The sequence below is a fragment of the Gloeomargarita sp. SKYB120 genome (genome assembly GCA_025062155.1).
Taxonomy (GTDB): domain Bacteria; phylum Cyanobacteriota; class Cyanobacteriia; order Gloeomargaritales; family Gloeomargaritaceae; genus Gloeomargarita.
The window spans coordinates 1-55,860 of the sequence record JANXAM010000005.1 but is presented as its reverse complement, the minus strand read 5'-3'; the positions used below and the strand labels follow the sequence as shown (position 1 = coordinate 55,860).

Genomic DNA, 55,860 nt, shown 5'->3' with positions numbered 1-55,860 from the left:
TGATTATACACCATTAGCTCTTTTTAGCTCATAAAAAAAATCCCGCCAGCCTAAGGCCAACGGGTTTTTTGAGATGTAGCAATGACTGCCTTAGACAAACACTCCCACCATCAATACTGCAGGGGCAGTATCAAAGTAGTCAAACAGGTGCGCACAGGGCCAAAAATGTTGCTGCATTCGGTCACAATAGTACCAGGCACCGCCATTTTCCTTTGAAGGTGTGGGTATCTTCACGCTCCTGGCTGTTTCCCTCCCAGAACTCAATCGCCTTGAGGGTAGGGACTCCCAGCAAGCGACAGACCTTTTCAATCAGTTCGTCCGTTCCAAGCACAAACGGCTCGCGGTAAACGCCCTTGCTGGGGTCGTCGTAGTACTAACCCTCACCGTCGGTGGATGGATTGGTTCACAGCCGCTCATACCACTGCCGCCAACGGGTCACTAGGTCTGCCGGTTGACTCCCAGCGCCAGGGGGTGTCAAAGCGAGTTGCTGCAACCAGCATTCTGCTTTCTGGGCCAGAAGCTGCCATTCGACCTGCCTGTGCCCAAAACGCTGCTGGAGTGCGTCTAGGGCCAACAACGTCGCCACTATTTTTTCGGCTATTTCCTTAGCAATACCAGCGTTTTTGAGCGCCGCAATCGCACGTTTTGCCTTCTTCGCTTTGTCCCAGCCCAATAACCGCATCAGCTCAGAACTCAGCGGCCAAAATCCCTCAAAATCCTGAGCGGCAATGAGCTTTGTGAACGCAGTGTTATCCGAGTCACCTGAGACGAGTGTCGTTCTGGCAGCGGGATAAGTACGATGACGGAAGTCAATATCATCATCATCGCAAAAACGGAAGTCAATACCATAGCAAGAAGTTGAAAGTTCAGCGGAGCTAACTGTAGGAGTGCCACCCCAACCTCGTGTCAGGGCAACCGGCACCCGCCGCAGTTTGATTTCCACCGTTTTATCCCCGTCGGGTCGCTGCTCGATGGCCACAAAGCTGGTTTGGGACGACAGCAACTGGTAACGACACCCCAGTTCCACCAGCGCTTCCTGACGAGCACGCGACTCGGCCTTCCGCTCCCGTTGTTGGGAACCCGTCCATTCTTGGGGATGCTCTTCCCAATCACGAATCGCGCTGCGGGCAAACAGCAGCGTAACAATCGGCGTGTCGTCTAGCTGGTTAGGGTCCACCGGCAATTCCCAGGTGTAGGTTTGTCCAGCGATAACCGCCTCCAGCCGTATTTGCGCCGGTTTCAGGGCATCCAGGCGTCCATAAACAGTCCAGCGCTGACCGCTAAACAAAGGAGGCAACACGCGGGGCGTCACGAGATTGACCGGCAAGCCACCCCAATCCAGGCGCACCTGTTGTTCAGCGTAGGGCATTCCCATGCGGGCAAATTGCTGCATGACCTTGGGTTCGATACGCTCCCCTGGAAAGATGAACTCTGCTGCCCCGTCTGTCACCCGCGCCAGCGCTCGAATGAAATACTCATTGGGTCCCCGCCCAATCCCAAAGGGAAACACACGCACCCGACCTCGATAGCGCTGCGCCAATTCGATGACCTGCGCTTCATTGCCTATCTGCCCATCGGTCAGCACAATCACCTGGCTACTGGGCAAACTGCCAGCGTGGGCCAAGGCATCTTGCAAAACGGAATAGATTTTTGTACCGCCTAAATCGGCATCCAACCGTTGCACATGGCTCGTCGCTGTCGTCAGGTTTTCTGGTGTATAGGGCTGGCTGCGGGGAAAGAGCTTTTCATAGGTTGAACCGAAGCCATAGATATTGAACTGGTCCCCCGGCTGCATGGATTTCAGGCAAAGAAGCAACGCCGTTTTCGCCTGCTGGATGCTCTCGCCGGTCATTGAAGCCGACCGATCCAGCACAAAGATGTACTCTTGGGGTGACCGAGATGAGACCTGAAATTCCGGCCAAAAACTCACCATCGCCACAAACCCATCAGACCCGATATCGCGGGCGATGCGCACCTGGGGCGCGTGTGGCTTTTGCACCGTATAGTTCAGCACAAAGTCCTGGTCCAGTTGCACCTGGTCCCCCACCAGTTCCACCTGAGCGCGACCATCGGCCAGCGTACAGCGGATGGGGTGCGAAGGGGATTCTACACTCACCAAGGGACTGCTGGTGACCACCTCCACGCGCAGCCGCATCCCGTAAGGTAAAGGACCTAGAACCGTTGGGGGATTGATGTGCATCAGTTCACTGGCTGGCGCCGTTTGCAATTGTTCCAGCGGCACATAGCGGGGGGAAATGGTCGTGGGAATCACCAGCCGGCCACCTGTGGCGTGTGTTTCCAGCTCTTGCACATAGCGAATCCGAATCACCACCGACTGCTGGGGCAACAGATTCCCCACCGAGATGGTGAAGATGTTGGGCCGGTCCTGGTCAATGAGATAGGCGCCCTGACCTTCCTTCAGAGCTTCGTCGTACTGGACAAAGGCTGTTTCTTTTTCTTCTACCCGCCCCGTGATCACCCGCTCCCCCAAGCGCACCTCAAACCCGCAGATGGCCGCCCCTTCCGGCAAGGGAAACGAGTACACCGCTTCGATAGGCTGGGATTCCACATTCTGGAAATGCTGAGAAACCGTCACCTGAGCGCCTATATCCCGAATCGTCACGTCAAAATCCACGCCCCGCAATGGAATCGGCGCGCCTTCTGGCGTTTGCAACCCAGCAGTGACAGGAGCAACGGCAAACATCGGTTACCTCCATACCCCGACAGCGAAAGACACCTTCAGCATAACCACCCTTAGAACTTGTCCCTTCCAAAATCTTGTCATTGGCAAAAGCTAGGGAAAAGCGCCTGTAAAGTCGGCAGCAGGTCGTTCAGGGCAAAGTTCTCCAGGGTACCACTGTTTAGGAAATTCTTGCGCATCTGCACATGGGCCAGGTCATTGCGGTACTCCGTCAAACAGGACCAAAAATCCGCCAGCTTTTTTGCATCGGGCACATAAGCAGCAATCGGCTGGTCCAAACCCGGACGTTCCCCATACCCAATCATTGCCTTCAGTTGTTCCTCAATCGCCTCCCGGCTATCGCGGTCAAGGTAATCCGCATACCCAGCTAGCAGGCACAGCGCCAAGATTGTCCATTCCCTAGCCAGCAACAGCGCCTGCAAGGTCAAACCCTTATCTACATACCACTGCAACAGGCGAAATTGTTTTCGGACCTGGTCATCAGGAGTTGCATTTTCACCAGCCAGCGCCAGCGGTAAATAACTCTGTTGTACTGCATCCAGCAATAATCCAAACGGCTGGGCAAATTGACCCACTTCTTGGGCAAGCTGGTCTGTCGAAACATGGACCAATTTCGGCAAATCCTCTTTGAGTAAACTCATGGGGCGCACCAGTTCCAGGGAACGCGACACCTGTTGGATAGCGGTGCCAAAGCGCTTAAGGGTTGTGGGGCGGGGGTCTTCTTTTTGTGGCCGTTGCGAGCGGTAGAAGTCCTGTTGAATGGTGTTGAGCAATTGCCCTAGTTCCACCGCCGAGCCAGTGCTAATAAACTTATCCGTCGCCGTCAACCAATCCAGCAAGCGCAGCGCCGGCGTTAGGTCAATAATGGGAGTTTTTGCCTGACCAGGCCGGTATAGACCGTAGTACAAACCTCGGATATTGACATTTTTTGCCCGGCGTAAAAAGGCCGCCCCCAGCAACACCAGGACTGGTATCGAGCGAAATGCATGAGTAATGTCAAAAATTACATTGGCATTCGCTGGAACTGCATCCACAAGAACATCGAAAATTTGCCAGATTTCTGCTTCCGTCTGACCGTCAGGAATAGCGCGAGCTTCAACAGTAATTGCAATTTGACAGTCCTTAAAACGCTGTTGTAAATGCTACCAATGCTTCTGGCGGGCTTGCTCTGTTAGTAAAAAGATTACTCGATTCACATGACGCATCAGGGCAATCGCCTCAGCTACATAACAGGTGCAGTATTTGGCTTCATCGGGAAAGTAATACGTTGTTGTATCGTACTCAGTTGTGCCTATAGTTGTGATGAGAATTGTCATGGCGTAGCCCCTATCAGATTAACGATAAAAACTCAGTTCTTTTTCCGCTTCTTGGCGCATTTGTTCCCGCAATTGCAAGGGGGCAATTACTTCGCCATTGGGCCGCCAATCCCGCAAGCGCATGGTCAAGTTCGTATCTCCTACTCGCACCCAGGCTTGGTAGTAGGCATCGTCAGGGGAGCGCTGCGCCAAAATTCGTTGCACCTGCTGTCGTTCAGGGCTGTGGCGCAGTAGAGTGGGAATTTTGTAATAATCCACGCGGCGGAAGGTGGGATGGCGTTCCGTCCCTTCGATATACCGCTGGGCAAAGGCGGGTTCAAACCGCAGAATCATTAGGGCCTTAGGAAGATAAAAATCGGTGCCCCATGCTTCTTGCCAGGCCAGTTCTACATCCTCGGGAGTCGGCAACTGGTTTTGTTTTTTCAGGCGTACCAACTCGCCAGGGATTGCAGTGTGTTTCCAGGTCAATATCTCAAATTTTTCAGACGTAACCCGGTCCATACGAAAGTTGTGCCAGCCAATCGAACCACTAGGCGTTTGACCATACGCACTGAGGTATTTAGCCCGTCGCGCATAGAACAAACACACAGGGTAAGCTACGAGACGTTGCACTCCCTTCTCTCTCGTGTGGTAATCAAAACGCACAGGTGTTATCTCAGGTGATGCCCACAACTCGTTCAACTGCTGTTGCAGGTCATCCACCTGTTCCTGCTTATTAGGCGGGAGAATGAAATCCAGATGCAAAAAGAAGCGCTTGTTTGCTGGATAATCCTGTTGCAATTCCGCTAGGACGACGGATAACCGTGGGTCCATAAAACTAATGTCATTGAGAATATCCAGGCTTTGAATAACAGATAGTGACTTCCCGTGGTTTTGGCTCGGTAATACTGGAAGACTGTCGAGAGGTAGGCGATAAAATTTAGCATAACCTCTCGTTTTCAAATAACCCAGACTCACAAGAGCGGGAAGTATTTTACGTAACGTGCGATGGGAATGACCGAATGGTTTTTCTTGCAATTTCTCCTGCCAAATATCATCCGAAAATCCCAGTGCTCTTTGCAACTCGCTACCAATCGTTTCATCAATCCAATGACTCAGGGGCAAATGACAAATACATTCCTGGTCAGGACAGGTTACAGACTCGCCTGCTGGTGGGTCATTTTTAGGATGCAGCGGCGAAAGCAACCGGTCACGAATCGCTGTATAGCTAAAGGGATTTGGTAAGTCACGAAAAAGGTCGTCTTCTTCCCCATACAGCTTGTGCAACACAACCCATAGCCGTACAGCCAGTCCCAAGCGCTCACTCAGGTGATAACCTGACAATTCATTTAGAACAGCAACGGTCAAAGGGAGGTGGAATTCCATCAGTGCAACCCCTTATCTAGCCGATCAATCACAAAGACTCCTTCTTCAAAATGACCAAAAATGCGTTTAGCATCTAAATCACTCCAAGCGTCGCATTCATGGGTCGAAGGGGGACACGGGTTCCCCCGCAGCGGTTTGAAATCCAACGATGAGGGATTGTAACGAGCTTTAGGGTCATCTAAATAGCGACTCAATTGGTCCAAGCGCTCATTGATGATTGCTTGGCGCTCAGGTGGCAGTTCATGAACCGCTTTTTGAAAGGCTTCAGAATAGCGAATCTTGGCGCTCAACGGTTCGAGTAAGCCCTGAGAGTAGAAGGATGCTTTACAACGATTCCAAACTAGTTTTCCCCACTCGGAAAGCACTGCCTGATTTCCATGGATGAATAACAGCGTTTCGGGAATTGACCGACAGTCCTCTAGCGGCAGGGTTGCACCTACCCCTAAACGCCGGAAAAGCAGCAAATGTTCTCCGATAATGCTCTCAGCATCTAGCTTGACTGGCAAACGTGGAATGCGAATCAACTCTCGTGAGTCTTGGAAGATATACACACACTCATCGGCGTAGAACATCCCAATTGTCTGCAAAAAACCGTTCACACTTTTAAAGCCGCCGGTGAGGTTAAAGACAACCTGGTATTGATGCTGGCGATAACCAGGAATGGTGTCTTCCACCCACTGCACCAACTCGGCCATGGCCACCCGAAATGCTTCCGCACTTCCTACATTTAAGTCACGGGAAATGGGGTGGACTTCTGCATGGCAACCGTGGGCTTGCAACCAGCGAGCAATCAGGTCCGCAGTCTTTTGTCCCTGGTAGGTAGCAGTAGCCAGCAACAGATGAATGTCTGTCTGAGGAGGGAGTTGCCCATCGTAATAGGCCAGAATGCCGTTGAGTTCCGCACTCCAACGCCGAACCTGATTCACGTCTGCGGATAAAATGTCCTGTTCCCGCTGAGAGAGGTACTGGTCTATCGTTTGCTTACCTGGGAAGCTTAAGTCCTGTTCACGAGCATTGGCTGTGCGTGTCAACAACGAACGAACGTGTTCACCGGCCTGGTTGGTTAAGGTGCTTGTGCCGCAAGGGGATACCATCAACGTGTATGGCATGTTCATCTCCCAAAACACTTTACATTATGTGCAGTCTGTGGCTGACTCGAAGGGTAAGTTTCCAAAAGAATTTAGGATTGATAGCGTACCCAATCCATGCATGATGAAGCAATGACATCTCCAACTGTTGTCTTACACTGGCGAGCCGCGACCACCCAGAGCGGTTTGGATTGCCAAGTCCTAGAAATTGAGCTAGTGCGTCCAGACCGGTTGATGTTTCCGGAAGATTTGGCGACCCTGCATCTTCCGAACCAACTGGACCCAACCAAGGGCGTGGTGATTAGTGGTCGCGCGCCGATTTGGCTGTACGGCTGGTTGGTTCATGCCTGTCATCACACGCGCTGGGTGGCCTGCTACGACCCGCGTTTGGGGGCCGTTGTCGTCAACACCCATCACCCAGAGGTACGCGTGGGGCAAGTGTTGCGCATAGTTCTGCCAACCCTACAAAACCGCCTAGCGCCGGCAGTGATGATTGTCGGTCCACCCCACAGCGGTAAAAGTCGTCTGGCCCATGCCCTGTTTCAAGCCCTGCTACCTGCCTGTCCAGAGGTGTACTTACAACGGGCACACTGGGATGGCGAAGGTAACTGGTTGTTGGAAATTCACGATGCCGACCAGGGAAAAATGTTGAAAGACCGGTATCGAGGTCAACCGACCAGCGAGTTTTTCCCCTGGCAGGCCCAAGCCATTCTGCAATTGCGCCGCCAAAAACAACTGGTGCTGGTGGATGTGGGGGGCAAAGTGGACCCAGCCAAACAACCCTTGCTAGAAGCCTGCACCCACTACCTAGTCGTCAGCCGCGACCCGGAAGCCATTCCTGCTTGGCATGAATTCTGCGCCGACCGGGGTAACTTACAATTGCTGGGTATTGTCCATACGTACCTAGGTCAAGGGGAACACCTGCGGCAATCAGCACTCTATCTAGAACTGGAACTTGGCTTGCTAGACGACCAACCCGTGACGGTGCCGGCTGGCCTGCTCGACCGCTTGAAGAGCTTAGCGCTGCCGTTGGAAAAGTAGTTTTCTAGTCCCTTTTATAAAAGGGATGGTTGAGTTGGAAGACTAGCGACCGATGAACAGCACAATACCAATCGGATGGTGGTGGGGCGGCGCTTTGCTGTTGACCTTATGCACGCGGCAGGTGGCCTTCGGGTTCATCCCGCTAGCAGTTCATTGGCAACGGCGGCAGATGGCCCAGGTCAGCCGAACCGTGCATCAGCAGACAAAGCAGCTCGATTATGCGCTGGCCCAACTACAACAGTTGCAAACCCAGTGCGCTCAAGTGAGCGACCTGGTCGGGCCACTAGGCCAGCAGCAGCAACGGATAGACCATCTGTTGAGCCAGTTACAGGACATGCAGAACCAGTTGGACCAAGTGGTTCTCCAAACCCGGCAGCAACGGGCAGCGATTTTACAAGAGGTTCACGATGCCCACGACCGCCTGAAGCGACTCGAACTCCAAACTGCTCCCCGGGTGGATGCTCTCGTTGCCCAACTGGACCAACTCCAGCAACAGGTGCATCAATTGAGCCAAGGGCTGGTGGTGCGCCAGGGGGTGGGCGTCTTTATTGACGGGGCCAATCTCCACGAAAGCGCCCGCCGGTTGGGGGTTGCGCTAGACTATGCGAAACTCCTGCGCCGGCTGGTGCCCTCGGATGTCCCCGCTACGGTGCATTTCTACAGCGGTCACTACCCCCACCATCCCCAGCAACGGCAACTGCACCAGGAACTCCAGCAGTTGGGGGTACAGGTGCATACCAAACCAGTTGTCCGCTTTGCCGATGGAGGTGCGAAAGCGAATATGGACGGGCAGATGATTGTGGACATGTTGACAAGTCTATTTACTCAGGTGATTCTGCTCAGTGGCGATGGCGACTTTTTACCAGCGTTGCACTGGCTCCAGCAGCAGGGGGTGCAGGTAGAGGTGGCTGCGTTTGGTCCCGATACCCACCATCAGTTAAAGAGCCACTTTCCCTTCCGGGACCTGCGCAAGCTATGTCCGCCCGGGGGTTCAGTGGTGCCTTTACCGGCCAAACAAACGGCGGCGGTGGCGGGGTGATGACCATGTTGAGCGAACGCTTTGCCCGCGCTCTGACCTATGCCCATCAACTGCACCAAAAGCAGGTCCGCAAAGGCACCACCATTCCCTATCTCAGCCATCTCCTGGCCGTCAGCGCCCTGGTGCTGGAAAATGGCGGCGATGAAGACCAGGCCATTGCGGCTCTGCTGCACGACAGTTTGGAAGATGGCCCCCGCTACAGCACCTACACTCGCGCTCAAATTGCCGCAGACATTGCCGCCCAGTTCGGTGAGCGGGTTTTGCGCATTGTTGAAGGATGCACAGACCGACAAGACGCGGACACACGGGATTGGTGGACCCGCAAGCAGGCCTATTTACACCACTTGGAACAGGTTGATGGGGACGTCCTGCTGGTATCCAACGCCGACAAGCTCCACAACGCCCAAACCATCTGGCGCGACTATCAACAGGTGGGGGAAGCTGTGTGGCAACGCTTCAGTACGGGCAAGCAGGGGACTCTGTGGTACTACCAGCGCTTAGCCGACCTGTTCCAGCGCCGTCACCCTAGTCCTCTGGCCCAGGAATTACAGGCCGTTGTGCAGGCTTTAGTCACCCAGGCGTCGTCTCCCCACGAGCAAACGCCAGCGCCACCGCCAGATCATCCGTCTGCTGGGGATACGACACTGCCGGACGCTGCAACAGATGCAAAACCACTCCCAACTCCTGAGCCACCTGGTGTTTGACCGCTTCCCCGCCTGGGGCGCCTGATGCTTTGGCAATCACCTGGGTAATCCCCCATTGTTGCCAGAGAGCACGCTCTAGCTCATAACTCACCGGTGGCCACAGCGCAATGATGTGCTGCGGTAAAAATCCTACCTCCAAAGCAGTTGTTAATGCTACAGGGTCCGGCAAAATCCGCACAAACCAACTGTGCTCGCCCCAGTAGGGTTTTAAGCGGGGCAATTGCCGATACCCTAACGTAACCAAAATGCGCTCGCGACCAAAGGAATAACGGCTGAATAACTCATCTAAATCCCGCCAGTAAAAGCAATGGGAGGAGCTGTCGGGCACCGGCGGACGTTCATAGCGCAAATAGGGCAAATGGTATTGCGCAGCACAGGCAATCGCTAGCTGAGAAATTTGAGCCGCATGGGGATGAGACATATCTAAAATACGGGTGATTTGGTAATCCCGCACAAATCCATGAATGTTTTCTGGCGTTAAATGGGTCACCAACACAGTTAAGTTGCCGTACAGGCGTTTGGCCCGCTCAGTGGTCACCGTAATCACGCAGAGCATATCCGCCCCCAACTGCGCCGCCAATTCTGCGCTCTCGCAAGTGCCACCGATCAACCACAGCGTCACGGTTTGGGACTTGGTTGAGCCTTCTTGGACTCTTCTTTTTTTGGCACCGCTAGCCATTCAGACAGAGAGCGGTCCACCGCATTGCGTAGGTCAATGGGCACCAAGGCCACCTGCAGCGTGGGCGCTTCCACCGGTGGGTCAATCTGGGCGTATAAGGCGACGCCTGTAAAATCAGGATTCCCCAGCACCAAGCGGTGTTGATTGCCGTTTTCCAACGTTACTTGGACCGTTGCTAGCGGTTTATCCAGCCCAAATTTCGCCTTTTCATGTGCGGCAATGGTGATGTCTTGGTCCTGCACCCGTTGCGCCGTGGTCATTTGCCCCAGGAGAAAGGCAATGGGCGCTTCATTGGCCGGTTTTTTTTGCGGTTTCACCATCTGCCATTCCCCCAGCTTCACCCGCTCAAATTGCAAGGTTTCGTTCCGCTTCTGGATGGTAATCGCTGTCACCTGTTTTTCTGTAAAGTTAAACAGCCGAGCCTGCCGGTTCAGCTGTTCCTGGCGCTGGGGTTTGCCCACGAACTCCCAGTAGGCAACGCTTCCCCCCAACGCAATGGCCAGGACCAGAACCACAACCGTACTCGTGGACAGTTTCATCGCTGGAGGTACTGCTCTAGACAGCGCACCAGCAATTCTACCCCTAAACTGAGCACACTTTCGTCGAAATCAAAGCGGGGATGGTGATGGGGAAAATCTAAACCCTTGGCGGGATTGGCCGACCCCAAGAAGAAATAACACCCCGGCACCTGCTGCAGGAAAAACGCCATGTCTTCACCTCCTAGCGTCTGACAATTGGGAACCACGCCCAGGGCCGGTTCCACCACTTGCTCCGCCACCGCCCGCACCAAGTCCGCCATCGCCGGGTCGTTGACCAAAGGGGGATAGAGATAGTCGTATTGCCAGGTGTACTGCGCGCCGTAGGCCGTGCAAATCCCCCGCACGATTGCCTCTAGCTTTTGGGGCAACACGGGCGCTAAATCCGGCTGAAAATAGCGCACCGTTCCTCCTAGGTACGCTTGGTCGGCAATCACGTTGCGCGCCGAACCTGCATGGAATTCCCCCACCGTCACCACCACCGGTTCCAGGGGATTGACCTGCCGCGCCACGACTGTTTGCAGCGCCACGACCACCTGAGCGCCGATCACCAGGGCGTCAATGGTCTGTTCAGGTTTCGCCCCGTGCCCACCGCGCCCTTGAATCCGGCAGGAGAAAAAGTCCGACGCCGCCATCAACGGCCCTGACCGCACGCCCACCGTTCCCGCCGGCAAGTCATTCCACAGGTGCAGCCCAAAAATCGCTTCGACCGGCGGGTTTTCCAGGACGCCGGCTTCAATCATGGGTTTGGCACCGCCAGGGCCTTCCTCCGCCGGTTGAAAGAGAAGCTTCACCGTGCCGCGCCAGTGATGGCGGTGTTGCGCTAAGTAGTAAGCCACCCCCAGCAGGATAGCGGTGTGCCCATCGTGCCCACAGGCGTGCATCACCCCATCAATTTCCGAGCAGTAGGGTACCTCGTTTAGTTCCTGGATCGGCAGGGCGTCCATATCCGCCCGCAATGCCAGCACCGGTCCCGGTCGCCCGCCCTCCAAAACCGCCATCACGCCCGTCTGAGCAATCCCCGTCTGGGGTTGGTACCCCCACTGGCGCAGAAGTTGCGTGACCCGCGCCGCCGTTTGCACTTCTTGAAATCCCAGTTCCGGTCGCCGGTGGATGGCCCGCCGCCATTCCACGAGCCAAGGTTGGAGCGCACGAATCTCGGGTCGAACGTTGGGGACTGAAGGGGCGACTGCCACCATAGCTCACGCAGGACGGGACAACGATTTCTATGGTAGAAGATGGGATAATCCGGGGTTAGCCCCAGGCCGGTAGAATGAAAGGGATGTTGTAGGGGATGTGATGACGCCCGAAACTCTAGCGCGGTACATGGAAGCTACAGGCCGCGTGGCCCAACCTTGGCTATTGATCCAGTTGCGGTTACTCAAACTGCAAGAGGAGCGGCCCCATTTGCCGCCGGAGGTGTACCTGCAACGCCTGCAGGACATTCACCAGGATTTAATGCAGTTGGGGGAATGGTGGGTCGGTCGGGAAGCGGAGGTCTTCGGCGACCCATGACCACCTACCGGGCCGAAATCCAAATTACCCTGAAACCCTCGGTGCTCGACCCTGCCGGTACCGCCGTCACCAAAGCGTTACAACAACACTACGAGGGTGTGCAGCAGGTGCGCATCGGCAAATTCATCGAATTAACCTTGACCGCCCCTGACCTGGAACAGGCCAAAACCCAGGTTGAACGGATGTGCCGCGAGGTGTTGGCCAACCCGGTGATGGAGACCTACCGGTTCACTGTGGAGGCAAAGGTGTGAAGTGGGGCATTGTCGTGTTTCCGGGGTCAAACTGCGACCGCGATATGGCCTGGGTCACGCAGCATCTGCTCGGTCAGCCCACGCGCTTTATCTGGCATGAGGAGACGGAGTTGGGAGATGTGGAGGTCGTGGTCCTGCCTGGCGGGTTCAGCTACGGGGACTACTTGCGTTGCGGCGCCCTGGCTCGGTTCTCGCCGGTGATGCCAGCGGTTCTCCGCCATGCGGAAGCGGGCGGCTGGGTGTTGGGCGTGTGCAATGGATTCCAAATCCTGACGGAGGTGGGTCTGTTGCCAGGGGCCCTGATGCGCAATCGGGATTTGCAGTTTATCTGCGACCGGGTGCCTGTGCGGGTGGAGCGGGTGGATTTGCCCTGGACGTGCCGCTACCAGCGCCACCAGGTGTTGACATTGCCGATTGCTCACGGCGAGGGGTGTTACTACGCGGAACCGGCGGTTCTACAGGATTTAGAACGGCATCAGCAGGTGGTATTTCGTTATCTACCTCCCAATCCCAACGGTTCAGTGGCCGACATCGCCGGCATTTGTAACCGTCGGGGGAACGTGCTGGGAATGATGCCCCACCCGGAGCGAGCCAGCGACGCCGACTTGGGGGCCACCGATGGGCTCGGACTGTTTCAGAGCCTGCTGGCGTGGTATGCTGGGGCTACCGGTCGGGGTCGTTGAGCCATGAATGCCGAGGAACTGCTGGAACGCTACCAAGCTGGAGAGCGCGAGTTTAGCGGCCTGGATTTGCAGGGGGCGGATTTGTACCGAGCCGCCCTCAACGGGGTGAACTTGAGCGAGGCCAATCTCGCCGGTGCCGATCTGAGCGGGGCGCGCTTGACCGGAGCTTATCTAGCTGGCGCGAATTTGACCCAGGCGAAACTCAAACAGGCGGTGTTGCGCGAGGCGGATTTGAGTGATTGCCGCTTGGTGGAGGCCAATCTGGCCCTGGCAAAGCTGGTAGGGGCGGTATTAGCGGGGGCGGACTTGACGCGGGCGGATCTCAGCGGCGCGAACCTAAGCCGGGCCGATTTGAGTGGGGCGTTGCTCCTCCATGCCGATTTAACCAACGTGGACCTGAGCGGGGCGTACCTCTACCAGTTGGACGCGCGGGGGGCCAATTTTTGGCAAGGAGACCTCTGCCGGGCGGTTCTGCGGGAAGCCAACCTGGCGGGAGCCAGCCTCCGGGAGGTGGACCTCTCGCGGGCGGTCCTGCGGGCGGCCAATCTTCAGGGCGCCAATTTGAAGGGGGCTAGTTTGAACGGGGCGATACTCCAGGGGGCCAACTTGCGGGAGGCCTACCTGCTCGAGGTGGATTGGCAACGGGCGATTCTCACAGATGTGGACCTGACCGGCGCGACCTTGCCCGATGGCCGGGTGATGGATGCCGCAGTGGGCTGAGAATCGTGCTAGCATTTGGCCGAGTGATTTCGCTCATTGGGACGGCCTGGGTGGTTGGGTTACGTTGAAGGATGGATCCCCATGCGCACAAACCTATGCTAGAGCTACCGGTATGACGACTCCGGAGTTAACGGACTGGTTACGGACCAGCCTCGCCCCGCTGGACTGTACGGGCCAGGGGGTTTTAGACAATGGACAGTTGCGCCTCCTGGTGGAGGGTGCAACGGTGCCGCCGGTGACCCAAACCATGACGTGCCTGCGGGAAAATTTGCCGCGCCTGCGGGAGATGGACATCCGTTCGTTGCTCGTGTTTGGCCGGGTTCGCGGCGAAGAGATCCCCCGCTGGGCCGAAACTTTGACCGTAACTCCAGCCATGCGGGGCCAATCGGTGCAGGAACGTCTCGCTCGGCTGCGGGAAACCCTGCAACAGCAATCCCAAATCGGCCAACGGGTCCGAGAACAGATAGATACCCTGCGTCCCCAGACGATTCCACCGCAACGTTTCCAGTCGCCAACCCAGACCGTTGCCACAGCGGAGATACGCCACCGCCTGCAGCAGGGGGAACGCAACTTTAGCCAGGCTAACCTGAGTGGTGTGGACTTGAGTGAGCTGAATTTACGGGAGACGTGTTTCCGGGGCGCCGATTTGTCCCAGGCGAACTTACAGGGCTGTGACCTGACGGATGCGGATTTGTCCCAGGCCAACTTGCGGGGGGCTAATTTAACAGGAACCCGCCTGGTGCGGGCCAATCTCAACCGGGCGATCCTGGCCAGCGAACCCCGCAGCATTACCAATCTCCGCCAAGCCGATGCCCGCCTGGCTCAATTTACCGAGGCGACCTTGAGCCGGGTCATGGCCACAGGAGCTAACTTTGCCGGAGCCGACTTGAGCCGGGCTGACTTGAGCCGAGCCGACCTGTCCCAAACCAACCTGACGGAGGCGAAGCTGGTGCAGGCCGACCTATCGCGGGCCAACCTAAGCGGCGCCTACCTCGCCGATGCAAACCTCTCCCAGGCCAACTTGACCGCCGCTGATTTGACCTGGAGCAACCTGCTGCGCACGAATCTGGAGCGGGCCGACCTATCCGAGGCCAGTCTCAACCACGCCCAGATGCAGGGAACCTATCTCCGGGACACGATTTTCAAGGGAACCATCATGCCCAATGGCGTGGTAACCTACGCCGCCCCGCCGTCGTCGTGAGATGGCTGCTCCCGACCTGCTAGCCCGTTTGGAGGACTGGATTGACCGCGCTGAACGCACCTGGCAAGTGGTGGTCAGCGATATGCTCAGCCCCCCCGATGTCCAGGTGGTAGAAGATTACTGCCGCCGCTTGAGTACAGTGCAGTGGGTCGCCTGGGGTGGGTATCCCCAAGCCGAGCGCGTGCGTGTCGCCCTAGCGCCGGCAGCGATGTCTCTGTCAACCGCAGATGTGCCCCTAGCGCTGCTGGGCATTCAGGGCAACTTTCTCTTTGACCCCGCCAGCCACCGCGATTTTCTTGGCGCCATCCTTGCCACCGGCATTGTGCGAGACAAGGTAGGCGACCTGTTGGTGCTAGGGGAACGAGGCGCTCAGGTCATCGTCGTACCGGAATTGGCCGATTTTCTCTGCGCCCATCTCACCCAGGTGCGCTCTGTCCCTGTGACCGTCAGCCGCCTGGACTGGTCGGAACTGCGGGTGCCCGAACCCCGCACCAAAGAATTAACCACCGTCGAGGCATCCCTGCGCCTGGATGCCCTAGCGTCCGCCGGTTTTGGGTTATCCCGTACCAAGATGGTGGCGTGGATCAAACAGGGGGAGGTGCGGGTCAACTGGCAAACCGTCACCCAACCCAGTCACCTGCTCAAAACTGGCGATGTGGTCGCTATCCGAGGGAAAGGGCGGCTGATTGTCGGAGCGATTGCCCTCACCAAGAAGGACCGCTACCGAGTGACCTTGACCCGCTTGACCTGACCAAAAACCCCCAGGAATCTAGACGTGGGCCGGCAAGGACTCTAGCGCCCGCCGCACCCAAGCTGCGTGCCGGGTTTCCGAGCGGACGATTTCTTCAAACACCCGCGCCACTTCTTCTTTGCCTTGCCTGCGGGCCAGTTCCACAAACGCCGGATAGGTCTTTTCGCTCTCGATGGTTTCCACCTCCAGAGCTGTTTCCAGCGCTCGCCGCAGCCCCCGCGGGTCCTTGGCCACCACTTCCATCTGGGCTTGGATTTGCGCCACCAGCCGCTTAGCCTCCAGTGTTTGCGGGCTGTCCTTCACCTCCAGGTCCTTGTACAGCCGGCGCACCAGTTCCGCGTGTTCTCCCTCCTCGCGGGCAATTGCATCAAACATGGCCCCAATTTCCGGGTGACCGGCCTGGCGGGCAATTTCCGCAAACGTGGGGTACATACACTCGTGCTCGTACATCTCCACTTCCACGGTCGAGGCGGCGTTCAAGTCCGTTTCATCGTGGTACACCGCTTCCTGGAAGAACCGGTCAATCCCCATGAAATCCTCTTGGAAATGGCTCAGACTCATGTTCAGCTCCTACATCACGATGGACTACAGGTTGCCATCAGCATTATGACCGATACCGGCGCGAAAATCCGTTTCATTTTATTGCAACCAATCCTGCAATTTTTTACAAAAACCTTGACAGTAACCGGCTCGAAAATTATGTAGTACGGGGGGTCACGCCAAGGCCACATCCAGCACCAGCATCACCACAAACCCCAGCATGACGCCTGCAGTCCCCTGTCGTTCTAAGCCGCGCCGGTGCGACTCTGGGATAATTTCGTCGCTGATTACAAACAACATTGCGCCTGCGGCCAGCGCCATACCCCAGGGGAGAATTTGCCGGCTGAGGCTGACGAGCGCTGCGCCCACCAAACCGCCAACCGGTTCTACCAATCCCGTCAACAGGGCAATTCCCACCGCAAACCAGCGCCCGTATCCCAATCCCCGCAGCGATGTCGCCACTATCAAACCCTCCGGGATATTTTGCAGGGCAATCCCCACGGTTAACGCCAGGGGATTTCCCACCTCCACATCGCCGAACCCGACCCCCACCGCCAGCCCCTCGGGAAAGTTGTGCAGGGTAATCGCTAGGACAAACAGCCAGATGCGTTTCAGATGACCAGCCCGGCCTCCTTCTAGCCCCTTGAAAAAGTGCTCATGGGGAAAAAAGTTATGGGCCAGTTCCAATAACACACCCCCCACCAAAATCCCGATGGCCATGCTCACCGCCGCCCAAGCCTGGGGATAGCCTAACTGCAAGGCCGCTTCAGTTCCGGGAATCACCAGCGAAAACGCCGTTGCCGCCAGCATCACCCCGCCCCCAAATCCCAAAAGCAGGGCCTGGAGACCGACGGTGAGCGCGATAGGGAGCAACACGGGTAAGGCCCCTAGGCCACTTCCTAAACCAGCCACCAGGCTGGCAAAGGTCCCTAGGGCAACAGGATGCTCCGTCACCTCAGGACCCCCCTGGACAGAAACGGACGTAGCGCTCCAAGGCCACCTCCGGCGCCTGCCCCAACAATGTCGCTTCAATCGCCCGCCCTAGGCAGTTCGACACGCGGTTGTAATTCGGACCGTTGGGACGGGAATAGGCAAACGGCATCTGGTCTAGGAACACTTGCAGCAGGGGATGGTTTGTTAAAAAGGCCTGATACGTGGGGTCCCGTCGCGCCGATTGGGTCACTGGTAACGCCCCCGTCTGCACCGCCCAGGCCACCTGAAATTCATCACTCAAAATATAGTCCAAAAACTGCAGCGCCGCCCGTTGGCGAAGGGGATCGGTGCGCATAACAAACACATTTGCCCCGCCAACAATGGTGGCTGGACGTTCTGCTTGGGGAATCGGCATCACGGCAAATGGCACGCCCGTCTGCGTGAGATACCCCAGCGTCCACGGCCCGGTAATCTGCATCGCCACCCGTCCCTGGATAAACCACTCCTGCTCGTACCCCCGCTCCGGTGCCGATAGCACTGCGACACCCCTTTGCAGCAACTCTTGCCAGAAACGCAACGCCTTGAGACTCGCCGTGGTCAGCAGCGGCATTCTTTGGTTCGCCACCTCTCCCCCAGCGCTAAACCAAAAGGGCAACCAGGAAAAGACCGTCCATTCCCCTTTCCCCAAGGGCAACAGCAACCCATACTGGTCCAGCCGGCCATCCCCATCCCGGTCTTGCGTCAATTTCTGTGCGACCTGCGCCAATTCCTCCCAGGTGCGGGGCAAGGTTTTAATTCCAGCTTCAGCGAACAAATCCGGGCGATAAAAAATCCCCAAATTGCTCGTAGTAAACGGAACTGACCACAATTCGCCTTCAAATTCCATGCCTGGGATCAGCGCTGGGTCAAGGTTGTCCAAATACCCCCCATCTTGCAACCAATCGGTCAGGGGAATCACACCCTGTAAATCTACCAAACGTCCCGTCAATAAACTGTCAAACCAGAGCAAATCGGGCGGGCTATTGCCAACAATGGCCGTCAGAATTTTGGGAAATTGCTGGTCAGCTTGGCCAATGTAGATGGGCTGGATTTTTATGTCCGTATGACGGGCATTAAAGTCGGTGACCAACTGCTCAAAAACCACCCGGTTAGCTGGTGGGTTAATGCCATGCCATAACGTCAAAACCAATGGCCCTGGTGTCTCTGTCCGTTGACATCCCAGCAGTAAAAACAGTAAGAGTAACCCGATAACTAACTGTTTCATTTCTGCGCCGCCACACAGGCAATGACGGGGTAATCCGGGTGATGTTGGTCCAGTTCGGCAACGGTTAATTCCTCAGCGGCAACACCCAAAAAGGTCGCCACAACTGTTAACGTGTTGCCGTAGGTGTATAGCTCGCAGCGAGAGTAATGCCGGAACAAATAGCGCAAACCATCCGGCAACAACCGCCAGTAATCCGCCGGTCGGTCATGCAATCGTTGCGCCGTAGGAACCAGCGCGAGACACCAGCCGCCCGGTTTTAACCAGGTATGGATATTGGCAATGACCCGCGCTGGGTCGTAACAATGCTCCAAAACATTAAAGATTAAAACCACATCCCAGAAATTAGCAGTCGTGGCTTGCGGGTCGTGGGCATCGGCAACCACATCCACCCCAGCGCCCGCCGTCAAATTCATGCAGCAGTAAACCGTCATCTGTTGGCGGTCAAACGGGTAAAATTCCCAATCTTTTGCGACGCCGCCAATCTCTAAAACGTTACCCCTCACTCTCTCTTTCACCTGCTGTAGAAATTGCTTTTGATAATAACGGTCAATGGGCGTCCCACGGGAAAATCCCGTAATCGCACAAATCGGCGTCCAACGGCGTATATCTCCCCAGGCCACTTGTCCCACTGCCGGTACAATCAACCCCTGCATCACCAGCTCTTGAAACAACTGTTCAAATTCTGCAAACGCCAGTGCTGGATAAGGGGCAAATAGGGGAACTTCCTGGGTTAAATTGGCCTGCTGCTCCGGTTCCAAATAACTGGCGAACCCCTGGGCCAAATAGACCACCTCCCCCTGCATCATTTTGAGCAACAACGGCTCACCGAATTGCGACAGGTTCATCTTGGGGGATTGGGTTTGGCGCGCGCGATATATCTCGTAGGCAGACGCGGGTGTTTGCGGCTGCAAAAAACACTCCAGAATGGCCCATTGGGCGGGTAATGGCAAATCCATTGGTTCCCGCTGGCTCCACCCAAAGACCGCCTGCGTTTTCTGGCCCGTTCGTTGCAGAAAGGCACTGGTGCAATAGGTGCGATTCATCCCGGCAAAACCCAGGTTTCAATAGCGGCCACCACTCCGTCTTCTTCCACGCTGGGAGCCACCCAATCCGCCTGTCTCTGTACATCCAATGGCGCATTGCCCATGGCAATTCCCACCCCCGCATACTGCAACATTTCCAGGTCGTTGTAATTGTCGCCAATTGCCACCACTTGCTCGCGCGTCAGACCTAACAATTCCTCCGCCAGATACTGCACCGCCACACCCTTGTTCACCTGGGGATTGGCCGCTTCAAAATAAATGGGCGCTGAGCGCGTTAAATACAATTCATCCCGGCGATACCGTTTCTGTAGGGTGTGGAGCAGCGCTTCAATCACCTGCGGATTTTCACTGACCGCCAAAACTTTCGTTGGGGCTACCTTGACCGCTGCGACCACCTCGCGCAAATCTTCGACCAAAATGGGTTCGATTAAGGTGCGCTTGGCGTATTGATCTGTATCGGGACGCATCTCCTGCACATAAAGCTGGTCATTGAGATAGAAATGAATGGACAAATGGGGTCGTAAATCGGCTTGTTCAAAGTAGTCCAGCAACTCCAAGGCTCGCTGGGGGTCAATCGGCCAGTGGCGATGCTGATAACCGGTGTGGGGGTCCTGAATCCAAGCGCCCTGATAACTCAACAGCGGTAACGTCAACCCCAGCTCCTGATGAAACCGTAATGCTGACCGGTACATCCGACCTGTCGCAATCGCCACTTTGATTCCCCGCTCGCGGACTTGTTGAATCGCAGCTTTAACGGCTGGCGTAATGCAGTTGTCTTCACCCACGATGGTACCGTCTAAATCCAGCACCAGCAGGCGGACGTCCGGCATGGTAAAGAAACGTAAAGGGCCACTGTCACTATACCAGGTTTGCTTGCCACCAGAGCAACAGGGATTGCCCTAGTCCCACCAGGAAACCCAGGATGCCCCCTAGATTCACAATCGCCTGTAATTCACTGCGCACAATCCCCTGAATCCCTGCTTCTAGATCGGCAGGCGATGTGGCATTAACCCGGTCAATAATGGCCTGGTCAATATCCAAGATGGGAATTACCCGGGCAATCAATTGCTCCAGGTCTTTTTCGAGATAGCGTTCGATAATTAGGGCGAGTTCTTCGCTGATCAAACTCAGGGACGTATTCATCACCGGTGAATTGCGCAGGCGGGTGAGAATTAAATGGGCAATTTCATCCCAATTCAGCGAGTTGCTCAGGTTTTGAATGAGCAGGGGGCCGTCGGTTTGCAGGTATTCGCGCACCAGCTCCCGCAGTTGTTTACGCAGGCGATGCACCGTGACCACCGGCAAGTTTTGGAGCGACAATTCCTGGAATAATTCGGTCAAGCGGTGGCGCAACTGGAGCGAGTTCATCAGCTTGGCCAAGCGTTGGTTGGCAACCTCCGGTTCTTCGATACAAAATTGGCGCAGCCGCAGCAACCCATTGCGCACCCCGAATAAATTAGCCACGACCCAGTACGTCCCTGTGGTTTGTTCCCGCAAATCCTGGTCAATCACGTCAATCGCTTCATCGGTTAGAAAATCCACCAGGGTTTGGCGCAGGAAATCAGGCGTTAAAACCGTTTCGAGTAACCAATCGGCTAGCTGTTCAGCTTGGGCAGGCGACAGGCGAAATTCCAGCAAAAACCGATCAAAAATCTGGTTCACCTGTTCGGCTAAAAAATCTTCCTGGCGGGCCAAGATGCGCACCAAGCGGGGCAGGGATTGACCGAGAAAATCGTGCAAAATGCCAGCGAGAATTTTGGCGGTGCGGGCTTTGTAGGCGTCCAGTTTGACCTGGTTGAGCGCTGTTTGCAATAGCCAATAAATGGCGGCCTGGGTGCGCTCGAGTTGCAATAACCGGCGGGCAATCTTTTGTAATTCTTCTGGGGTGAGCAAGGAGCTAGTAATGGTATCGGCGATGCGACCGGCCAAACGACTCTGGTTGCTGGGGATCAAGCCCGGGGTAAAGGGCACCCGATAGCGACCAATGTACCAGGCGCGGTAGGGTCGAAACAGCATGCGAATAGCGATGTCGTTGGTGAAATAGCCGATGACCGCGCCCAGAACCGGCGGTAAGACGTAGGTAAGAGAAAGCGCCACAGCTCCAACCGCGTTTTCTTTCGATCATAAACGGTGGGACCGGCTGGCTATGCTAGAGAGTGGAGCGTTGCACGCTGGGGTGATTCTGCATCCGTTGATTGAGCGACTGACGCAGGTGATTCGCCAGGGTTGGCAGACCTATTTGCCCCTGGAACCGTACCCACTGCCGTCGGATTTGGGCTACGTAGAGGGGCAGTTGGAGGGGGAACGGCTGCAAATCCGCAACATCTGCTACCAAAGCACCCACTTTCGCAAGTTGCATCTGGAATTGGCCCAGGTGGGGGGGAGTTTGGACATCCTGCACTGCGTGATGTTTCCCCGACCCTGCTACGACCTGCCGATATTTGGGGCTGATATCGTGGCGGGACGGGGCCAGGTGAGCGCGGCAATTGTGGATTTGTCGCCCACGCGGATTGACCACTCCTTACCGGCAGCGTATGTGGATTACCTCTCCACCCACACCCCAGGTGACTTTGAACAACCCCGTCCTTTGCCGCCTTGGGGGGATATTTTCTCGGAATTTTGCCTGTTCATTCGGCCCGTGAACGAAGCGGAGCAACAGCGTTTCGTGGATTACGTTGTCCGTATCCTCGAGTTTCATTGTCAGCAGGCGCAGACGGCGACGCCCTTATCCCCCCCTTTGCAACAGCAGCACCATTCGCAGCAGAGCTACTACTGTCGGCAACAGCAGCAAAACGACAAAACGCGGCGGGTGCTGGAACGGGCCTTCGGCAGCGATTGGACCGAACGCTATATGAGTACAGTGTTGTTTGATTTGCCCTACGCATGAGAGACCACTACCGCACGCTGGGTTTGCGACCCGATGCCACGCCCGCTCAAGTCAAGGCCGCCTACCGCCGGTTGGTCAAACTCTGCCATCCCGACACCAACCCCAACGGCCACGAACAGATGATCGCTTTGAACCTCGCCTACGAGGTGTTGAGCGACCCCGAACAACGCCGGGCCTACGACCAGCAGTACCAGCAGCAAACGGTTTCCCAAACCCCTGAACCAAGTCCGCCGCCGCACGGGTGGTGGCAACAGGTGTTTCAACCCGTGGACCAGCGAGTGTGCCGCATTTTGACCAGTCGCCACCGGCAACTGGAACGCCTGGCCGCCGACCCCTTTGACGAGACCTGCATGGCGGCATTCCACCGCTACCTGCGGGCCTGTCGCCGCACCCTGCACGAAGCGGAAACCCTGTTTCGCAGCCAGGCCAACCCACCGGTACTGGCCGGAGTCGCCAGCAGCCTGTATCACTGCTTGAACCACTTGCAGGACGCGCTGGAGGAACTGCACTGGTTTACCCAGAGCTATAGCGAACACTACCTCCAGACCAGCGAAGCCCTGTTCCAGCGAGCCGGTGAACAGCGTCAACAGGCTTGGCAAGCCGCGCGACGGGCGGGTTTTTAGTTCATGTCGGTCAGGTCACTGTTGGGAGCTGGGCCGTCAATCCGCTCCAGTTGCCAAAGGATTTGATTGCCTTCCCGCCGCACCCGCGAGACGATCCAGTTGCGCCAGGCCCAGGTTTCCCCGCGACTGGTAACGGCACTGGCGTTTACATCCATCAACGCCGCCAGTTCGGAACTGGTAATGAAATATCCCTGCTTGGCCACAATATCTGCTGTGCGCAAGGTCTCCAGTAAGAGACGCAGTTGGCTAATGCGACTTTCCCGCGAAAGGGTTTCGTTGTCATGGGTATTGAGCAGCGTTTCCGACATAAAAGACCTACCCCGCTGGGGAACCACGACCAACCAAGCTGTGGAACGGTTAAACACCTAATACCTTACACCAAATTGAGGGGATTGGCTAGAACGGGGCCAAACGCGTTGAGAATGCAACCATTTGGGATAAATCGGCAAGCGGGGTTGCAAGCGATAACCGTGCGGGGCCAACAGGGTCTCCAGCGTCGCCAAGGACGGGTAGGCGTAATCCGGGTTGACCTCGTCGCGCGGCCCGAGACCCCCCAAATCCCGCGCACCGGCGGCTAAACAGTCAAGCAGTACAGCGGGTTGGGTAATCAAATTCGGCGGGACCTGGATGGTAATGTCGTCGGGCAAAATCTCCCGCGCCAAGGCTACCACGGCTGGCAACCGCGCCAAGGGAAAATCCGGGAGCGGTGTGGGCTGGCGACTGCCCCGCCGGTAAGGTTGCAAGATGACCTCCTGGATATGGCCCCAGCGCCGGTGTACGTCGGCAATGGCCTGCAACGTCGCCTCCCAATCCTGGGGCGTTTCCCCGATGCCCAGCAGCAGGCCGGTGGTGAAGGGAATCCCCAGGCGTCCCGCTTGCTCCAGTTGCGCCAAGCGTAGAGCGGGGTCCTTACTAGGGGCGTGACGATGCACCGCCAAGTCCGCCCGCAGTTGCTCCAGCATCAACCCCATCGAAACATTCACCGCCTGCAAGCGGCGCATTTCGGGTTCACTCAGCGGACCACAGTTGGTATGGGGCCAAAAGCCATGCTCCCAAGCCAGTTTCGCCAGTTGGTACAGATGCTCCACCCAGCGCGTGCGTTCGGGACTGCGCGGATGGACTTCACCACTCAACAGCAAAATTTCGGTCACCTCGGGGTGATGGCGCCGGAGATGGTCCAACCGCTGGCGAGCCTGGTCGAGACTGAGCCAAGTTCCGGTTCCAGGTGCGACCCGAAAGTTGCAATAGGTGCAGGCATTGAAACATTCGTAGGTGGGCACCAGGGTCACTGCCGGGCTGTAGGTGATGACTGTCGCCATCGGGATGTCAGTTGCCCCGTTTCAAAGCCAGTTCCACCTGGTCGAGCTGCTCGTTGATGCGGTTTTTCAGTTTCTCCGGCAAGGGCCGCCCAGGATAGGAGCTGTAGTGGCCCGCCAGGGAATTCAGCACGGTCCGCAGGGTCGTGAAGGACAACAGGCTAGAGACGCGACTGTCGCGGCGATAATGGGCGGCAAAGTCGTTGATCCGCTGGCGGGTTTCGCTCTGGATGGCGGCCTTGTTGGGGTCATCTTCGGAAAGGGCAACAGCGCGGCGGAGTGTTTGCACCAGTTGCAGCGTGTCCTGGACATAATCGCCCGATAGGGTCCCCATCGCACCGCTGCATCCGGTCAGTAGCAAGCTCACCACCAGTACCAAACCAACCACGATTGCTCCCAGTCGCTTTCGCACCCTACGTTCCTCCACGCCCGTATTTCTCTATATTGTGGCACTGGTGGGGTGCCGAAGCAATCCGCATTACATCGGTTTGGGAACACGCCGCTGCTGTTGCCGCCGTGCCTCCAGTCGCTGGCGTTGTTCCGGGGTGAGGATGGCTTCGATTTGCTGGCGGGTGTTGGCGCGAATTTGGCGAATTTGGGCTTTCTGGGCCTCGGTCAACTGGAGACGGCGCAGGATCTGGCGCCGCTCGGCTGGGGTCTGGGCTTGACGCAACTGCTGGCGCTGCGCTGGCGTGAGTACTTGCTGCATCTGTTGCCGCGCGTTGGCCCGAATTTGCTGGATCCGCTGCAGTTGCTCTGGGGTGAGTTGGAGTTCTGACCAGAACCCCCGCCGCTTGGAGGCCTGGGCAAGTTCGCTGACCCCTGTAAATTCAACTGCCAAGACTGGCATGGCCGACAGAACGCCTAACAAAACCGGTAATACAACAAAGAAACGCATCCGTGGTGACTCCCCTGAACCGTATCTACTCCGTTAGACGAGATCAGGCGCTGGTGGGTTCAGGGCGATGGGCGGCCAGGAATTGGGCAACTTCCAGAGACGTCGGCGCGCGGGTGATGGCGCCCGGTGCTGTCGTGGAAATGGCCGCCACGGCATTGGCCCAACGCAGGGCGGCCTGGAGACGCTCCCGGTCCTGGGTCAGGGCGGGTCCCTGGGTCACCCACTGGTGCAGCCAACCGGCCACAAAGGCATCGCCGGCGCCCGTTGTGTCCACCGCCGTCACCGGAAACGCCGGGGAATGCCCGCTGTGGGAGCCAACGCGGTATGCGCAGCCTTGGGCTCCCTGGGTCACCAGGACCACCGCCAAGTTGGGGCATTGCCGGTGGAGAACGTCGGGGTCGTCCGTGCCAAACAACCACTGGGCCTCGTCTGCCGTTAACTTCACGCCCTGGACCCGCTGCACCAGCGCTTGGGTGACCGACCGCGCCAACGCCTCGTCCGTCCACAGTGTCGGACGCCAGTTCACGTCCACCAGCGTCATGACCTCCTGCTGGGACGCCCAATCCACCAGGGCGAAAGCCGTTGCGCGGGACTGGGGAAAAGCCAGCACCACCCCTTCAATGTAGAGACAGGCGGGCCGCCAGGGCGGTGGTTGAAACGCGATAAAGGCGTCGGCAAAGGCAGGGCAATCGGCAGGACGAAAGCCCGCAAATTCCCGCTCCCCATCCTGGCGGCGCAGTACCTCCACCAGACGAGTGGGGTAGGGCAACCGCTGCAGGTAATCCGTACAGACGTTGTAGGACTGGAGAACCTGGAGGACCTGGGTTCCCCACGGGTCCTGACCCACCGCGCTGACAAGGGCCGTGGGCACGCCCAGGCGCCCCAAGTGACAGGCCACGTTCAGCCCTGCTCCGCCGGGGTAGGGCGTCCAGGAAACCACCTGCTCCCGCGGCACCCCCAACTGGTCTGCCAGCAAGTCCCACAGCGCAAACCCATAGCCCAGCACGGCAAAGCCCATCTCAGTACAGGTAGGGGTTGGCAGGACGGGGAATCGGCGTGAGGGTTTCGGCCCGCAGCACTAACCGGCGTTGGCCCTGGATATGCCCAGTCGTCATCCGCCCTTCGACGCGCAACCAGGTGTCTGCCGGGTAGGTCTTGCCTGCACTGGGCACCTCCACCGGCAAACCCACCGGGTAGGCATCCGCCGCGCAACAGGTGACCACAAACCGGGCCAGCAGAAACTGGCGGGCTGGGCTGCCGGGGGGACGCACTACAAACCCCTCCACCCGCGCTTTTTGGCCCTGGTAGGCATCGGGTTCGGGATAGACCTGGAGCAAACGCACCCAGTCCACGAGCGAGCGGTCCTCGGGACGTTGGCGCAGGCGAAACCGTTGGGGCATCGGGCGGGTCAAGGTCAGCAGGTCACCTCTAGCGATGGCCACCTGGCTATTAAAGGGCTGGGGCGTGACCAGCAGCCCCACCATCGCCGTGCTCATCAACAAAAAGCGGCTCCAGGGGCGGGGAAGCAGCCCGCCGCTTTCGGGCACCAACTGCCGCAAACGTCCTCGCTCGCGCCACTGCTGCCAGCCTTGCCAGCCCGTTAGTCCCAGCAACAGCAGCCCCGCGCTCACCGTTAAGGGGAAATAGTTGGGGTGGATCAGCACCGCCAATTGCCCCGTCAGCCAGTACTTGACCAGCAGCGCGCCCCATAGCCCAAGCGCCAGCAAATCCCAACCGTTCATCACAGGTACAGGTTCATCGCCAGGGTCAGCACAAACGTCAGGGACGCCGCCAGCAGAAATAGGTACAGCACGGCGCGGGGGCGAAAGACGGTCAACAGCAAACTCACCCCCTTCAAATCCACCATCGGCCCAAACACCAGAAACGCCAGCAGCGCACCAGCGGTAAAACTCCCCGCAAACGACAGGGCAAAAAACGCATCCACCGTCGAGCAGATGGACACCACCGTGCCCAGTGCCAGCATCGCCAGCACCGAGGTCGCTGGGCCTTGTCCCAAGCTCAAGATCAGCTCGCGCGGGGCCAACACCTGAATCGCCGCCGCAACCGCCGTGCCCAGGATCAACACGGCTCCTAACTCCCGCAATTCCGTCAGAGCGTTCACCCACACCAAGCGCCAGCGCCCCCGCCAGGACAACAACCGCAACGCACTCCAACCGCTGCTATCTAGGGGAATCGGCTGACGCCCCGCCACCGCCCAGAAATGACCAGTCGGCACACTTACCAGCGCCAGTTCCCGCTGCGGTCGCTGCGACATCGGCACGGGCATGGCCTGGGCCACCGCCGGTTGCAGAAACGGGCGCAAATCCCGCTGCACCGAAAATACCCAGCCTACCACCACCGCCACCACCAGCGTTAAAACCAGGCGTCCTACCACCATCAGAGGTTGGTCCCGAAACGCGACCCAGGTGGACCAGAGCACGATGGGGTTAATCGTCGGCGCGCCCAGCAGAAACCCCACCGCCACGGACGCGGGTAGTCCTTGAGTCAACAGTCGCCGCGCCACCGGGACATTCCCGCACTCGCACACCGGGAGCAGGCAACCCAACAGCGCGCCCGCCACCGCGCCCGCTAGGGGATGCCGAGGCAACAACCGCACCACCTTTTCCGGTTCCACCCATCCCAGCAATAGACTGGAAAACAGAACGCCTAACAACAAAAACGGCAAAGCCTCTACCAGCAGGCTGAAAAACAAGGTCAATCCCTGTTGCCACGCTGCCATACTCATCCGCTGCGAGCGCTCCCGTCGCCGTCTCTAGTTATTAAATCATCAATCGGCGGTCAGTAAAGGGATTGGCGGCGGTGATTGGCCACCGATTGCACCAGCCCCAGGGCGATCAAATTTGCCAGCATCGCCGAGCGGCCATAGCTCAAAAACGGCAACGGAATCCCCGTGATCGGCGCCAGACCCACCGTCATGCCGATATTGATCACCGCCTGGAACATCCACATGCTCAGCACGCCGATGGCAATCAGCGAGCCAAACCCATCGCGGGCGCTCCGGGCGATCAGCACCAGCCGCAACGCCACCAACCAAAACAAAAACACCACGAGCATGGACCCCACAAACCCCAGCTCCTCGCCAATGACCGAGAAGATAAAGTCCGTGTTCTGCTCCGGGATAAAACTCAACTGGGTTTGTGTTCCCTGAAATAACCCTTGGCCCCACAGGCCGCCCGACCCGATGGCGATGCGGGATTGGATCAGGTGATAGCCACCGCCAAGGGGGTCCTTATCGGGGTCCAGGAACAGAATCAGCCGGTCGCGCTGGTAGTCCTTCAACAGTCCCCAGAAAAATTGCCCTAGGCGGCCTGATAGCAAATTCACCACCAGCGCGGTCAACGCACCCCAACGCGGCCAGGGCAACGCCCACCATCCCACGAGGGTCATGGCGGCGACCCACAGGCCCCAGGCCGGCAGCGACAGGAATAGCAAGATAGCTGACACCAAGGGCGACAGCAGCAACCCAATCCAAGCCAGGGGAATGTTGGCCCAGTAGAGCATCCCCAGGGTGATCGCCGCAAAAATCAAGGCTGTCCCCAGGTTGGGCTGGATGAACACCAGCACCCCAGGGGGAAGGACCACAGCCGCCGCTTGCAGGATTGTCCACAGGGCCGGCGCCCGCGAGTGCTCCAAAAGGGCTGCTAGCGTCACAATCACCGCCACCTTGGCAAATTCCGAGGGCTGGAGGTGGAATCCCCCAATGGCGATCCAGCGTTCTGCTCCCAGCGCCGAGGTGCCCACCATCATCACGGCCACCAGCAGGGCATTTGCCAAGGCGTAGGTGACCCAATGCCACCGCCGCAGGGTTTCGTAGGGCCAGCGGGCCAGCCCCAGCGCGATGACCGACCCCAGCAGGACAATCAGGGTCTGTTGCCACCAGTCGTTGGCCTTGCTGGTCAAGCCAGTGCTGAAAATGGCCGTCACGCCGATTACGGTCAAGCCCAGCACAGCTCCCCACAGGGTCCGGTCCGTGTCCTGCCAGGGCCGCCACCAGGTGGAACGGTAGGTCATTGATTGGCCTTAACTCTCACGGAGAGGGAGGGATTCGAACCCTCGATGGCGTTGCCGCCATAACGGATTTCGAGTCCGCCGCATTCAACCACTCTGCCACCTCTCCAAACCAAGCATGATCTATTATGGCCGCTTCGGTCAGGGAGACAGGCTTGGTGGTACGCTAGAAGGGAGTAAGGCTTGCGCACACTGGGGACAAACGCTCATGGTTGCCACTGCAGAACAGGTCAACGTCGGTCGGATTGTGCAGGTGATTGGGCCAGTTGTGGACGTGGAATTTCCGCCGGGACGGTTGCCCAAGGTGTATAACGCCCTGCGGATTCGGGGGCGGAACCCGGCGGGCCAAGAGGTGGCCGTGACTTGCGAGGTGCAACAACTGCTGGGGGATAACATCGTCCGGTCGGTGGCCATGAGTTCGACAGACGGCCTGGTGCGAGGAATGGAGGTCATTGACACAGGTGCGCCCATCTGCGTGCCGGTGGGGGAAGTGACCTTGGGTCGGATTTTCAATGTGCTGGGGGAACCGGTGGATGAAAAGGGGGACGTGCCCCGCACCAAGGTGATGCCGATTCACCGGCCTGCTCCCAAGCTCACGGATTTAGAAATCAAACCCTCGATCCTAGAGACGGGGATCAAGGTGATTGACCTGCTGACACCCTATCGCCGCGGCGGTAAAATCGGCCTGTTCGGCGGCGCGGGGGTGGGCAAAACCGTCATCATGATGGAGCTGATCAACAACATCGCCATCCAGCACGGGGGCGTGTCGGTGTTTGGCGGCGTGGGCGAGCGTACCCGCGAGGGCAACGACCTCTACAACGAGATGATCGAATCGGGGGTGATCAACACCGAAGACCCGAGCAAGTCCAAGATTGCCCTGGTGTACGGTCAGATGAACGAACCGCCGGGGGCGCGGATGCGGGTCGGGCTGACGGCCCTGACGATGGCCGAGTACTTCCGGGATGTGAACAAGCAGGACGTGCTGCTATTTATTGACAACATCTTCCGGTTTGTGCAGGCGGGTTCGGAGGTGTCGGCGCTGCTGGGCCGGATGCCCTCGGCGGTGGGGTATCAACCGACCCTGGGGACGGACATGGGGGCGCTCCAGGAACGCATTACCTCCACGCGAGAAGGTTCGATCACCTCCATCCAGGCGGTGTACGTGCCGGCAGACGACCTGACAGACCCAGCACCAGCGACCACCTTTGCCCACCTGGACGGCACGACAGTGCTCTCGCGGGCGTTGGCCGCCAAGGGGATTTACCCGGCAGTGGACCCGCTGGAGTCCAGCTCCACCATGCTGCAGCCCCATATCGTCGGGGAGGAGCACTACACGGTGGCACGGCGGGTCAAGGCGACGCTCCAGCGCTACAAGGAGTTGCAGGACATCATTGCCATTCTGGGGTTGGATGAACTGTCAGAGGAGGACCGGCTGACGGTGGCGCGGGCGCGCAAGATCGAGCGGTTCCTGTCCCAGCCGTTTTTCGTGGCGGAGGTGTTTACCGGTTCCCCTGGCAAATACGTTAAATTAGAGGACACGATCAAGGGCTTCAAGATGATCCTGGATGGGGAGTTGGACGACCTGCCAGAGCAGGCGTTCTACATGGTGGGGGACATCAACGAGGCCAAGGCCAAGGCGGAAAAATTGCGGGCTGAGGGTAGAGCATGACCTTGACGGTGCGCGTGATTACGCCTGACCAGACCGTGTGGGACGGCCCAGCGCAGGAGGTCATTCTCCCGAGCATGTCGGGGCAGTTGGGCATCTTGACAGACCACATCCCCCTGTTGACGGCGCTGGACATCGGCGTGATGCAGATCAAAGCGGGCGGCACCTGGACCCCCCTGGTGGTGCTAGGCGGGTTTGCCGAAGTGGAAAATAACGAGGTGACGGTGCTGGTCAACGGGGCCGAACGGGGCGATAGTCTCAAGCTCGAGCAGGTCCAGCAGGAGTTAGCGGCGGCGGAAGCGGCCTACGAACAGGCAACTACCCGCAAGGACAAGCTCGACGCTACTCAGCAGCTCAAGCAGGCGAAGGCGCGGTTACAAGCGGTACGGATGGTGACGCCGGAGCGATGATTGCCGTTGCCAGTTACGTCCACCCGATTCCTCCTCCGACGGAACCCCTGCAGTACCGGGCGATTGGGGTGTTACGGGGACGCTACCAGCCGTCGGAGGAACAATTTACCAAGGGGCTGCTGGTGACCCACGACGGGGTGCAAGTGGACGCGGTGCTGCTGGGGCGGTTGATGAGCCTGGTGAAAAAGCGTCTGGATTTGTCTCGGGAACACCTGTGGGTGGTCTATCCCCGCACCCGCAAACAGTCCCAGGCCAAGCCAGAAACTCCCTTTCTCCCCTTGCACGTGCAGATCATGGGGGTGTGGGAACCCGAAGCGCTCCATCCTGAGGAGAATCTCGGGGCTGACACGGTGTGGGTGGAAGAGGATTACTTTTCGATTCGCGGCGAGGTGGTGCGCCAGAACCAGCAATTGGAGCGGGTGACGGTGCGAATTCGCCGGGCGCCCATGACCCTCACCGGTGCGGCAGAGACGTTCAAATTGGACCTGAAGGGGACATTGCCCCAACCCGGCAAGGGGATGTTTTGGGATTTGCAGGTGCAACGCCAGGGCACGGATCTGGTCATCCGCCAGGCCCACAAGGTGGCGGCTATCCTCCCCACCAAGAAGGCCAAGCGGTCGCGTCCCAAGTCGCGGCCTTCGCGCCCTGTACCGCCGAAAAAGTCGGCACCGCCAGTGGAACCCAAAAGTCAGGCTTGAAAAAGACGTTACGCGCGCAGTTTCGCCAGCAACGGGCTGAACTGTCGCCGGAGACCTGCCGGCAGCAGAGTCGGCAACTGCAGGCGTATTTGCAACGACATCCCTGGTGGCGGAGCGCTCAGCAGGTCTTTGGCTACGTGAGTTTGGCGGGGGAGCCAGATTTGCGCCCGCTCTGGGAACAGGCGCCCGTGTGGGGGTTACCACGTCGGGAAGGTGACCGGCTGGTCTGGCACCGCTGGCAACCTGGTTTGCCTTTGACGACGGGGTGGTTGCCGGAACCGTTTCCCGATGCGCCGCCGTTGACTCCCCAGCCAGGGGATTTGCTCCTGCTTCCGGCCTTGGCCTACGACCGCCAGGGCTATCGTTTGGGTTATGGGGGTGGCTATTTCGACCGATTGCTGGCTGAACCCCAGTGGCAGGGCGTCCATCGGGTGGGCGTGGTCTTCAGCGCATTTCTGGTGCCTGTGCTTCCGCGGGACCCCTGGGACCAACCGGTGCAGGCGGTGTGTACAGAGGCGGGTTGGTGGGCGATAGACCCGCGCGCGTCAGGATTTCAGGAATCAAGTCCTCCCGCTTGACCGCCATCAGATGCACCCCTTGACAGAGTTGCCGCGCCCACTGCACCTGTTCACTGGCAATGGCAATGCCCTCCTCAAGGGGATGGTCTGCCCGTTCCAGGCGTTGAATCAGGGCTTCGGGGATTTGCACCCCCGGCACGTACTTGTTGATGTAGCGGGCGTTTTTGGCGGACTTGAGCAGAAAAATCCCCGCTAGGATGGGACGGCCACACCCCTTGGCAATCTGGGTCATGAATTTTTCCAGACGGTCAAAGTCCACAATCATCTGGCTTTGAAAGAACTGAGCGCCCGCTTGCACCTTGCGCTCAAACCGGCGTTGCAATCCCGACCAACTGGGGCACTGGGGGTCCACCGCCGCGCCAGGAAACAGGCAGGTCGCCCCGTCCGGTAGCGGCTGGCCTTCGCTGTCCAATCCCTGGTTGAGCTTTTGAATCGTTTGCAACAGGCGCACGGACTCGTATTCGTACACGGGTTTGGCGGTGGGATGGTCGCCGGCGTGGACTGGGTCTCCCGTCAGCGCCAGCACGTTGCGGATTCCCAGCGCCGCAGCACCGAGTAGGTCCGCCTGGAGGGCGATGCGATTGCGGTCGCGGCAGGCCAGTTGGTAAATGGGTTCCAGGTGATGCTGGCGCAGGAGAGCCGCCGCCGCCAGGGAACTCATGCGCAACACCGCCCGGCTGCCGTCGGTAACGTTGATCCCATGCACCCAAGGCTGGAGCAAACGGGCCATGCGCAACAGGTGCTGGGGATTGCTGCCTTTGGGGGGCATCACCTCGGCGGTGATGAGAAACTCCCCCCGCTGAATCCCCTGCTGGAGACGGCTGAGGGCTCCGTCGTTCATAGGGGCAAGGCCATCCCCATCGCTTTTTGCACCCGCTCCAGGGTCGTCTGGGCCACTTGATTCGCCCGTTCACGCCCCTCGCGCAAGACCTGGTGGAGGTAATCCTTGGCGTTCATAAGTTCGTGGTACTTGGCCTGGATGGGACGCAGGTGCTCGATGACCACCTCCGCCAATAGGGGCTTGAATTCCCCCCAGCCCATGTCCTTGACCTCTTCGGCGACGACGGCTTTGTCCTTGCCGCTTAGGAGCTGGTACAGCGTCAGCAGGTTGTGGCACTCGGGACGGTTGGGGTTGTCAAACTCCAGGCCGCGAATCGGGTCAGTTTTGCAGCGTTTAATTTTTTTGTGGATCAGGTCGGGGGGGTCGAGCAGGTTGATCCGGCTCATGTCGGAGGGGTCCGACTTGGACATTTTGCTGGTGCCGTCGGTGAGGCTCATCACGCGCGCGCCGGTTGTCGGAATCAAGGGCTGGGGCAGCTTCAGAATGGGTGTTTCGGGACTGGCAAACAGGTAGTTAAACCGTTGGGCAATATCCCGTGTGAGTTCCAAGTGCTGTTTCTGGTCTTCTCCCACTGGCACCAAGTCCGCCTGGTAGAGCAAAATGTCGGCGGCCATCAATACGGGGTAATCCAGCAGCCCAACTCCCACATCCTCCCCCTGCTTGAGGGCCTTTTCCTTGAACTGGATCATGCGCTCCAACCAGTTCAGGGGGGTGATGCAGTTGAGCAGCCAGGCCAGTTGGCTGTGAGCGGGCACGTGGGACTGGATGAAAATCACGCTTTGCTGGGGGTCTAACCCGCAGGCTAGGTACAGCGCCGCCACGGTGTAGGTGTTTTGCGCCAATTCCGCCGGCTGGTAGGGCACGGTCATGGCGTGCAAATCCACCACGCAAAAGTAGTTTTCCCGCTCCTGCTGACCGGCGACCCAGTGGCGAATCGCCCCCAGGTAGTTGCCCAGATGCAAGTTGCCGGTGGGTTGCACCCCCGAAAGCACCCGTGGACGGCCCATAACCTTCCCGAAACGGACTGGGATTTATTGTACCGGCCAGGCGTCATAATGGAAGCGATTGGGCGGAAGGGCAACGGTTGAGTGTCCTAGCCAGACAGGCCTGGTTTCGGCTGGCGTTCCAACTGCGGGGGTCGGTCTTGCCTCAGGTTGCGCCCCGCGTCCTGCTGTTTATGGGCTACAGCGCGGTCGTGGTCTGGACCCGGCAAAGGGGCTGGTCCCTGCCCATCAGCATCCTGGGGGAAGTCACCGCCAACGTGGCCTACAACCTGGTGCTGGGGCTGCTGTTGGTGTTTCGCACCAACAGTTCCTACGACCGCTACTGGGAAGGGCGCAAAGCCTGGGGTCAGATGATCATTGCCCTGCGTAACCTGGCCCGCACGGTGCAGGTGAGTATCCCGGCCCCAACGGAGGCGGAATGGCGAGCGAAAAAGCGGGCCCTGCGGCTGCTGATGGCGTTTCCCGTGGCGGTCAAGCTCCACCTGCGCCAAAACCCCGACAACAGCGAACTGGCGGATTTTCTTACCCCGGCGGAGCAGGCGGAAATTGCCCACGCCTCCAATCGCCCGCTGTATATCACTCTTTGGTTGCAGGACTATTTTCAGCAGCAGCTGCGGCAGCAGCGGTTGGACTCGAATCGCGCTTGGGAGTTGGACGACGCCCTCAACCAGTTGATCCAGGGCCTAGCCACCTGCGAGCGGATTTTGCAGACGCCAGTGCCCTTGGCCTACGTCATCTACCTGAAGCAGTTGATCTTGGTCTATTGCCTGGCGTTGCCCCTGGGCCTGAAACCGGAACTGGGCTGGGCGGTGGTGGCCATTGTCGGCATCGTGGCCTTTATTTTGATGGGGGTGGAGGAGCTGGCCTGCGAGATCGAAAATCCCTTTGGGTTGGACGTGAACGATTTGCCCCTGGAGGAGCTGTGTCAGACCATCCACCGTAGTATGGAAATGATTGGCCAGTTTCGGACAACCGATGACGGCTAAATCGCCCGCGCCGCTGGAGAAGCTCCGCATGTGGTTCCGCACAGTGGTCGCCTGGCGGGGGTCGGTGTTGTCCCGTATCTTGCCCCTGCTAATTGTCTTTACTCTGTATGCCGCTGGCATTGTCTGGGCCTGGCGGCAGCAGTGGCCCTTGCCCCTGGGAGCGCTGGGGGAACTTACCAACAGCGTGGTCTATAACCTGGTGCTGGGCTTGTTGCTGGTCTTTCGCACCAATAGCTCCTACGACCGGTTCTGGGAGGGGCGCAAGGCCTGGGGCGACATTGTGGTGAACGTGCGCAATCTGGCGCGCACCCTGCAGTTGTGCGTTCCAGTGACGACCGAACTGGAAAAAGAGCGACGCCAGGCGGTTTTGCAGATGTTGCCAGGGTTTGCGGTGGCGGTGAAATTGCACCTGCGCAATGACCCCGATAACCAAGCTCTGGCGCCCTACTTTTCCCCGCGCGAACTCCAGCAATTGGCCCAGAGTTCCCACCGGCCCCTGCAGGTAGTGCTGTGGATTCAGGACTACTTGCAGCAGGAGTTTCAACAAGGACGGATGGACACGGTGCGGCTGCTGGAGCTAAACCAGTTGCTCAACACCCTAATCCAGGGCCTGACCGCCTGCGAGCGGATTCGCCAAACTCCCCTGCCGCGCCCCTACGTGGTGTACCTGCGGCGGTTGATCCTGCTGTATTGCCTGTGCTTGCCGGTGGTGCTGGTGACCAAGGTGGGGCTGTGGACGGCCCCGGTGGCTCTGCTGGTGGGTTTTATTCTCTTTGGCATTGAGGAGCTGGGCCACCAACTGGAGGACCCCTTTGGCCTCGACCCAGACGATTTGCCCCTGGACCAAATCTGCCTTACGCTGGCAGAGAATGTGCAGGCGATTGCCGCAGGTACTGCACCAGGGCTGCCAGTCCCCAGCGATAGCTAGCCGCCCCAAACCCGCTGACCTGGCCAAGGGCCACCGGCGCAATCCAGGAGTGGTGGCGGTAGGTCTCCCTCGCATAGATATTGCTCATATGCACCTCCACCGTCGGCAAGCCTGTGGCACGAATGGCATCGGCAATCGCCAGGCTGGTGTGGGTGTAGGCCCCTGGGTTGATGAGCAAGCCGTCAAATACTCCCGCCGCCTGCTGGATCCAATCCACCAGAACCCCTTCGTGATTGGACTGACGGCATTCGATGGCTATTCCCAATTCCTGCGCCTGGGCCTGCAACTGTTCATTGATAGCCGTCAACGTCCACGTTCCGTAAATATGGGGCTCTCGCTGGCCCAGCAGGTTGAGGTTTGGGCCGTGGAGCACCAGAATGCGCACCTAGCGGCGGTCATCTACAGGAACCGGCACCGGCTCGGGTTCAGGCTGCGGCCCCAACAAGACATCCAACAGACGTCGTAGCCACTCTCTCAACTTGGCAAGGATGCTCTCCATAGGGTCTTCCCTCAATCAACAGCCCGAAACGCCGGTATTTTTTATTATAGTCAAATCGGGGGAAAGTCGCAGAGCCGTAGTCTCAACCCCTTGGGCTATGATATTTTGGGAGACTTTCAACCCCCCAAGGCATGGACAATCAGGCCACTGTTCTTTTTGCCGACATCAGCGGTAGTACCAGGCTCTACGAAACGTTGGGGGATGAGGCGGCTTTGGTGCTGATCAGCGATTGCCTGCAACTGCTCCAGCAGGTGGGGAAAAAGTACCAGGGGCGGGTCGTCAAAACCATCGGCGATGAAATCATGCTCCGGTTTCCCAAGCCCGTGTTAGCCGCCCAGGCCGCTTTCGAGATGCTCGACCAGGCCACCCAGTTTTTCCACAAACGCCAGGTGATTTCCGGGTTGAAGGTCGGGTTCAATCACGGGCCAGTGCTCGAACAGGCGGATGGGGACCTGTTTGGGGATGCCGTGAACGTGGCGGCGCGCATGGTGCAACTGGCCAAGCGCAATCAAATCCTGGTGCCAGCAGCGACCTTGCAACAGATAGAGCCGTCCCTGTCGCTGCAAAAGCGGCTGGTGGACCGGACGCTGGTGCGGGGCAAAAGCGGACCCATCGAAGTCTACGAAATCGTGGCCCACCCGTCCGACGCCACGATTGTAGGGACCAGCGCTGTGCCCCTGCCACCAACGCCGACCGTGACCCGCCTGCGCCTGCAATTCCAAAACCAGGTGTATTACCTCGATGAGCAGCACCCCACCCTCAGCTTGGGCCGGGCACCGGACAATGACCTGGTGATTCGCTGTGACCAGGTCTCCCGCCAGCACGGGCGAATTGAGTGGCGACGCGGCAAGTTTGTCCTGGTGGACCAGAGCGCCAACGGCACCTACATCTACCCGCTGGGCCAGGCGCCCCTGCATATCCGGCGTGACGAGTACGTGTTGACGGACGCGGGCACCATCCACCCCGGCAGTCCGCAGGTGGAGAGCATTCAGTACCAGTGCCTGGTCGGCCCCGCCGTTTACGCCTGACAACGGGGACACCAGTAGCTCGAACGTCCGGCGATGCGGCTGCGATGGATGGGCGTCCCGCAGACCCGGCAGGGTTGCCCCGCTCGCCCGTAGACCCAGGCTTGGTCCAGGTAATGGCCGTTCATCCCTTGCACATGGCGAAAGTGGGAAAAAGTCGTTCCGCCCAGGGCGATGCTGGCCTCCAAAACGCGGCAGATGGCTTGATGCAACCGCGCCACCTGGTCATAAGCCAGTTGAGCGCAGGGGGTCTGGGGGCGGATACCGCTGAGAAAGAGACTCTCGTCGGCGTAGATATTCCCTAGCCCAGCAATCCAGGTCTGGTCCAACAGAGCGGTTTTGATAGGGCGGTGGGTTTGCTGGCAACGGCGCCAGAGAATGTCCACGTCGCAGTCCCAAGGTTCGGGTCCCAAACCCCGTAAACCCGTTACCACGTCCGTCACGGCTTGACCAGGGGGCACCCACCACCACCGGCCAAAGGTGCGCTGGTCCACAAACCGCAGCTCGGCACCGTTTTGAAACCACACCCGCGCCCGCGTGTGCTTGGTTATCGGTTGGGGCTGGGGTAACCACAGCAATTGCCCCGTCATGCGCAGGTGGATCACCCAGCGCCCGCCGTTGCCCAAACGCCCCAGCAGATACTTGCCTCGGCGCTCCCACTGGTCCAGCGCTTGACCCACAAGTTCACGTTGCAACGCCGATGCGCAACCCGCCACACAGTCTGGGCGCAGGAGCACAACCTCACGAATTGGCTGGCCAAGGGTCAGGTGCGCCAGGCCCCGGCGAACGATTTCAACCTCCGGCAGTTCCGGCAAAGACTTAGCCTTTCTTCGGGGGCGGTTCGACCTCCACCAGTTCGTCTAGGGCAAAGTTGTTGGTGGCGACGCCGCCCTGCTCGCCGCTGTAGCCGGTGTAGTTCACCTTGTCAAACCGCACAATCACGGGATATTTGATGTTGCCGCTTTGGTCAATCGAGGCGACTGTCCCCACGTCCTGGTACCAGTAGGACTCCTTACGCAGGATCTTCACCTTTGAACCCCGTTGGATCATCGCTTCCTCCCATACACAGGCTGTTTTTAGCTTAAGGCCAACCCCGTTTTTATGCCACCGCCTCAGTGCTTAAGAATTATTACCAGGTGGGGTCCTGGTCGAGATAGACCGTCAGGTGGGTCACGCCCGCCGGGATGCTGGTCAAACAGGCCTGCACCGTTTCCAGTTCAGTCGTTGGGGATTCCCAGTCCACCACGCAGGCGTGACAGGCTCCCATCAAGCAACCGGTGGGGATCACCACACCCGCCCGCTGCGCCACGCTAAGGAGGGATTCCCCTGGCGTTGCCGTCACCGTTACCCCATCGGGTAGGAAACGCACTTCGACAGTCATGCCGCCTTGCCCGGATTCCCCTTCCATTCTAGGGGCTTTGCAAGACCCAGGAACTCCACTATAGTGAAGACAGCAGGTTTGTGTAATCCCCGCATTTTGAGGAGTGAATTTGGCCTATGAAACGATTACTGATGCTGGCGGTCGGCGGTCTGGTGATGGGGGTGGCCGCGCCGGCAAGAGCGGATTTTTTCAGGATTTATCCCAACGGTTATCCCCATTTCACGGCAGGCCCCAACACGTTGCCCCTGCAGCGTCTCTACAACGAGGTGTATTTCGGGAATACGGGGGGCTACTACTACCAGTCCTGGCTGGCGGGTCAAGCCCAGACCCTGTTTAACTTGCACATTGGCCGCCTAAAAACTGCGCCGGGGGGTCCCGAAATTGCGGTGCAGACTGACGTTCGCAACGTCTCAGAGCTGAACGTCAACATCATGGACATCCAGGGTCAGATTCCGGAGCCGACCTTGCGGGTGCAGGATTTGCCCAACCCCTACACCACGTCCCTGTTCGACCTGAATTGTCGGCCCGTTAAGCGACCCGAGTGCGTCCGTGAAGGCGTGTTTTATCCTCCCACGCCCGCTGTGGACGTTCCGGTGGAACCCTTTGCGCCACCCCCACCGATTCGGGGCCGGGGTTAAGCGTCAGCGTTGTCGTCCAACCCTTCGGATTCACTCCTCACATCTCCCCATTTGAGAAAGGCGGCTTCAGGACCCTGCTCGCGCCGCTTTTTACTGTCCTGCTCAAACCAGGCAATGATCTGGCGAGGGGTCAATTGTTCCACTGGCACCTGGTAACACTGGGCGATGTGGATGAGCAGGCGCAGGGAGGAAATGGTCAAGCGGGTCAAAAATTTTTCGTGGGAAGATAGGAGCGCCGCATCTACCTGAGCCGACTCTTCCCGGGTCAAGAATGTTTCGTTCATCGGGTTGCTGCTTGGATGGTTGCCAGGGCTTTGTCCACGTGGGCGCGGAAATTGAACTGGGAGTCAAACACCAACCGCACCACGCCCTCCGGGTCAATGACGTAGGTGACGCGTCCCGGAATCAACCCAAAGGTAGCCGGTACGCCGTAGGTGCGCCGCAGTTGGTTGCCCGCATCGCTGAGCAGGATAAAAGGTAAATTGTACTTACTTTTAAAGCGCTGGTGACTGGGAGTATCGTCGCCGCTGACGCCAATCACCACTGCCCCTGCCGCGCGAAAGGCCTCATAGCTGTCTCGAAAGGCGCAGGCCTCCGCCGTACAGCCGGGGGTGTCGTCCTTGGGATAAAAGTACAAAACCACCCATTGCCCTCGAAACTGGGAAAGACTAACCAGCCGCCCGTCCGTATCGGGCAGTTGGAAGTCTGGCGCAGGCATCCCTTCCTTCACAGGCGTCATGGCCGTCGCCCATCGCATCACCTGCCTCCAGTATAGTGAGTTGCCCAGGGGTCAGGCTAGGCGGACACGGGCTAGGGGCGGCCTAATCGGCTGGTCATCGCGCGGGTCGTATGCTGGCAAACTCAAGTGGCTTGACGGGTGGGGCCTACTGACCGACGCAGAAGCGGAATTGCACCGTGCCCTGCTGGCCCAGGATGATCACGTCCTGGTCGCGCAATTCGACTTCGGTAATCCGGGGCGTGTGGACGCTGTTGAGAAAGGTGCCGTTGGTAGAGCCGCAGTCCCGCAGGAACACCCGGTCGCCCTCCAGACGGATCCAAGCGTGCTGGCCGGAAACGTGGGGATCGGGAATGACAATCTGGCAGCGCTGGCTGTCGCGCCCAAGGTAACAATCGCCGGTCAGCGGAAATGTCGCACCCTGGAGCGGACCTGCGAGCGCCACCAAGCACCTAGACCGGCTCAACGAGGTTGCCGGTGGCATCACCAGCCGCGTGGGCATCTCCTCAAGGGTTCCCAAGGGTTGGGTCGGGTCTACAGGCTGCCCTGGGGGAATCCGCCGAGCACGCCGCTGGCGGCGCACGAATCCCATCGCCACGAGAGCGCTAAGGCCTCCTCCCAGGACCACCCAAAACCAGCCGTCCCAAGGGGAGCGGTCTTTGCCCTGGCGAATCGCGACCTCGGCCTCCGCCAGTAACGCCTGGGCGGGGTAGTGATGCGGGTACAGATGCAGCACTTGGCGAAACTGGGAACGGGCGCGACGGTAATGCCCACGCCAGAAGGCCTGCAAGCCCTGTTGCCACAGCCTGTTGACGGGACTGTCAGTGTTGATGACTCCCGCCCTCTGCAAAAATCCCTGGAGCACCTGGGTGGGCACAAGTCGAACCTGCTGGTTGTGCCGCACTAGCATCCCGAGGACGTTCCCCTCAGCCGTAAAAACCAGGGCACCGTTGAGCAGGGCCGGTTGAGAAAACTGGGGACCCTGGCCGGTCCACGTGCCTTTGTGCAAGACCGCCCTTGGGCTGACAGTGGGAGAGGGTTGGGTCAAGGCGTAAATGGGCACCCCTGGCGGTGGTGGTGGCGTCGCGGTCAACCGCAGCGTTGGTGTTGCCGTCAAGGGCACTGTGACCAGCGCCAGACTTGCTTTGGGATCTATGTGTTGAATTTGGTGTTGAATTTGAAACCTGAGCGCGTGCTCCGCCGGACTACCCGCCATCCACAGGTCCTGCACCTGCTCCCGTTGTTCTAGTCGGGCGTGCGGACGGATGAGGGTCACGGCCTCCTGCAGGTTGGCCGGCGTGAGGGGGACTTTGCGAGCGGGAAACGCTTGATTGTGGAGTTCTAGACGCTGGCGAGCCAGGTCGGTCAGGAGCCCTTGTTGAACCTGCGCTGGCGGTTGCCGAGTGGCCTGGAGCGCCGATGCTGCTGTAAGAACTACCCCATCCGGATGCACCAGGATGCCTGTGCCTTGGGCAGTAAACTGGGTGGTCCAGGTGCGCTGGTCGTACCGCCATTGGGCGCGATAACCGCTGGTGAGATACACGAGCGCTGGTTGCCACCACTGTCGCCACTGCTCCGGCGTCTCCTGCGCCATAACGAGGTGAGTCCGGCTTGCCAGCAACAGCGCTGTGACCAACCAACGCCCGCCGCCCATGCCCCTTGTTTTACCAGCCCTTTTCCGCCTGGTCGAGCACGTAGTAGGCCACGTCTTCAATATCGGTGGGACTTAGACGACCCTTAAACGCGGGCATGGCGTTTTTCCCGTTGGTGACCTGGTAAATGATGGCCTGCAAGTCCATGCCGTATTTTTCTAGGTCTTCTTTCTTCAGGGATTTGCTAGCCACTACCACGTTGCGTCCTCCGGCGTGGCAAGCAGCACAGTTGGCCGCAAACACCTTAGCCCCGTGCGCTAGGTCCGCCGCCTGCGCCGGCAGCACCCAGGTCACCAGCGCTAGCACCGTCGTCAATACCACCGTTAATAACGCGCGCATGTTCTCCTCGCCTGAACAACAATAAAGATGGGCAAAACATTCCTTCTGTATCCTACAGAATCTTTTTGACCCCGTCCCACAAAGTTTAGAAGATGTTCAGAAATGTTCCGATTCCCTAGGAAAGCAGGACAACCGCCATGTTGAAAGCTGGGATTGTTGGGTTGCCGAACGTGGGCAAGTCCACCCTGTTTAACGCCCTGGTGGAAAACGCCAAGGCGGAAGCGGCCAACTATCCGTTCTGCACGATTGAGCCAAACCGGGGTGTGGTGAACGTGCCGGATGAGCGTCTAGAGGTGTTGGCGAAACTCTCCCGCTCGCGCCAGATCGTGCCGACCCAGATTGAATTTGTGGACATCGCCGGGTTGGTAGAGGGAGCCAGTCGCGGCGCGGGCCGAGGTAACCAGTTTCTCTCCCACATCCGCCAGGTGGATGCGATTGTGCAGGTGGTGCGCTGCTTCGACGACCCCGATATTGTCCACGTCAGCGGCTCGGTGGACCCGGTGCGGGATATCCAGGTGATCAACCTGGAGCTGGCGCTGGCGGATCTGGAGCAGGTGGAACGCCGCCGGGAGAAACAGAAAAAGCTGGCCCGCACCCAGAAGAACGCCCAGGCGGAGGTGGCACTGCTGGAGGAGGTGGCGGCGGCGTTAAACACCGGCACGCTGGTGCGGCAAATGCCCCTGAACCAGGAGCAGCGGGCGCTGTTGCGGCCCTTGGATTTGCTCACTGCCAAGCCCATGATCTACGCCGTCAACGTCAGCGAAGCGGACTTGGCCACCGGCAATGCCTGGACTGCCCAGGTGGAGGCGTTGGCTGCCCAAGAAAACGCCAAGGTGGTGCGAGTCTCTGCCCGACTAGAAGCCGAATTGATAGAATTGCCCCCGCAGGAACGGGCAGCCTATTTGGCGAGCTTGGGGGTGACCGAAGGTGGACTGAAATCCTTGATCCGGGCGACCTACGAACTGCTGGGGTTGCGCACCTTCTTGACCACGGGGGAAACGGAAACCCGCGCCTGGACCATCAAAGCGGGGACATTGGCGCCTCAGGCAGCAGGCGTCATTCACTCGGACTTTGAACGGGGCTTTATCCGCGCCGAGGTGATTGGCTACGAGGACCTGGTGCGAGCCGGTTCGATGGCGGCAGCGCGGGACAAGGGCCTGATCCGCAGCGAAGGCAAGGACTACGTGGTGCAGGAAGGGGATGTGATTGTCTTCCGGTTTAACGTCTAGCGACGGACCTCCAACAGGGCTATCACTGGTTGTTCAGGCGGTTCGCTGGCCAGCTCCATCTGGAGAAACGCCCACACTTGCTCCGGCGTCACCAACCCAGAGCTATCGACCAAGCGGTCTGGCAGCAGCACCCACAGGGCCGGGTAGAGTTCGCCGCCGTCGCCGTAGGTTTTGTGGGTCTCTAGCCAGGTGCGCAGCTTTTGCCCCAGTTCCCCCACCGTACTCGCATAGGCCACCGCGCGGCTCATCGCCAGGTGAATCCCGCCGTTTTTGTGAATCACCCGCAGGGGCCGATACGGGGAACGCCCCTGTTTTTGGTACAGGCTGTAGTTCCCCAGTTCCGTCACCAGCGCGACTTGAGGCGGCGCACATCTCAACGCCTGGGCCGCCAGCAGTTGCCGTTCCTGAGGCGTCGTCTCGGCACCCATGGCGGGGATTTGCAGCTCGAGCGCGCCAGTGGCCGTTGCGACGACCCGATGCTGTCGCTGGTCCACCGCCACCCGCACCTGAATGGTAGCCGGATGGGCGCCCATGCGCTTGACCGCCTGCACCACCTGTTGCCGCAATTCCTGGATATCCGCCGGCGTCGGGTTGACAACGCTCCGTTCCAAGGTTTCCTGGAGCAATCCCAGGGCGACACCAATCGCGGCAATCACCTCGGCATCGGGCGCGAGCCAGCACCGTAGCCCCATCTGCTGGGCAACGTAGGGCACCAGTGCGGCGGCCCCGCCACCGCCACCGACCAAGACCACGGCGCGCCGGTCCAGCTCGTACTCCGCCACCAACCGCTCGAGCACCCGTCGCACCTTCCGGCTGGCGAGCCGCAATACCCGCTCGGCCATTGTCGTTGGCGTCATCCCCAAATCGGCGGCCAACCAGGACACCAGGGTTTTGGCCGTTGCCGAGAGCGTCCCCTCCAACACCAGCGCTGCATCGGTCGGTGTCAAGGTCCAGGTGGGGTGTCCCTGGTGGGCGATGACTAAATAGCGCTGCGGGGAAACGGTTTGCCGCTGGAGATGGTCGGGGTTGGGTTGCGCGTCCGTAAAGCTGATGTATTGCAAGTTGGCAATGTGGGCGCTGCGAGGACCGACATCGGTGATGCGTTTGCCCTGGAGTCTGGGCACCGACCCTCCCCCGATGCCCACCGTGCGGATATCGAGCGCCTTCAGGTAGAGACGTTTACCGGCCACTTCTGCGGTTTTCACCTGGGGACGGCCCTGGCGGATGACGGAAATATCGGTGCTGGTGCCCCCCACGTCCAGGAATATCCCATCGGCCACGCGCGCATAGCTCAAGGCCGCAGCGACACCCGCCGCCGGGCCAGAGAGAATCGTCAAAATTGGGCGCTGGCGCATCTCCTCCAGGGTCATAATCCCCCCGTCGCTGCGCATGACCATCACCGGCGCCGTGATTCCTGCCGCCCGCACCGCCTGTTCCGTGCATTCAGCCGTCGCCAGCATCCGGGGCAAGATGGCGGCGTTGATGACTGCTGTGCGGGTACGCAGCCCGAGACCGTAGAGTTGCGAGAGTTCGCAACCCGCTGTTGCCAGATACCCCTGTTGCCGCAGCCACGTCACCACCTGGCGTTCGGGTTCCGGGTCGTCCACGGCAAACGCGCCGCTGACTGCAAAAACCTCCGCGCCCTGTTGTTGCAAGCGGGTCACCAACCGCGCCAAATCCGGGAGATGCACGCCCCCATCGGTACAGAGCCAGCCGTGCCGCGTCGGGAGGTATTGACCGGGCGCGAGTTCGATATCGGGGAGACGAGTTTGCGCCTGGGTCACCCAGCCCAGCAGCCGACTACTTAGGGCGATGATACCGACAGTAGCCACGTCCCCCTCCAGCAGGGCGTTGGTAGCCTGGGTGGTGCTGTGGGCAATCAACTGGATCTGGGCGGGCGAGAGACCCGTGACCCGCAGGAGTTCCTGGAGCGCCTGGACAACGCCTGCTGCTACGCCCATCGCGGCGCGGTGGGTGGTGGGCACCCGTACCTTGCCCAGGAGCCGGTGGGTTTGGGTATCCACCGCCACGGCATGGGTAAACGTTCCCCCCACATCAATGCCAATTTTGATGCCGGTTGTGCTGGTCATCCCCTGCCTGGCAAGGATGCTTACAATGATGTTATCGGGAAGGGAACCACTCTGATGGGCAAATGGAGTGCCCAAAAGATTGAACTGGACCGGATTTATCCATGTCCCTGTTGTCGTCGGGCCGGTCGTTTACGCCGGATTACCCTGACCGATGCCTTTGGCTGCGAGCGTTGTCAACAAATCTTCATTCTCAAGGAAGGGGACCAGGTCTTGGAGCAACTGGGGAGTACCTATCCGGCGCAACGGGCCTGGTACTGGGACGGTCAATCGTGGCAACGCCTGTATCACGTCTGGGGCCGGATGACGCCCTTGAGTGGGTTGTCCCTGCTGTTGGTACGCTTGCCGCTGCTGTTTTTGATGTTTCTGCTGGTGGTGGTCCTGCTGGCGATTTTTGGGTTTATTCAACTGGTGGCGACGTGGGTCAACGGGCGGTGATGATTATGGCAATGGCAAATCCATTGGTGGTGGAGGTGTGGCCGTGAAACGCGGGTGGTGGTTGTTGCTGTTGGGTTTGACCGCTTGTCAAGCGGGGGGAGGCGCTGTCAAGGTGGGCACCCTGTTGCCCCTAAGTGGCGACCTGGCGCAATTCGGGCCGGGGATGCAGGATGCCGCCAGCCTACTGGTGAAAACCGTGAATGAATGTGGGGGGGTCAATGGCCAACCGGTGCAGTTGGTTTCTGAAGATGACCAAACCCAACCGACCGCCGGCGCTGCCGCCATGACCAAGCTAGTGGACGTGGACCGGGTAGCTGGCGTGGTGGGAGCCGCAGGGAGCGCCGTGTCGGGCGCCGCTGTCGATATTGCCGTGCGAGGGCAAGTGGTGATGATTTCGCCTGCCAGCACCAGTCCGGTCTTTACCGAACGGGCCAAGAAAGGGGAACTGCAGGGGTTTTGGTTTCGCACCGCCCCGCCGGACTCGTTCCAGGGGCAAGCCTTAGCGGAACTGATGAAAAAACGCGGCTGGCAACGGGTGGGGATTCTGGCCATCAACAACGACTATGGCCGAGGACTGGCCCAGGCGACCCAGCAGGCAATGCAACAGCGGGGTGGGCAGGTGGTGGTCACCCAGTTTTATGAAGCCCAGGCGGCCAGCTTCGATTCGGAGGTGCGAGCGGTGTTTGGGCGCAATCCCCAGGCAGTGGTGCTGGTGGGCTACCCCGAAACCGGCACTGTCATCATCCGCTCGGCGTTCCAACAGGGATTTGTGCCGCGCATTCCCCTAGTGTTGACCGACGGCATGAAGGAAGCCAAACTAGCGGAACTCGTGGGCAAAACGCCCCAGGGACGCTGGATTATTGCCGGCGTGGTGGGCACAGCGCCAGCCGCCGGTGGACCGGGGTTGCAGGATTTCCAAAAACGCTACCAGCAGGCGTTTAACCGAGAACCCAATGTCTTTGCTCCCAACACCTGGGACGCTGCAGCCGTGCTCGTGCTCGCTGCCCAAGCGGCTCAATCGAACCAAGGCGCTCAAATTCGCGACAAGATCCGTGCAGTCGCAAATCCTCCTGGCGTTGAAGTGACCGATGTGTGCGAAGGGTTGCGGTTGCTGCGGGAAGGCCAGGACATCAATTTCCAGGGCGCCAGCAGCGTGGTGGATTTTGACCCGCAGGGGGATGTGCTAGGGGCCTATGAAATCTGGACGGTCAATCCCGATGGCACAATAAAGGTGTTGGAGACCATCACTGTCCAGGGGTCCTGATGGATGCATTTGACCGGGATGCGGAAATTGCCCGCCTGATGGACTTGTTGCCCGCCAGTAGCCGGATGCGGGTGCACATTCTCTCCCGTCCCCAGCAGTCGCAGGTGATCACGGCGCCATTTCCCTGGCCCTGGCGTTGGGAACTACCAGTCCACATCAACTTTGAACTGTGGCAAAACCTGACGTCTCCCCAACGGGATTTATTGTTTTTACGCATGGACCGGTGGTTGCGGGGAATTGCCTGGCTCCGGCCTGGTTGGTCCCAAGGACTGGCCCTGGCGGGCAGTTTTGCGGTCTTTGCCCAAGGGGTCCAGGGGGATGCCGTGGGCGTCCTAGTGGGGGCTGGGCTAACGGCGGTCGCTGTCCGGCAACTGTGGCGCTATTACCGTTCCCCTGCCTATGAACTTCAGGCCGACGAGGCGGCGCTGACCTGGGCGCAACGCCGGGGGTACACCGAAGCAGAAGCGGCCCGCGCTCTACTCGAAGCTATCGAACGTCAAGCCCAATTGGAGCGCCGGGGTCTCAATTTCACCGAGTTGGTACGCACCCAAAATCTCCGGGCTCTCGCTGGGTTATCCGATGTCATGGTGCCCAGCAGCTATCGCACACTCGATCAGTAAACATCAATCCAAAGGCGACACTGGACTCAGGTCTAAATCCGGATGATCCTCCTGCACTTGCTGGAGATTCCAGGCATTTTTGAACAACAAAACGGGTCGCTCCCGTCCGTCCTTGACCACAACCGTATTAAACAAGCGTCCGGCTTTGGCTAGGGCTGGCCATCCCCCCACCACCCACCGCGCCAGGCTGTACGGCAACGGCTCCAAGATCGTCTCTACCCCATACTCACTCTGCAAGCGAAACTGCACCACTTCAAACTGCAATTGCCCCACTGCCGCGATGATGGGGTCGCGCCGGCTGTCATCGGTGGAATAAAGAATCTGCACCGCCCCCTCTTCCGCTAATTGGGTCACCCCTTTTTGAAAGGATTTCGCTTTCGCTGGGTTGGGGTTTTTTAGGTAGGCAAACAACTCCGGCGAAAAGCTGGGAATCCCCGGAAACCGTAATTTGCCGCTAGTGGAAATCGTATCGCCAATGGCAAAGACCCCCGGATTATTGAGTCCAATCACATCCCCCGGATAGGCTACCGCCAGCGACTCCCGCTCCTGGGCAAAGAGTTTCTGGGGTCGGCTCAGGCGAATGGTTTTCCCCGTGCGGGTATGGAGTACCGTCATATCCTTCACAAACTTGCCCGAACACACGCGCACAAACGCCACCCGGTCTCGATGTTTGGGGTCCATATTTGCCTGCAATTTAAACACGAACCCGCTGAATTCGGGATAGTCCGGCGGAATGAATCCCTGGCTACTGTCATGGCCTCCCGGCGGCGCTGCTAATTCCAAAAAATAGCGCAGGAATAACTCCACCCCAAAATTGTTCATGGCGCTGCCGAAAAACACCGGCGTCATATCGCCTCGCCAGAGCGCCTGTTGGTCCAAAGCCGGCATCAGCTCATCCAGCAATTCCAAGTCGTCTTTCAACGGGTAATACAAATCCCGGTCTAGATGGGTTTCGATACGTGGGTCGCCCTGAGCGATAACCGTTTCGGTTGCCGCTTGTCCCCGTTCCCCACGTTGAAACAGATGGAAGCGATGCGCTTGCCGGTCATAGACCCCTTGGAACTGGTCCCCCATCCCAATCGGCCAATTCATGGCGTAGGGCGTCAAACCCAGCTCCCGCTCAATTTCATCCAGCAGCTCCAGCGGCGAACGTCCTGGCCGGTCCAGCTTATTCACAAACGTAAAAATCGGCAATTTCCGCAACCGGCACACCTCGAACAACTTGCGGGTCTGAGGTTCCAGCCCCTTGGCCACATCAATCAACATGACTGCATTATCCGCCGCCGCCAAAGTGCGATACGTATCCTCGCTAAAGTCCTGGTGACCCGGCGTGTCCAGCAAATTGATTGTAAAGCCATTGTACTCAAATTGCAGCACAGTGGACGTGATGGAAATCCCCCGTTGTTGTTCCAGTTCCATCCAGTCCGATGTGGCATGACGTTGGTTGCGGCGCGCGCGCACAGCTCCTGCTTCTTGGATCGCTCCCCCGTAGAGCAGGAGTTTTTCTGTCAGGGTCGTTTTACCGGCATCTGGGTGGGAGATAATGGCAAAATTGCGCCGTTTCTGCACCGCCTGGCGGATTTCAGCGATGAGCGCTTCCGTTTCCGTCATGGATTTGACCGCCGGTTCATCCGCAGCATCGGCAACGAACTTGCGCTCGATTCGCTTGTAAGGTAGCGCCGGGGTGGTTCAGGAACGGGGGGCGTCGTCGTCCGTCGAGACGCCAGCCAGCGCCAGGTCAACGTCCCCGTTGTCGCCAGCAATCCTAGCCAAAACAAGGACCATGCCGGTCGCGTTCCCCCAATGACCATATCAATCAATCCCGCTGTGACCACCACACTGACCATCGGGTAGCGACTGTAGTAGGAACGAATCCGCCGCACCAAAGACATTGCCCACCTTGTAACCGCCGGCTTTTCAATTCTACCCTAGCGGATCAACCCCAGCCAGGTGAGTACCCCTTTTCCCGTGATGAGTTCAATCAGGATCGCCAGTACAAAACCCACCATTGCCGCTCGACCGTTCAACCGCTCGCTGTAGCTGTTGAACCCGAACTTCGGTTCATCGAACTGGGGCGTTTGACTCGGCTGGGGAACGTCGCTCATCCAATTCCACACCTGCGTAGGGCCTATCGTCTAAGTTACTACTTGGGCAAAGCAACTGTCCAGGCTTTTTCCTAGACCTTGACGATAAGCAACTTCAGTGGTAAGGGATATGTAGTCAAAATTGCAGCATAGATATGTCGAGCTGAGATGTTTTTACCTTCGGGAGCAACAGGCGTGAATTGCGTGGGAAACAGGGGAGTCGCATGAAGATTTTTATTCTCACTTCCGAACTCTATCCAGCGCCAGGTGGGATTGCCCAATATGTGAAAAACATTTCGGAAGCATTGGTCAAGGCTGGTCACCAGGTGGTTGTGTTTGGGTTTTCCGACCGTCGTGCCCATTCATCAGGCGAACTGACCATCAATGGCGTAACAATTATTCCGCTCAAAAGGAAGCCATTTGATTTTCCTTATACCCACATGTCGCAAGCGCCGGCGCAGAGCTATCAGATAGCGGAAGCCGTTATCAATTACATTCAGCGGAATGGCAAACCCAATGTGATTGAGTCTCAGGAGTACTTAGCTCTCAGTTACTTTTTGCTCCAGCGCAAACTTCAGGGGGAACCTGCTCTAGAAAATGTCCCCATTGTACTAACGCTGCATTCCGCCCAGTATCAAACTCGGCGTATTAATGGTTTTCCAGAGTACCAGTTACCGGCTTGGTGGGAAGGTTGTATGGAAAAGTGGTGCATTTTAGCTTCCGATGGTATTGTTGCTCCTAGCAGTTTTATCCTGAGCGAGACTGAACAGGAACTGAAACTCTGCTTGAAAAATTCCGATGTCATTCCGTACCCATCTCCCACAGCTGACTTAGCTCGGTTTTCAAAAGGCCCTACAGCCAAAGACATTGTTTATTTTGGCCGGTACGAGGTGCGCAAGGGGGTGGTGGAGTTACTCAGGGAATGCCAGCAACTCTGGGACAGTGGTGTTGACTTTCGCTTGACCTTGATTGGCAATAGCACCTTCTATCCGTTGCGCAACTGTGAGATGAAAGACTTCATCATCAACCGCTATCGAAAATACATTGACCAGGGCTTGCTTGTGTTAGAACCAGCCATGCAAAAGCCCGCATTGTATGAGCGAATTGCCAAGGCTTGGTGCGTGGTGATCCCATCCCTGTGGGAAAACTTTCCCAACGTGTGCATGGAAGCGATGCTGTTGCAAAAAGTTGTCCTGGCCAGTCGCAATGGCGGGATGCAAGAAATGATTCATTACACCGACAAACCCGCCGGTTTTGTGTTCGATTGGGATGTTCCAGGCGACTTTGCTAACAAGCTTCAGCAAGTGCTGAACCTGAGTGAGCAAGAGAACCTAAGCATTGGTCAAAATGCGCGAGACGCGGTGTTGCGCATGTGTGCGCCAGAGCGGATTATTCCGCTGCGGATAGAGCATTTTCAACGGGTGATAGAGAGCACCCAGGCGACTAGCAGGCGCATCTATCCGTCGTTGAACTACAAGCCCACGGGTCAGATAGACTATCCGCCGAAACTGGGGCCGGTGGGGGTGCCGGGGCGAGTGAGCGTGTGTATTCCCTACTACAACATGGGCCGCTACATCCGGGAGACGCTTGACTCGGTTTACCAGGTTAACTATCATGACTTGGAAGTCATCATCTGGGATGATGGGAGCACGGATGTGGAGAGTCTTCAGGTGCTGACGCAGGTGGAGAAGGAGTACCCTGGCTTGAAGGTCTATCGGGGCGAAAACCAGGGTTTAGCGGGAGCGCGTAACAGTTTAGCCCAAGTGGCAACGGGGGAGTTTCTAGCTTTTTTAGATGCTGATGACAAAATTCATCCCGATTATTACCCCAAAGCTGTCCAAATCCTACAAAACTATGATAACGTCGGTATGGTGAGTGCGTGGGTGCAACACTTTGGGGATTCTCATGGTAAGTGGATTGCCTGGCAAACTGAATTTCCCTACCTATTGTGCCACAACATGATTGGTTCAGCAGTTGTGGTAAGAAAGTCAGCCTACTTGCAGGTGGGTGGTCAAAAAGTAATCATGAGTAAGCTAGGGGGCTTTGAAGATTGGGAAGGGTATGTTAATATGAACGGGAGAGGTTGGCTGTGTACTGTAATACCTGAATTATATTTTTGGTATAGGGTCAGGAAAGGTTCTATGTACCGTTCTTTAAGTTTGCAGAATCATAATTCGTTGGCTCAGCAAATCGCAAATTTACATCTAGACTTGTACCGGCTCTATGGGAAGGACGTGTTTAACTTATGCAACCAGAACTGGGTATCGCCAATTTACTGGACTAATCCAGCAAAAGACTATCACTTGTTGTTTCCATCCCATGGAAGATCATCTATCTGGCAAGTCTTGAAAAAGCTAGCTAATTTGTTAGGTGTACCTCAATCCCAAAGAGATAAGCTAAAGGAGCTATTTGGGCGCTTGGGCATTTTAACTATGTACGCTTTAGCTAGATTGCCAGTATAGCAGTGGGCTAAGAACTTCTAACTAAGCGGTGGCATCATGTCTATAGACCCCAGAGATAACTACATAGCTCAAGTGGTTGAAGGAAAATCATTCTTAGAAGTTGGTGGCTTGTGGGGTGGTCTAAATGAGAAGGTATCCGTTGCCTACAAGTATGGTGCCAATCGTCTAGCAATTTTAGATGTTGCTTCGCCAGAAAGCGAGTGGTGGGACTTTTTCAGAGAACGGATGGCGCAGATAGGAGTTAAGTATGATGCATTTATCGGAGACATATGTACAGTAAACCCTGCTGAGATAGGTACCCCCTTCGATATAGTTCATTGCTCAGGGGCTTTGTATCATTTGCCCAACCCAATGCTTATGTTAACCGTGCTACGCTCTATTACTAAAGAATATCTGATTTTGACATCAGCAGTTACCCCAGAGGTTATCAAAAACGAGGACGGTTACTATGCTCTCCCGCCTTCGGGAGTGATATTTGTGCCTGCTCTTAGCGATACAGAAAGGAACTGTTTGAAAACTTACTGGACTACTAATGCTGGAGTAACTGTTGCACGCGGAATTACTGAAGCCGTTAATTTCTCTACGGATAATTTTGGCGCGTGGTGGTGGTTACCCACGGCGACTGCTCTAAGAGCAATGTGCTGCTCAGTCGGATTTCAGGTGATTGACAGTCAACCCTTCTGGAATAACAATGCTCTAACCTTGTTACTGCGATGAACGGGCATTTGGGGGTACTGATATGCTATCTATAGGACCTGTAGACTTCGATAATACTCCTGTTTCGCCTAAACGACCTAAATACGAGTATGTGCTGAAAGATGAGATTCGAGAACCACGCGTTACTATAATCACTCCATTCTTCAACACAGGTCAGGTTTTTCATGAAACAGCAAAGTCGGTTCTTGGACAATCCTTTCAGGAGTGGGAGTGGATCATAGTAAATGACGGTTCATCGAGTCCAGAAGCCTTATCCATCTTAGATGGATACAGAAGCATTGATAGAAGAATAAAAATTATAGACCTTCCCAGCAACCGTGGCCTTAGTGCCGCTCGGAACATCGGAATTGAAAATGCAAGTACAGATTTCGTTATCAATCTTGATTCAGATGACATGCTCGAACCGACGGCTATTGAGAAGTACTTTTGGTTCTTAACATCTTACCCACAGTTTGCCTTTGTTCAAGGATATAATTTTGGATTTGGTGCTCAAGAATATCTCTGGCAGGGGGGATTCCACGAGCGTGAGAAATTCCTAGAAGAAAATCGAGTAACTCCCAATGCCATGTTTCATCGTTCGGTTGCCCTAGAGGTTGGCGGATTTGATGAGACCAATAGAGATGGACTAGAAGATTGGGACTTCTGGCTCAAGTGTGCCAATAAAGGTTATTGGGGGGATACAATCCCAGAGTATCTGAGTTGGTACCGCCGTCGGGACGACCATAAAGAACGGTGGAAAAATTGGGATGGAGCTGAGCGTCAGCTTCGCTTTGCCAAGCTCTTACGTGAGCGGTATCCGGATTTGTGGGAGAAAGGAATGCCTAAGGTCTATCGACATCCAGTTAGGCCATACCATGATATATCTGATCAACTTCCTGCAGATAACATTCTAAAGGCCTTTAAAAAGCGATTACTTATAATTACTGCCTGGTTAGAGATGGGCGGTGCAGACAAATTCAACCTAGACATCCTAAGGCAACTAACAAGCTATCACAACTATGAAATTTCAATTGTGACCACCCTCCCTGGGAACAACTCATGGTACTATGAATTTGCCAAGTATACGCCGGATATTTTCATTCTCGACCATTTTCTTCACTTGAGTGATTATCCTCGTTTTATTCGCTACCTCATTCGGTCACGGCAGATAGAGACTGTTCTGATAGCTAATAGTGAACTTGCATACCATCTTCTTCCTTACCTACGTAGCTGCTTTCCAGAAGTTTCATTTGTAGATTACTTGCACATGGAGCAGGAGGAATGGAAAGGTGGTGGTTACCCTCGCCTTTCAATGATTAGTCAGTCCCAGCTCAGTCTTACAATTGTTTCTTCAAAGTACCTCAAGCAATGGATGGTAGACCGAGGTGCAGCTGAAGGCAAGATAAGAGTTTGCTACACAAATATTGACCCGGATGACTGGAACCCAGACCGTTACAACCGGGAGGAAGTTTGTAAAGAAATGGGTATCGGTGTTTCTGACCCTATTATTCTGTACGCTGGTCGCCTAGTTGAGCAGAAACAGCCTATGCCACAAGTTTTTCTCAAACTTAAGCGGCTTGATATACCCTTTTCGGGTTTAGTTGCAGGTGATGGGCCATTCTTTTCGACCCTGCTATCATTCTTCAGAAGGTATCGGATGTCTGAAATTAGAATGTTGGGTTCTGTTAGTAACGAACGCATGAAAGATTTACTTGCAATTAGCGATATCTTCTTCCTACCTTCCTTACAGGAAGGCATCTCATTAGCCATATACGAAGCTATGGCAATGGGAGTGACGCCGGTTGGAGCTGATGTTGGTGGTCAGAGGGAGCTAGTAACAGCTGATTGCGGAATTTTATAGCTAAGCACACAATGCTTGACATAGGCGGCAACCGGAACCCTACATGTTTCGCTATTGGTTGCTTCCCAAGCGCGACAACCTAAATGTTTCCTGCTATAGTACGTCGGGGCTCATCGGAGTTCTCCGACTATGTAAGGGCACTTAAACTTCTGTTAAGCAATCCAGAGAAGTGTAAAAAATGGGGCGTTCTGCTTGTGAGCGTATATGTAAATACTATAGACTTGAGCAAATGACTGAATGCATGATATAGCTGGGCCATCTATGGTTGTCAGCTCTTGGGTCGCAGGGCGCAGCTCTACCTTGGGGTTTCCTGCCATCGCCCTGACAAACCGAAGCTGCTCAGCTATAAAACTTTTTGACGAAGCACATCAGCGAAAAAAGATGAGTGTGAGTTATCCTATTGATGTTACATTTGCCAGAGAAATAGCTACCCGAGCTGTTGAGATGATGCGTATTGAGTTGGCTTGGCCTAAGACTCAAGTGGAGCAAGCAGATGCTAATCCAGATAAGAGTGTAAAGTTTTTATCGCTTTACCCTACGAAGACACTGGCTAAAGCAATACTCTGGAAAATCCTTAGGAAAAGTGCTAGTATTCTTAGAATACCACAATCTCTG

Annotated in this window: 59 protein-coding genes, 1 tRNA gene and 3 pseudogenes; 27 read left to right on the top strand and 36 right to left on the bottom strand. The window is 57.5% G+C overall.

Features of this window, described 5'->3' with window-relative positions; translation table 11 throughout:
- Positions 1–403 precede the first annotated feature (403 nt).
- The 4 genes and pseudogenes from NZ705_03520 to NZ705_03505 all read right to left on the bottom strand — a co-directional run bounded on the left by NZ705_03520 (position 404) and on the right by NZ705_03505 (position 6,509).
- Positions 404–2,704, bottom strand: a complete 2,301-nt coding sequence (locus tag NZ705_03520) for a VIT and VWA domain-containing protein (protein MCS7292027.1) — start codon at positions 2,702–2,704, stop codon at positions 404–406.
- Between the two features lie 77 nt (positions 2,705–2,781).
- A pseudogene (gene csx2 / locus NZ705_03515) lies at positions 2,782–4,017 on the bottom strand (TIGR02221 family CRISPR-associated protein).
- Between the two features lie 18 nt (positions 4,018–4,035).
- Positions 4,036–5,382, bottom strand: a complete 1,347-nt coding sequence (locus NZ705_03510) for a TIGR03985 family CRISPR-associated protein (GenBank protein ID MCS7292026.1) — start codon at positions 5,380–5,382, stop codon at positions 4,036–4,038.
- Positions 5,382–6,509, bottom strand: coding sequence for a hypothetical protein (locus NZ705_03505; GenBank protein ID MCS7292025.1), 1,128 nt, complete (start codon positions 6,507–6,509; stop codon positions 5,382–5,384). The genes NZ705_03510 and NZ705_03505 overlap by 1 nt, the downstream gene beginning before the upstream one ends.
- 93 nt (positions 6,510–6,602) lie before the next feature.
- Here NZ705_03505 and crn3 point away from each other — a divergent pair, with 93 nt between their 5' ends.
- The 3 genes and pseudogenes from crn3 to NZ705_03490 all read left to right on the top strand — a co-directional run bounded on the left by crn3 (position 6,603) and on the right by NZ705_03490 (position 9,014).
- Positions 6,603–7,511, top strand: a complete 909-nt coding sequence (gene crn3, locus NZ705_03500) for a CRISPR-associated ring nuclease Crn3/Csx3 (GenBank protein ID MCS7292024.1) — start codon at positions 6,603–6,605, stop codon at positions 7,509–7,511.
- A gap of 52 nt (positions 7,512–7,563) precedes the next feature.
- Positions 7,564–8,550 (top strand): NYN domain-containing protein, encoded by a 987-nt coding sequence (locus NZ705_03495; protein MCS7292023.1) that lies wholly within the window; start codon positions 7,564–7,566, stop codon positions 8,548–8,550.
- 5 nt (positions 8,551–8,555) lie between these two features.
- Positions 8,556–9,014 (top strand): annotated as a pseudogene (locus tag NZ705_03490) (HD domain-containing protein).
- A 106-nt stretch (positions 9,015–9,120) separates the two neighbouring features.
- Here NZ705_03490 and cobK read toward each other — a convergent pair.
- From cobK to NZ705_03475, 3 genes are read right to left on the bottom strand one after another with little or no spacing between them, the layout of a single operon-like run.
- Complete coding sequence (cobK, locus tag NZ705_03485; protein ID MCS7292022.1) at positions 9,121–9,876, bottom strand: precorrin-6A reductase; 756 nt, start codon at positions 9,874–9,876, stop codon at positions 9,121–9,123.
- Positions 9,873–10,472: a DUF4340 domain-containing protein gene (locus NZ705_03480; GenBank protein ID MCS7292021.1), complete on the bottom strand. Its 600-nt coding sequence runs from the start codon at positions 10,470–10,472 to the stop codon at positions 9,873–9,875. The genes cobK and NZ705_03480 overlap by 4 nt, the downstream gene beginning before the upstream one ends.
- Positions 10,469–11,668 (bottom strand): M20 family metallopeptidase, encoded by a 1,200-nt coding sequence (locus NZ705_03475; protein MCS7292020.1) that lies wholly within the window; start codon positions 11,666–11,668, stop codon positions 10,469–10,471. The genes NZ705_03480 and NZ705_03475 overlap by 4 nt, the downstream gene beginning before the upstream one ends.
- A gap of 100 nt (positions 11,669–11,768) precedes the next feature.
- Between NZ705_03475 and NZ705_03470 the strand changes: the two genes are divergently transcribed.
- The 6 genes from NZ705_03470 (at position 11,769) to NZ705_03445 (ending at position 15,590) form a co-directional block, all read left to right on the top strand.
- Positions 11,769–11,984 carry a hypothetical protein gene (locus tag NZ705_03470; protein ID MCS7292019.1) on the top strand — a complete coding sequence of 72 codons (216 nt, stop codon included), beginning with the start codon at positions 11,769–11,771 and terminating at the stop codon, positions 11,982–11,984.
- Positions 11,981–12,235, top strand: a complete 255-nt coding sequence (purS, locus tag NZ705_03465; GenBank protein MCS7292018.1) for a phosphoribosylformylglycinamidine synthase subunit PurS — start codon at positions 11,981–11,983, stop codon at positions 12,233–12,235. The genes NZ705_03470 and purS overlap by 4 nt, the downstream gene beginning before the upstream one ends.
- The gene (purQ, locus tag NZ705_03460; protein ID MCS7292017.1) at positions 12,232–12,918 is read left to right on the top strand and encodes a phosphoribosylformylglycinamidine synthase subunit PurQ; all 687 of its coding nucleotides are present in this window, start codon (positions 12,232–12,234) and stop codon (positions 12,916–12,918) included. Before purS ends, purQ begins: the two co-directional genes overlap by 4 nt.
- Positions 12,919–12,921: 3 nt before the next feature.
- Positions 12,922–13,638 carry a pentapeptide repeat-containing protein gene (locus tag NZ705_03455; GenBank protein MCS7292016.1) on the top strand — a complete coding sequence of 239 codons (717 nt, stop codon included), beginning with the start codon at positions 12,922–12,924 and terminating at the stop codon, positions 13,636–13,638.
- A gap of 112 nt (positions 13,639–13,750) precedes the next feature.
- A complete protein-coding gene (locus NZ705_03450) occupies positions 13,751–14,839 on the top strand; it encodes a pentapeptide repeat-containing protein (GenBank protein ID MCS7292015.1) in 1,089 nt (362 codons plus the stop codon).
- 1 nt (position 14,840) lies between these two features.
- Complete coding sequence (locus NZ705_03445; protein ID MCS7292014.1) at positions 14,841–15,590, top strand: photosystem II S4 domain protein; 750 nt, start codon at positions 14,841–14,843, stop codon at positions 15,588–15,590.
- Between the two features lie 18 nt (positions 15,591–15,608).
- On the opposite strand, the gene NZ705_03440 is transcribed toward NZ705_03445, so the two are convergent.
- From NZ705_03440 to NZ705_03415, 6 genes are all read right to left on the bottom strand, one after another.
- The gene (locus tag NZ705_03440) at positions 15,609–16,151 is read right to left on the bottom strand and encodes a rubrerythrin family protein (protein ID MCS7292013.1); all 543 of its coding nucleotides are present in this window, start codon (positions 16,149–16,151) and stop codon (positions 15,609–15,611) included.
- Positions 16,152–16,304: 153 nt separating this feature from the next.
- A complete protein-coding gene (locus NZ705_03435; protein ID MCS7292012.1) occupies positions 16,305–17,084 on the bottom strand; it encodes a ZIP family metal transporter in 780 nt (259 codons plus the stop codon).
- 1 nt (position 17,085) lies between these two features.
- Positions 17,086–18,327 (bottom strand): ABC transporter substrate-binding protein, encoded by a 1,242-nt coding sequence (locus NZ705_03430; protein ID MCS7292011.1) that lies wholly within the window; start codon positions 18,325–18,327, stop codon positions 17,086–17,088.
- Positions 18,324–19,370 (bottom strand): class I SAM-dependent methyltransferase, encoded by a 1,047-nt coding sequence (locus NZ705_03425; protein ID MCS7292010.1) that lies wholly within the window; start codon positions 19,368–19,370, stop codon positions 18,324–18,326. The genes NZ705_03430 and NZ705_03425 overlap by 4 nt, the downstream gene beginning before the upstream one ends.
- Complete coding sequence (locus NZ705_03420; GenBank protein MCS7292009.1) at positions 19,367–20,200, bottom strand: Cof-type HAD-IIB family hydrolase; 834 nt, start codon at positions 20,198–20,200, stop codon at positions 19,367–19,369. The genes NZ705_03425 and NZ705_03420 overlap by 4 nt, the downstream gene beginning before the upstream one ends.
- A gap of 28 nt (positions 20,201–20,228) precedes the next feature.
- Complete coding sequence (locus NZ705_03415; protein MCS7292008.1) at positions 20,229–21,467, bottom strand: DUF445 family protein; 1,239 nt, start codon at positions 21,465–21,467, stop codon at positions 20,229–20,231.
- A 79-nt stretch (positions 21,468–21,546) separates the two neighbouring features.
- On the opposite strand from NZ705_03415, the gene NZ705_03410 reads away from it, so the two are divergent.
- Both NZ705_03410 and NZ705_03405 read left to right on the top strand, forming a co-directional pair.
- A complete protein-coding gene (locus NZ705_03410) occupies positions 21,547–22,257 on the top strand; it encodes a phycocyanobilin:ferredoxin oxidoreductase (GenBank protein MCS7292007.1) in 711 nt (236 codons plus the stop codon).
- Entirely contained in the window at positions 22,254–22,880 is a 627-nt protein-coding gene (locus NZ705_03405) for a J domain-containing protein (protein ID MCS7292006.1), read from the top strand. Before NZ705_03410 ends, NZ705_03405 begins: the two co-directional genes overlap by 4 nt.
- On the opposite strand, the gene NZ705_03400 is transcribed toward NZ705_03405, so the two are convergent.
- From NZ705_03400 to NZ705_03360, 9 genes are all read right to left on the bottom strand, one after another.
- Positions 22,877–23,188 carry a hypothetical protein gene (locus NZ705_03400; protein MCS7292005.1) on the bottom strand — a complete coding sequence of 104 codons (312 nt, stop codon included), beginning with the start codon at positions 23,186–23,188 and terminating at the stop codon, positions 22,877–22,879. The two genes, NZ705_03405 and NZ705_03400, sit on opposite strands and share 4 nt — an antisense overlap.
- Positions 23,189–23,245: 57 nt before the next feature.
- Entirely contained in the window at positions 23,246–24,199 is a 954-nt protein-coding gene (gene cofG, locus NZ705_03395; GenBank protein ID MCS7292004.1) for a 7,8-didemethyl-8-hydroxy-5-deazariboflavin synthase subunit CofG, read from the bottom strand.
- A 7-nt stretch (positions 24,200–24,206) separates the two neighbouring features.
- Positions 24,207–24,608: a photosystem II protein Psb27 gene (psb27, locus tag NZ705_03390; protein ID MCS7292003.1), complete on the bottom strand. Its 402-nt coding sequence runs from the start codon at positions 24,606–24,608 to the stop codon at positions 24,207–24,209.
- Between the two features lie 66 nt (positions 24,609–24,674).
- Positions 24,675–25,094, bottom strand: a complete 420-nt coding sequence (locus tag NZ705_03385; protein MCS7292002.1) for a Spy/CpxP family protein refolding chaperone — start codon at positions 25,092–25,094, stop codon at positions 24,675–24,677.
- A 43-nt stretch (positions 25,095–25,137) separates the two neighbouring features.
- Complete coding sequence (locus NZ705_03380; GenBank protein MCS7292001.1) at positions 25,138–26,112, bottom strand: carbohydrate kinase; 975 nt, start codon at positions 26,110–26,112, stop codon at positions 25,138–25,140.
- Position 26,113: 1 nt separating this feature from the next.
- Positions 26,114–26,836, bottom strand: coding sequence for a TIGR03943 family protein (locus NZ705_03375; protein ID MCS7292000.1), 723 nt, complete (start codon positions 26,834–26,836; stop codon positions 26,114–26,116).
- Positions 26,836–27,840 (bottom strand): permease, encoded by a 1,005-nt coding sequence (locus NZ705_03370; protein ID MCS7291999.1) that lies wholly within the window; start codon positions 27,838–27,840, stop codon positions 26,836–26,838. Before NZ705_03370 ends, NZ705_03375 begins: the two co-directional genes overlap by 1 nt.
- 53 nt (positions 27,841–27,893) lie before the next feature.
- Complete coding sequence (rodA, locus tag NZ705_03365) at positions 27,894–29,126, bottom strand: rod shape-determining protein RodA (protein MCS7291998.1); 1,233 nt, start codon at positions 29,124–29,126, stop codon at positions 27,894–27,896.
- Between the two features lie 19 nt (positions 29,127–29,145).
- Positions 29,146–29,232 (bottom strand) — tRNA-Ser (locus tag NZ705_03360).
- A 99-nt stretch (positions 29,233–29,331) separates the two neighbouring features.
- On the opposite strand from NZ705_03360, the gene atpD reads away from it, so the two are divergent.
- The 4 genes from atpD to NZ705_03340 are packed head-to-tail and all read left to right on the top strand — an operon-like array spanning position 29,332 to position 32,475.
- A complete protein-coding gene (atpD, locus tag NZ705_03355; GenBank protein ID MCS7291997.1) occupies positions 29,332–30,792 on the top strand; it encodes a F0F1 ATP synthase subunit beta in 1,461 nt (486 codons plus the stop codon).
- Positions 30,789–31,199, top strand: coding sequence for an ATP synthase F1 subunit epsilon (gene atpC / locus NZ705_03350; protein MCS7291996.1), 411 nt, complete (start codon positions 30,789–30,791; stop codon positions 31,197–31,199). Before atpD ends, atpC begins: the two co-directional genes overlap by 4 nt.
- Positions 31,196–31,897 (top strand): hypothetical protein, encoded by a 702-nt coding sequence (locus tag NZ705_03345; GenBank protein ID MCS7291995.1) that lies wholly within the window; start codon positions 31,196–31,198, stop codon positions 31,895–31,897. Before atpC ends, NZ705_03345 begins: the two co-directional genes overlap by 4 nt.
- Positions 31,894–32,475 (top strand): 5-formyltetrahydrofolate cyclo-ligase, encoded by a 582-nt coding sequence (locus NZ705_03340; protein ID MCS7291994.1) that lies wholly within the window; start codon positions 31,894–31,896, stop codon positions 32,473–32,475. Before NZ705_03345 ends, NZ705_03340 begins: the two co-directional genes overlap by 4 nt.
- A 16-nt stretch (positions 32,476–32,491) precedes the next feature.
- On the opposite strand, the pseudogene NZ705_03335 reads toward NZ705_03340, so the two are convergent.
- A pseudogene (locus NZ705_03335) lies at positions 32,492–33,244 on the bottom strand (methylenetetrahydrofolate reductase).
- Between the two features lie 68 nt (positions 33,245–33,312).
- Positions 33,313–34,323 carry a tryptophan--tRNA ligase gene (trpS, locus tag NZ705_03330; protein MCS7291993.1) on the bottom strand — a complete coding sequence of 337 codons (1,011 nt, stop codon included), beginning with the start codon at positions 34,321–34,323 and terminating at the stop codon, positions 33,313–33,315.
- Between the two features lie 77 nt (positions 34,324–34,400).
- Between trpS and NZ705_03325 the strand changes: the two genes are divergently transcribed.
- Together NZ705_03325 and NZ705_03320 are read left to right on the top strand one after the other, a co-directional pair.
- On the top strand, positions 34,401–35,306 hold the full coding sequence (locus NZ705_03325; GenBank protein ID MCS7291992.1) for a hypothetical protein: 906 nt from the start codon (positions 34,401–34,403) through the stop codon (positions 35,304–35,306).
- Positions 35,296–36,234, top strand: coding sequence for a hypothetical protein (locus tag NZ705_03320; GenBank protein MCS7291991.1), 939 nt, complete (start codon positions 35,296–35,298; stop codon positions 36,232–36,234). Before NZ705_03325 ends, NZ705_03320 begins: the two co-directional genes overlap by 11 nt.
- On the opposite strand, the gene aroQ is transcribed toward NZ705_03320, so the two are convergent.
- On the bottom strand, positions 36,161–36,619 hold the full coding sequence (gene aroQ, locus NZ705_03315; protein ID MCS7291990.1) for a type II 3-dehydroquinate dehydratase: 459 nt from the start codon (positions 36,617–36,619) through the stop codon (positions 36,161–36,163). The genes NZ705_03320 and aroQ overlap by 74 nt on opposite strands.
- Positions 36,620–36,864: 245 nt before the next feature.
- Here aroQ and NZ705_03310 point away from each other — a divergent pair, with 245 nt between their 5' ends.
- Positions 36,865–37,761 carry an adenylate/guanylate cyclase domain-containing protein gene (locus NZ705_03310; protein MCS7291989.1) on the top strand — a complete coding sequence of 299 codons (897 nt, stop codon included), beginning with the start codon at positions 36,865–36,867 and terminating at the stop codon, positions 37,759–37,761.
- On the opposite strand, the gene NZ705_03305 is transcribed toward NZ705_03310, so the two are convergent.
- From NZ705_03305 to NZ705_03295, 3 genes are all read right to left on the bottom strand, one after another.
- Entirely contained in the window at positions 37,752–38,573 is an 822-nt protein-coding gene (locus tag NZ705_03305; GenBank protein MCS7291988.1) for a DNA-formamidopyrimidine glycosylase, read from the bottom strand. The genes NZ705_03310 and NZ705_03305 overlap by 10 nt on opposite strands.
- 4 nt (positions 38,574–38,577) lie before the next feature.
- A complete protein-coding gene (locus tag NZ705_03300; GenBank protein MCS7291987.1) occupies positions 38,578–38,808 on the bottom strand; it encodes a photosystem I reaction center subunit IV in 231 nt (76 codons plus the stop codon).
- A gap of 79 nt (positions 38,809–38,887) precedes the next feature.
- Positions 38,888–39,166 carry a 2Fe-2S iron-sulfur cluster-binding protein gene (locus NZ705_03295; protein MCS7291986.1) on the bottom strand — a complete coding sequence of 93 codons (279 nt, stop codon included), beginning with the start codon at positions 39,164–39,166 and terminating at the stop codon, positions 38,888–38,890.
- Between the two features lie 89 nt (positions 39,167–39,255).
- On the opposite strand from NZ705_03295, the gene NZ705_03290 reads away from it, so the two are divergent.
- Positions 39,256–39,777, top strand: a complete 522-nt coding sequence (locus tag NZ705_03290; GenBank protein ID MCS7291985.1) for a hypothetical protein — start codon at positions 39,256–39,258, stop codon at positions 39,775–39,777.
- Here the strand turns inward: NZ705_03290 and NZ705_03285 are convergent.
- The 4 genes from NZ705_03285 to NZ705_03270 form a co-directional block, all read right to left on the bottom strand.
- Positions 39,774–40,061 (bottom strand): hypothetical protein, encoded by a 288-nt coding sequence (locus NZ705_03285; GenBank protein MCS7291984.1) that lies wholly within the window; start codon positions 40,059–40,061, stop codon positions 39,774–39,776. The genes NZ705_03290 and NZ705_03285 overlap by 4 nt on opposite strands.
- Positions 40,058–40,516, bottom strand: a complete 459-nt coding sequence (locus NZ705_03280) for a peroxiredoxin (protein ID MCS7291983.1) — start codon at positions 40,514–40,516, stop codon at positions 40,058–40,060. The genes NZ705_03285 and NZ705_03280 overlap by 4 nt, the downstream gene beginning before the upstream one ends.
- A gap of 145 nt (positions 40,517–40,661) precedes the next feature.
- Positions 40,662–42,167, bottom strand: coding sequence for an FHA domain-containing protein (locus NZ705_03275; GenBank protein MCS7291982.1), 1,506 nt, complete (start codon positions 42,165–42,167; stop codon positions 40,662–40,664).
- A 10-nt stretch (positions 42,168–42,177) separates the two neighbouring features.
- Positions 42,178–42,504 (bottom strand): c-type cytochrome, encoded by a 327-nt coding sequence (locus NZ705_03270; protein ID MCS7291981.1) that lies wholly within the window; start codon positions 42,502–42,504, stop codon positions 42,178–42,180.
- A gap of 137 nt (positions 42,505–42,641) precedes the next feature.
- Here NZ705_03270 and ychF point away from each other — a divergent pair, with 137 nt between their 5' ends.
- Positions 42,642–43,733: a redox-regulated ATPase YchF gene (ychF, locus tag NZ705_03265; GenBank protein MCS7291980.1), complete on the top strand. Its 1,092-nt coding sequence runs from the start codon at positions 42,642–42,644 to the stop codon at positions 43,731–43,733.
- Here ychF and NZ705_03260 read toward each other — a convergent pair.
- A complete protein-coding gene (locus NZ705_03260; protein MCS7291979.1) occupies positions 43,730–45,823 on the bottom strand; it encodes a hypothetical protein in 2,094 nt (697 codons plus the stop codon). The two genes, ychF and NZ705_03260, sit on opposite strands and share 4 nt — an antisense overlap.
- Positions 45,824–45,877: 54 nt before the next feature.
- Between NZ705_03260 and NZ705_03255 the strand changes: the two genes are divergently transcribed.
- From NZ705_03255 to NZ705_03245, 3 genes are read left to right on the top strand one after another with little or no spacing between them, the layout of a single operon-like run.
- Positions 45,878–46,258, top strand: a complete 381-nt coding sequence (locus NZ705_03255; GenBank protein ID MCS7291978.1) for a hypothetical protein — start codon at positions 45,878–45,880, stop codon at positions 46,256–46,258.
- Positions 46,259–46,301: 43 nt separating this feature from the next.
- Positions 46,302–47,522, top strand: a complete 1,221-nt coding sequence (locus NZ705_03250) for an ABC transporter substrate-binding protein (protein MCS7291977.1) — start codon at positions 46,302–46,304, stop codon at positions 47,520–47,522.
- Positions 47,522–48,142: a DUF3318 domain-containing protein gene (locus tag NZ705_03245; GenBank protein MCS7291976.1), complete on the top strand. Its 621-nt coding sequence runs from the start codon at positions 47,522–47,524 to the stop codon at positions 48,140–48,142. The genes NZ705_03250 and NZ705_03245 overlap by 1 nt, the downstream gene beginning before the upstream one ends.
- A 3-nt stretch (positions 48,143–48,145) precedes the next feature.
- Here NZ705_03245 and prfC read toward each other — a convergent pair whose 3' ends face one another.
- Genes prfC through NZ705_03230 form a run of 3 tightly spaced genes read right to left on the bottom strand, consistent with a single transcriptional unit; the run spans position 48,146 to position 50,247 of the window.
- Positions 48,146–49,753, bottom strand: coding sequence for a peptide chain release factor 3 (prfC, locus tag NZ705_03240; protein ID MCS7291975.1), 1,608 nt, complete (start codon positions 49,751–49,753; stop codon positions 48,146–48,148).
- On the bottom strand, positions 49,750–50,034 hold the full coding sequence (locus NZ705_03235; protein ID MCS7291974.1) for a hypothetical protein: 285 nt from the start codon (positions 50,032–50,034) through the stop codon (positions 49,750–49,752). The genes prfC and NZ705_03235 overlap by 4 nt, the downstream gene beginning before the upstream one ends.
- A gap of 36 nt (positions 50,035–50,070) precedes the next feature.
- Positions 50,071–50,247 carry a chlorophyll a/b-binding protein gene (locus tag NZ705_03230; GenBank protein ID MCS7291973.1) on the bottom strand — a complete coding sequence of 59 codons (177 nt, stop codon included), beginning with the start codon at positions 50,245–50,247 and terminating at the stop codon, positions 50,071–50,073.
- Between the two features lie 203 nt (positions 50,248–50,450).
- Here NZ705_03230 and NZ705_03225 point away from each other — a divergent pair, with 203 nt between their 5' ends.
- From NZ705_03225 to NZ705_03210, 4 genes are all read left to right on the top strand, one after another.
- Positions 50,451–52,688 carry a glycosyltransferase gene (locus NZ705_03225; GenBank protein MCS7291972.1) on the top strand — a complete coding sequence of 746 codons (2,238 nt, stop codon included), beginning with the start codon at positions 50,451–50,453 and terminating at the stop codon, positions 52,686–52,688.
- Between the two features lie 36 nt (positions 52,689–52,724).
- On the top strand, positions 52,725–53,405 hold the full coding sequence (locus NZ705_03220) for a class I SAM-dependent methyltransferase (protein ID MCS7291971.1): 681 nt from the start codon (positions 52,725–52,727) through the stop codon (positions 53,403–53,405).
- A 22-nt stretch (positions 53,406–53,427) separates the two neighbouring features.
- Complete coding sequence (locus tag NZ705_03215) at positions 53,428–55,245, top strand: glycosyltransferase (GenBank protein ID MCS7291970.1); 1,818 nt, start codon at positions 53,428–53,430, stop codon at positions 55,243–55,245.
- A 261-nt stretch (positions 55,246–55,506) separates the two neighbouring features.
- Positions 55,507–55,860, top strand: a 354-nt coding sequence (locus NZ705_03210; protein ID MCS7291969.1) for a hypothetical protein, incomplete at its 3' end; no start/stop codon positions are given.

Excerpts from the sequence above, each read along its gene's own strand:
- NZ705_03520 (MCS7292027.1), bottom strand. The coding sequence starts at position 2,704 with ATGTTTGCCGTTGCTCCTGTCACTGCTGGGTTGCAAACGCCAGAAGGC.
- NZ705_03510 (MCS7292026.1), bottom strand. The coding sequence starts at position 5,382 with ATGGAATTCCACCTCCCTTTGACCGTTGCTGTTCTAAATGAATTGTCA.
- crn3 (MCS7292024.1), top strand. The coding sequence starts at position 6,603 with ATGACATCTCCAACTGTTGTCTTACACTGGCGAGCCGCGACCACCCAG.
- NZ705_03495 (MCS7292023.1), top strand. The coding sequence starts at position 7,564 with ATGAACAGCACAATACCAATCGGATGGTGGTGGGGCGGCGCTTTGCTG.
- NZ705_03480 (MCS7292021.1), bottom strand. The coding sequence starts at position 10,472 with ATGAAACTGTCCACGAGTACGGTTGTGGTTCTGGTCCTGGCCATTGCG.
- NZ705_03475 (MCS7292020.1), bottom strand. The coding sequence starts at position 11,668 with ATGGTGGCAGTCGCCCCTTCAGTCCCCAACGTTCGACCCGAGATTCGT.
- NZ705_03470 (MCS7292019.1), top strand. The coding sequence starts at position 11,769 with ATGACGCCCGAAACTCTAGCGCGGTACATGGAAGCTACAGGCCGCGTG.
- purS (MCS7292018.1), top strand. The coding sequence starts at position 11,981 with ATGACCACCTACCGGGCCGAAATCCAAATTACCCTGAAACCCTCGGTG.
- NZ705_03455 (MCS7292016.1), top strand. The coding sequence starts at position 12,922 with ATGAATGCCGAGGAACTGCTGGAACGCTACCAAGCTGGAGAGCGCGAG.
- NZ705_03450 (MCS7292015.1), top strand. The coding sequence starts at position 13,751 with ATGACGACTCCGGAGTTAACGGACTGGTTACGGACCAGCCTCGCCCCG.
- NZ705_03445 (MCS7292014.1), top strand. The coding sequence starts at position 14,841 with ATGGCTGCTCCCGACCTGCTAGCCCGTTTGGAGGACTGGATTGACCGC.
- NZ705_03440 (MCS7292013.1), bottom strand. The coding sequence starts at position 16,151 with ATGAGTCTGAGCCATTTCCAAGAGGATTTCATGGGGATTGACCGGTTC.
- NZ705_03430 (MCS7292011.1), bottom strand. The coding sequence starts at position 18,327 with ATGAAACAGTTAGTTATCGGGTTACTCTTACTGTTTTTACTGCTGGGA.
- NZ705_03425 (MCS7292010.1), bottom strand. The coding sequence starts at position 19,370 with ATGAATCGCACCTATTGCACCAGTGCCTTTCTGCAACGAACGGGCCAG.
- NZ705_03420 (MCS7292009.1), bottom strand. The coding sequence starts at position 20,200 with ATGCCGGACGTCCGCCTGCTGGTGCTGGATTTAGACGGTACCATCGTG.
- NZ705_03405 (MCS7292006.1), top strand. The coding sequence starts at position 22,254 with ATGAGAGACCACTACCGCACGCTGGGTTTGCGACCCGATGCCACGCCC.
- NZ705_03400 (MCS7292005.1), bottom strand. The coding sequence starts at position 23,188 with ATGTCGGAAACGCTGCTCAATACCCATGACAACGAAACCCTTTCGCGG.
- cofG (MCS7292004.1), bottom strand. The coding sequence starts at position 24,199 with ATGGCGACAGTCATCACCTACAGCCCGGCAGTGACCCTGGTGCCCACC.
- NZ705_03385 (MCS7292002.1), bottom strand. The coding sequence starts at position 25,094 with ATGCGTTTCTTTGTTGTATTACCGGTTTTGTTAGGCGTTCTGTCGGCC.
- NZ705_03380 (MCS7292001.1), bottom strand. The coding sequence starts at position 26,112 with ATGGGCTTTGCCGTGCTGGGCTATGGGTTTGCGCTGTGGGACTTGCTG.
- NZ705_03375 (MCS7292000.1), bottom strand. The coding sequence starts at position 26,836 with ATGAACGGTTGGGATTTGCTGGCGCTTGGGCTATGGGGCGCGCTGCTG.
- NZ705_03370 (MCS7291999.1), bottom strand. The coding sequence starts at position 27,840 with ATGAGTATGGCAGCGTGGCAACAGGGATTGACCTTGTTTTTCAGCCTG.
- rodA (MCS7291998.1), bottom strand. The coding sequence starts at position 29,126 with ATGACCTACCGTTCCACCTGGTGGCGGCCCTGGCAGGACACGGACCGG.
- atpD (MCS7291997.1), top strand. The coding sequence starts at position 29,332 with ATGGTTGCCACTGCAGAACAGGTCAACGTCGGTCGGATTGTGCAGGTG.
- atpC (MCS7291996.1), top strand. The coding sequence starts at position 30,789 with ATGACCTTGACGGTGCGCGTGATTACGCCTGACCAGACCGTGTGGGAC.
- NZ705_03345 (MCS7291995.1), top strand. The coding sequence starts at position 31,196 with ATGATTGCCGTTGCCAGTTACGTCCACCCGATTCCTCCTCCGACGGAA.
- trpS (MCS7291993.1), bottom strand. The coding sequence starts at position 34,323 with ATGGGCCGTCCACGGGTGCTTTCGGGGGTGCAACCCACCGGCAACTTG.
- NZ705_03320 (MCS7291991.1), top strand. The coding sequence starts at position 35,296 with ATGACGGCTAAATCGCCCGCGCCGCTGGAGAAGCTCCGCATGTGGTTC.
- NZ705_03310 (MCS7291989.1), top strand. The coding sequence starts at position 36,865 with ATGGACAATCAGGCCACTGTTCTTTTTGCCGACATCAGCGGTAGTACC.
- NZ705_03300 (MCS7291987.1), bottom strand. The coding sequence starts at position 38,808 with ATGATCCAACGGGGTTCAAAGGTGAAGATCCTGCGTAAGGAGTCCTAC.
- NZ705_03295 (MCS7291986.1), bottom strand. The coding sequence starts at position 39,166 with ATGGAAGGGGAATCCGGGCAAGGCGGCATGACTGTCGAAGTGCGTTTC.
- NZ705_03290 (MCS7291985.1), top strand. The coding sequence starts at position 39,256 with ATGAAACGATTACTGATGCTGGCGGTCGGCGGTCTGGTGATGGGGGTG.
- NZ705_03285 (MCS7291984.1), bottom strand. The coding sequence starts at position 40,061 with ATGAACGAAACATTCTTGACCCGGGAAGAGTCGGCTCAGGTAGATGCG.
- NZ705_03280 (MCS7291983.1), bottom strand. The coding sequence starts at position 40,516 with ATGACGCCTGTGAAGGAAGGGATGCCTGCGCCAGACTTCCAACTGCCC.
- NZ705_03275 (MCS7291982.1), bottom strand. The coding sequence starts at position 42,167 with ATGGGCGGCGGGCGTTGGTTGGTCACAGCGCTGTTGCTGGCAAGCCGG.
- NZ705_03270 (MCS7291981.1), bottom strand. The coding sequence starts at position 42,504 with ATGCGCGCGTTATTAACGGTGGTATTGACGACGGTGCTAGCGCTGGTG.
- ychF (MCS7291980.1), top strand. The coding sequence starts at position 42,642 with ATGTTGAAAGCTGGGATTGTTGGGTTGCCGAACGTGGGCAAGTCCACC.
- NZ705_03260 (MCS7291979.1), bottom strand. The coding sequence starts at position 45,823 with ATGACCAGCACAACCGGCATCAAAATTGGCATTGATGTGGGGGGAACG.
- NZ705_03255 (MCS7291978.1), top strand. The coding sequence starts at position 45,878 with ATGGGCAAATGGAGTGCCCAAAAGATTGAACTGGACCGGATTTATCCA.
- NZ705_03245 (MCS7291976.1), top strand. The coding sequence starts at position 47,522 with ATGGATGCATTTGACCGGGATGCGGAAATTGCCCGCCTGATGGACTTG.
- prfC (MCS7291975.1), bottom strand. The coding sequence starts at position 49,753 with ATGACGGAAACGGAAGCGCTCATCGCTGAAATCCGCCAGGCGGTGCAG.
- NZ705_03235 (MCS7291974.1), bottom strand. The coding sequence starts at position 50,034 with ATGTCTTTGGTGCGGCGGATTCGTTCCTACTACAGTCGCTACCCGATG.
- NZ705_03230 (MCS7291973.1), bottom strand. The coding sequence starts at position 50,247 with ATGAGCGACGTTCCCCAGCCGAGTCAAACGCCCCAGTTCGATGAACCG.
- NZ705_03225 (MCS7291972.1), top strand. The coding sequence starts at position 50,451 with ATGAAGATTTTTATTCTCACTTCCGAACTCTATCCAGCGCCAGGTGGG.
- NZ705_03220 (MCS7291971.1), top strand. The coding sequence starts at position 52,725 with ATGTCTATAGACCCCAGAGATAACTACATAGCTCAAGTGGTTGAAGGA.
- NZ705_03215 (MCS7291970.1), top strand. The coding sequence starts at position 53,428 with ATGCTATCTATAGGACCTGTAGACTTCGATAATACTCCTGTTTCGCCT.